This is a genomic window from Acaryochloris sp. CCMEE 5410, assembly GCF_000238775.2.
Lineage (GTDB): Bacteria > Cyanobacteriota > Cyanobacteriia > Thermosynechococcales > Thermosynechococcaceae > Acaryochloris.
On sequence record NZ_AFEJ02000002.1, the window covers coordinates 1,806,542 to 1,864,212 of the forward strand.

57 protein-coding genes, 1 tRNA gene and 1 pseudogene (2 of these 59 running past the window's edge) are annotated in these 57,671 nt (G+C 48.7%); 33 read left to right on the forward strand and 26 right to left on the reverse strand.

The genetic code is table 11. From position 1 onward, the window contains the following. The 8 genes from ON05_RS29080 to ON05_RS29115 all read right to left on the reverse strand — a co-directional run. A protein-coding gene (locus tag ON05_RS29080) for a lasso peptide isopeptide bond-forming cyclase (RefSeq protein ID WP_029315087.1) crosses the window boundary here: on the reverse strand, window positions 1-182 show its beginning. The gene continues 1,786 nt to the left of window position 1, outside the view; only the first 182 of its 1,968 coding nucleotides appear in the window; the start codon lies at window positions 180-182; its stop codon lies beyond the left edge, outside the window. 20 nt (window positions 183-202) lie between these two features. Further along, complete coding sequence (locus tag ON05_RS29085; RefSeq protein ID WP_010471419.1) at window positions 203-1,420, reverse strand: cupin domain-containing protein; 1,218 nt, start codon at window positions 1,418-1,420, stop codon at window positions 203-205. Further along, on the reverse strand, window positions 1,410-2,315 hold the full coding sequence (locus ON05_RS29090) for a hypothetical protein (protein ID WP_010471418.1): 906 nt from the start codon (window positions 2,313-2,315) through the stop codon (window positions 1,410-1,412). Before ON05_RS29090 ends, ON05_RS29085 begins: the two co-directional genes overlap by 11 nt. A gap of 129 nt (window positions 2,316-2,444) precedes the next feature. Further along, a complete protein-coding gene (locus ON05_RS29095) occupies window positions 2,445-3,368 on the reverse strand; it encodes a hypothetical protein (protein ID WP_010471416.1) in 924 nt (307 codons plus the stop codon). 14 nt (window positions 3,369-3,382) lie between these two features. Further along, complete coding sequence (locus ON05_RS29100) at window positions 3,383-3,991, reverse strand: 2OG-Fe(II) oxygenase (RefSeq protein ID WP_010471414.1); 609 nt, start codon at window positions 3,989-3,991, stop codon at window positions 3,383-3,385. 70 nt (window positions 3,992-4,061) lie between these two features. Then, window positions 4,062-4,520 carry a lasso peptide biosynthesis B2 protein gene (locus tag ON05_RS29105; protein WP_010471412.1) on the reverse strand — a complete coding sequence of 153 codons (459 nt, stop codon included), beginning with the start codon at window positions 4,518-4,520 and terminating at the stop codon, window positions 4,062-4,064. Next, window positions 4,504-4,809, reverse strand: coding sequence for a lasso peptide biosynthesis PqqD family chaperone (locus tag ON05_RS29110; RefSeq protein ID WP_010471409.1), 306 nt, complete (start codon window positions 4,807-4,809; stop codon window positions 4,504-4,506). Before ON05_RS29110 ends, ON05_RS29105 begins: the two co-directional genes overlap by 17 nt. A 187-nt stretch (window positions 4,810-4,996) precedes the next feature. Beyond that, the gene (locus ON05_RS29115; RefSeq protein ID WP_010471407.1) at window positions 4,997-6,196 is read right to left on the reverse strand and encodes a M20 family metallopeptidase; all 1,200 of its coding nucleotides are present in this window, start codon (window positions 6,194-6,196) and stop codon (window positions 4,997-4,999) included. A 198-nt stretch (window positions 6,197-6,394) separates the two neighbouring features. Between ON05_RS29115 and ON05_RS38765 the strand changes: the two genes are divergently transcribed. After that, window positions 6,395-6,808, forward strand: a complete 414-nt coding sequence (locus ON05_RS38765; RefSeq protein WP_010471405.1) for a DUF4279 domain-containing protein — start codon at window positions 6,395-6,397, stop codon at window positions 6,806-6,808. 103 nt (window positions 6,809-6,911) lie between these two features. On the opposite strand, the gene ON05_RS29120 is transcribed toward ON05_RS38765, so the two are convergent. Then, complete coding sequence (locus tag ON05_RS29120; protein ID WP_010471403.1) at window positions 6,912-7,811, reverse strand: ADP-ribosylglycohydrolase family protein; 900 nt, start codon at window positions 7,809-7,811, stop codon at window positions 6,912-6,914. 249 nt (window positions 7,812-8,060) lie between these two features. On the opposite strand from ON05_RS29120, the gene ON05_RS29125 reads away from it, so the two are divergent. Together ON05_RS29125 and trmB are read left to right on the forward strand one after the other, a co-directional pair. Further along, window positions 8,061-8,134 (forward strand) — tRNA-Arg (locus tag ON05_RS29125). Between the two features lie 63 nt (window positions 8,135-8,197). Then, window positions 8,198-8,842 carry a tRNA (guanosine(46)-N7)-methyltransferase TrmB gene (trmB, locus tag ON05_RS29130; RefSeq protein ID WP_010471401.1) on the forward strand — a complete coding sequence of 215 codons (645 nt, stop codon included), beginning with the start codon at window positions 8,198-8,200 and terminating at the stop codon, window positions 8,840-8,842. Here the strand turns inward: trmB and ON05_RS29135 are convergent. Both ON05_RS29135 and ON05_RS29140 read right to left on the reverse strand, forming a co-directional pair. Further along, on the reverse strand, window positions 8,835-10,130 hold the full coding sequence (locus ON05_RS29135) for a glucose-1-phosphate adenylyltransferase (protein ID WP_010471399.1): 1,296 nt from the start codon (window positions 10,128-10,130) through the stop codon (window positions 8,835-8,837). The genes trmB and ON05_RS29135 overlap by 8 nt on opposite strands. Before the next feature lie 88 nt (window positions 10,131-10,218). Beyond that, window positions 10,219-11,619, reverse strand: a complete 1,401-nt coding sequence (locus tag ON05_RS29140) for a 1-acyl-sn-glycerol-3-phosphate acyltransferase (RefSeq protein ID WP_010471397.1) — start codon at window positions 11,617-11,619, stop codon at window positions 10,219-10,221. A gap of 85 nt (window positions 11,620-11,704) precedes the next feature. Here ON05_RS29140 and ON05_RS29145 point away from each other — a divergent pair, with 85 nt between their 5' ends. Beyond that, window positions 11,705-12,397: a RibD family protein gene (locus ON05_RS29145; protein WP_010471395.1), complete on the forward strand. Its 693-nt coding sequence runs from the start codon at window positions 11,705-11,707 to the stop codon at window positions 12,395-12,397. A gap of 48 nt (window positions 12,398-12,445) precedes the next feature. Here the strand turns inward: ON05_RS29145 and rpsF are convergent, their stop codons facing one another. The 5 genes from rpsF to ON05_RS29170 form a co-directional block, all read right to left on the reverse strand. Next, window positions 12,446-12,772: a 30S ribosomal protein S6 gene (rpsF, locus tag ON05_RS29150; RefSeq protein ID WP_010471393.1), complete on the reverse strand. Its 327-nt coding sequence runs from the start codon at window positions 12,770-12,772 to the stop codon at window positions 12,446-12,448. 171 nt (window positions 12,773-12,943) lie between these two features. Further along, the gene (locus ON05_RS29155) at window positions 12,944-13,633 is read right to left on the reverse strand and encodes an EAL domain-containing protein (protein ID WP_010471391.1); all 690 of its coding nucleotides are present in this window, start codon (window positions 13,631-13,633) and stop codon (window positions 12,944-12,946) included. Window positions 13,634-13,909: 276 nt separating this feature from the next. Then, window positions 13,910-14,404 carry a Tic20 family protein gene (locus ON05_RS29160; RefSeq protein WP_010471389.1) on the reverse strand — a complete coding sequence of 165 codons (495 nt, stop codon included), beginning with the start codon at window positions 14,402-14,404 and terminating at the stop codon, window positions 13,910-13,912. 115 nt (window positions 14,405-14,519) lie between these two features. Further along, window positions 14,520-15,035 carry a Tic20 family protein gene (locus ON05_RS29165; protein ID WP_010471387.1) on the reverse strand — a complete coding sequence of 172 codons (516 nt, stop codon included), beginning with the start codon at window positions 15,033-15,035 and terminating at the stop codon, window positions 14,520-14,522. A gap of 145 nt (window positions 15,036-15,180) precedes the next feature. Further along, entirely contained in the window at window positions 15,181-15,387 is a 207-nt protein-coding gene (locus ON05_RS29170) for a hypothetical protein (RefSeq protein WP_010471386.1), read from the reverse strand. A 299-nt stretch (window positions 15,388-15,686) separates the two neighbouring features. Between ON05_RS29170 and glyA the strand changes: the two genes are divergently transcribed. The 13 genes and pseudogenes from glyA (at window position 15,687) to ON05_RS29235 (ending at window position 30,886) form a co-directional block, all read left to right on the forward strand. Beyond that, a complete protein-coding gene (gene glyA, locus ON05_RS29175; protein ID WP_010471384.1) occupies window positions 15,687-16,967 on the forward strand; it encodes a serine hydroxymethyltransferase in 1,281 nt (426 codons plus the stop codon). 137 nt (window positions 16,968-17,104) lie between these two features. Continuing rightward, window positions 17,105-18,154, forward strand: coding sequence for a glycosyltransferase family 4 protein (locus ON05_RS29180; RefSeq protein WP_010471382.1), 1,050 nt, complete (start codon window positions 17,105-17,107; stop codon window positions 18,152-18,154). Window positions 18,155-18,327: 173 nt separating this feature from the next. Then, window positions 18,328-19,413: pseudogene (locus tag ON05_RS29185) on the forward strand (ISAs1 family transposase). A 183-nt stretch (window positions 19,414-19,596) separates the two neighbouring features. Beyond that, window positions 19,597-20,856, forward strand: coding sequence for a competence/damage-inducible protein A (locus tag ON05_RS29190; RefSeq protein WP_010467523.1), 1,260 nt, complete (start codon window positions 19,597-19,599; stop codon window positions 20,854-20,856). 180 nt (window positions 20,857-21,036) lie between these two features. Continuing rightward, the gene (locus ON05_RS29195) at window positions 21,037-21,165 is read left to right on the forward strand and encodes a hypothetical protein (protein ID WP_010467522.1); all 129 of its coding nucleotides are present in this window, start codon (window positions 21,037-21,039) and stop codon (window positions 21,163-21,165) included. A 139-nt stretch (window positions 21,166-21,304) separates the two neighbouring features. After that, window positions 21,305-21,754: a type II 3-dehydroquinate dehydratase gene (gene aroQ, locus ON05_RS29200; RefSeq protein ID WP_010467519.1), complete on the forward strand. Its 450-nt coding sequence runs from the start codon at window positions 21,305-21,307 to the stop codon at window positions 21,752-21,754. A 113-nt stretch (window positions 21,755-21,867) separates the two neighbouring features. Next, window positions 21,868-23,571: an ABC-F family ATP-binding cassette domain-containing protein gene (locus ON05_RS29205; RefSeq protein ID WP_010467517.1), complete on the forward strand. Its 1,704-nt coding sequence runs from the start codon at window positions 21,868-21,870 to the stop codon at window positions 23,569-23,571. Window positions 23,572-23,700: 129 nt separating this feature from the next. Further along, the gene (locus tag ON05_RS29210) at window positions 23,701-25,482 is read left to right on the forward strand and encodes a serine protease (RefSeq protein ID WP_039778352.1); all 1,782 of its coding nucleotides are present in this window, start codon (window positions 23,701-23,703) and stop codon (window positions 25,480-25,482) included. Between the two features lie 39 nt (window positions 25,483-25,521). Further along, window positions 25,522-26,127 carry a GNAT family N-acetyltransferase gene (locus ON05_RS29215; RefSeq protein ID WP_010467513.1) on the forward strand — a complete coding sequence of 202 codons (606 nt, stop codon included), beginning with the start codon at window positions 25,522-25,524 and terminating at the stop codon, window positions 26,125-26,127. Window positions 26,128-26,355: 228 nt separating this feature from the next. After that, window positions 26,356-28,824, forward strand: coding sequence for an ATP-dependent Clp protease ATP-binding subunit (locus ON05_RS29220; protein WP_010467511.1), 2,469 nt, complete (start codon window positions 26,356-26,358; stop codon window positions 28,822-28,824). A gap of 84 nt (window positions 28,825-28,908) precedes the next feature. Continuing rightward, entirely contained in the window at window positions 28,909-29,841 is a 933-nt protein-coding gene (locus tag ON05_RS29225; RefSeq protein ID WP_010467509.1) for a cation diffusion facilitator family transporter, read from the forward strand. Between the two features lie 194 nt (window positions 29,842-30,035). After that, window positions 30,036-30,464 (forward strand): hypothetical protein, encoded by a 429-nt coding sequence (locus tag ON05_RS29230; protein WP_010467507.1) that lies wholly within the window; start codon window positions 30,036-30,038, stop codon window positions 30,462-30,464. An 86-nt stretch (window positions 30,465-30,550) separates the two neighbouring features. Then, the gene (locus ON05_RS29235; protein WP_010467505.1) at window positions 30,551-30,886 is read left to right on the forward strand and encodes a septal ring lytic transglycosylase RlpA family protein; all 336 of its coding nucleotides are present in this window, start codon (window positions 30,551-30,553) and stop codon (window positions 30,884-30,886) included. 166 nt (window positions 30,887-31,052) lie between these two features. Here the strand turns inward: ON05_RS29235 and ON05_RS29240 are convergent, their stop codons facing one another. Further along, window positions 31,053-31,601: a hypothetical protein gene (locus ON05_RS29240; RefSeq protein WP_262562494.1), complete on the reverse strand. Its 549-nt coding sequence runs from the start codon at window positions 31,599-31,601 to the stop codon at window positions 31,053-31,055. A 197-nt stretch (window positions 31,602-31,798) separates the two neighbouring features. Between ON05_RS29240 and ttcA the strand changes: the two genes are divergently transcribed. After that, window positions 31,799-32,635: a tRNA 2-thiocytidine(32) synthetase TtcA gene (ttcA, locus tag ON05_RS29245; protein ID WP_010467501.1), complete on the forward strand. Its 837-nt coding sequence runs from the start codon at window positions 31,799-31,801 to the stop codon at window positions 32,633-32,635. On the opposite strand, the gene ON05_RS29250 is transcribed toward ttcA, so the two are convergent. Further along, window positions 32,632-34,122, reverse strand: a complete 1,491-nt coding sequence (locus tag ON05_RS29250) for a DUF3747 domain-containing protein (RefSeq protein ID WP_010467499.1) — start codon at window positions 34,120-34,122, stop codon at window positions 32,632-32,634. The two genes, ttcA and ON05_RS29250, sit on opposite strands and share 4 nt — an antisense overlap. 494 nt (window positions 34,123-34,616) lie before the next feature. On the opposite strand from ON05_RS29250, the gene ON05_RS29255 reads away from it, so the two are divergent. The 7 genes from ON05_RS29255 to hemH all read left to right on the forward strand — a co-directional run bounded on the left by ON05_RS29255 (window position 34,617) and on the right by hemH (window position 41,166). Next, window positions 34,617-35,123 carry a hypothetical protein gene (locus tag ON05_RS29255; protein ID WP_010467497.1) on the forward strand — a complete coding sequence of 169 codons (507 nt, stop codon included), beginning with the start codon at window positions 34,617-34,619 and terminating at the stop codon, window positions 35,121-35,123. A gap of 18 nt (window positions 35,124-35,141) precedes the next feature. Then, window positions 35,142-35,699, forward strand: a complete 558-nt coding sequence (locus tag ON05_RS29260; RefSeq protein WP_010467495.1) for a hypothetical protein — start codon at window positions 35,142-35,144, stop codon at window positions 35,697-35,699. A gap of 91 nt (window positions 35,700-35,790) precedes the next feature. After that, window positions 35,791-36,828 (forward strand): thiamine phosphate synthase, encoded by a 1,038-nt coding sequence (locus ON05_RS29265; protein ID WP_010467493.1) that lies wholly within the window; start codon window positions 35,791-35,793, stop codon window positions 36,826-36,828. Window positions 36,829-37,276: 448 nt separating this feature from the next. After that, window positions 37,277-38,719: a DUF2157 domain-containing protein gene (locus ON05_RS29270; RefSeq protein WP_010467491.1), complete on the forward strand. Its 1,443-nt coding sequence runs from the start codon at window positions 37,277-37,279 to the stop codon at window positions 38,717-38,719. Between the two features lie 5 nt (window positions 38,720-38,724). After that, the gene (locus ON05_RS29275; protein ID WP_010467489.1) at window positions 38,725-39,366 is read left to right on the forward strand and encodes a GDYXXLXY domain-containing protein; all 642 of its coding nucleotides are present in this window, start codon (window positions 38,725-38,727) and stop codon (window positions 39,364-39,366) included. 250 nt (window positions 39,367-39,616) lie between these two features. Next, window positions 39,617-39,820: a sulfur carrier protein ThiS gene (thiS, locus tag ON05_RS29280; RefSeq protein WP_010467487.1), complete on the forward strand. Its 204-nt coding sequence runs from the start codon at window positions 39,617-39,619 to the stop codon at window positions 39,818-39,820. A 182-nt stretch (window positions 39,821-40,002) separates the two neighbouring features. Then, window positions 40,003-41,166 (forward strand): ferrochelatase, encoded by a 1,164-nt coding sequence (gene hemH / locus ON05_RS29285; protein WP_010467485.1) that lies wholly within the window; start codon window positions 40,003-40,005, stop codon window positions 41,164-41,166. A 1-nt stretch (window position 41,167) separates the two neighbouring features. On the opposite strand, the gene ON05_RS29290 is transcribed toward hemH, so the two are convergent. Further along, the gene (locus ON05_RS29290) at window positions 41,168-42,997 is read right to left on the reverse strand and encodes a response regulator (protein ID WP_010467483.1); all 1,830 of its coding nucleotides are present in this window, start codon (window positions 42,995-42,997) and stop codon (window positions 41,168-41,170) included. Window positions 42,998-43,045: 48 nt separating this feature from the next. Then, window positions 43,046-43,498: a ubiquinol-cytochrome c reductase iron-sulfur subunit gene (locus tag ON05_RS29295; RefSeq protein ID WP_010467480.1), complete on the reverse strand. Its 453-nt coding sequence runs from the start codon at window positions 43,496-43,498 to the stop codon at window positions 43,046-43,048. Window positions 43,499-43,916: 418 nt separating this feature from the next. Between ON05_RS29295 and ON05_RS29300 the strand changes: the two genes are divergently transcribed. The 4 genes from ON05_RS29300 to ON05_RS29315 all read left to right on the forward strand — a co-directional run bounded on the left by ON05_RS29300 (window position 43,917) and on the right by ON05_RS29315 (window position 49,083). Beyond that, window positions 43,917-44,936, forward strand: coding sequence for a cytochrome-c peroxidase (locus ON05_RS29300; protein ID WP_010467478.1), 1,020 nt, complete (start codon window positions 43,917-43,919; stop codon window positions 44,934-44,936). Continuing rightward, on the forward strand, window positions 44,936-47,716 hold the full coding sequence (locus ON05_RS29305) for a DAHL domain-containing protein (RefSeq protein ID WP_010467476.1): 2,781 nt from the start codon (window positions 44,936-44,938) through the stop codon (window positions 47,714-47,716). The genes ON05_RS29300 and ON05_RS29305 overlap by 1 nt, the downstream gene beginning before the upstream one ends. Before the next feature lie 276 nt (window positions 47,717-47,992). Next, on the forward strand, window positions 47,993-48,490 hold the full coding sequence (locus ON05_RS29310; protein WP_010467475.1) for an SRPBCC family protein: 498 nt from the start codon (window positions 47,993-47,995) through the stop codon (window positions 48,488-48,490). After that, a complete protein-coding gene (locus ON05_RS29315) occupies window positions 48,490-49,083 on the forward strand; it encodes a cupin domain-containing protein (protein ID WP_010467473.1) in 594 nt (197 codons plus the stop codon). Before ON05_RS29310 ends, ON05_RS29315 begins: the two co-directional genes overlap by 1 nt. 60 nt (window positions 49,084-49,143) lie before the next feature. Here ON05_RS29315 and ON05_RS29320 read toward each other — a convergent pair whose 3' ends face one another. Together ON05_RS29320 and btpA are read right to left on the reverse strand one after the other, a co-directional pair. Continuing rightward, complete coding sequence (locus ON05_RS29320) at window positions 49,144-49,785, reverse strand: CAAX prenyl protease-related protein (protein ID WP_010467470.1); 642 nt, start codon at window positions 49,783-49,785, stop codon at window positions 49,144-49,146. Window positions 49,786-49,805: 20 nt separating this feature from the next. After that, a complete protein-coding gene (btpA, locus tag ON05_RS29325; protein ID WP_010467468.1) occupies window positions 49,806-50,654 on the reverse strand; it encodes a photosystem I biogenesis protein BtpA in 849 nt (282 codons plus the stop codon). A gap of 217 nt (window positions 50,655-50,871) precedes the next feature. On the opposite strand from btpA, the gene folK reads away from it, so the two are divergent. The 4 genes from folK (at window position 50,872) to ON05_RS29345 (ending at window position 53,561) form a co-directional block, all read left to right on the forward strand. Then, the gene (gene folK, locus ON05_RS29330) at window positions 50,872-51,375 is read left to right on the forward strand and encodes a 2-amino-4-hydroxy-6-hydroxymethyldihydropteridine diphosphokinase (RefSeq protein WP_010467465.1); all 504 of its coding nucleotides are present in this window, start codon (window positions 50,872-50,874) and stop codon (window positions 51,373-51,375) included. 29 nt (window positions 51,376-51,404) lie between these two features. Next, complete coding sequence (locus tag ON05_RS29335; RefSeq protein WP_010467463.1) at window positions 51,405-51,953, forward strand: NUDIX hydrolase; 549 nt, start codon at window positions 51,405-51,407, stop codon at window positions 51,951-51,953. After that, complete coding sequence (locus ON05_RS29340; RefSeq protein WP_010467461.1) at window positions 51,950-52,342, forward strand: MAPEG family protein; 393 nt, start codon at window positions 51,950-51,952, stop codon at window positions 52,340-52,342. Before ON05_RS29335 ends, ON05_RS29340 begins: the two co-directional genes overlap by 4 nt. 121 nt (window positions 52,343-52,463) lie before the next feature. After that, on the forward strand, window positions 52,464-53,561 hold the full coding sequence (locus ON05_RS29345) for a radical SAM protein (protein ID WP_010467458.1): 1,098 nt from the start codon (window positions 52,464-52,466) through the stop codon (window positions 53,559-53,561). Here ON05_RS29345 and ON05_RS29350 read toward each other — a convergent pair. From ON05_RS29350 to ON05_RS29365, 4 genes are all read right to left on the reverse strand, one after another. Then, complete coding sequence (locus tag ON05_RS29350) at window positions 53,553-55,448, reverse strand: GTPase family protein (protein WP_010467456.1); 1,896 nt, start codon at window positions 55,446-55,448, stop codon at window positions 53,553-53,555. The genes ON05_RS29345 and ON05_RS29350 overlap by 9 nt on opposite strands. A gap of 93 nt (window positions 55,449-55,541) precedes the next feature. Beyond that, entirely contained in the window at window positions 55,542-55,697 is a 156-nt protein-coding gene (locus ON05_RS29355; RefSeq protein ID WP_236618783.1) for a hypothetical protein, read from the reverse strand. Window positions 55,698-55,908: 211 nt separating this feature from the next. After that, on the reverse strand, window positions 55,909-56,268 hold the full coding sequence (locus tag ON05_RS29360; protein WP_010467452.1) for a DUF760 domain-containing protein: 360 nt from the start codon (window positions 56,266-56,268) through the stop codon (window positions 55,909-55,911). 274 nt (window positions 56,269-56,542) lie between these two features. Continuing rightward, on the reverse strand, window positions 56,543-57,671 hold the 3' portion of the coding sequence (locus ON05_RS29365) for an aldo/keto reductase (protein ID WP_010467450.1). The gene runs 41 nt beyond the window's last position; 1,129 of the gene's 1,170 nt are visible here — the last part of the coding sequence; its start codon lies beyond the right edge, outside the window; it ends in the stop codon at window positions 56,543-56,545.

The window sequence follows — 57,671 nt, forward strand, 5'->3', positions numbered from 1 at the left end:
AGGGTTTCAAACCGGGATTCTGGGGTGGTCTGTAATAAACAATGACCCAAGCCAACCCTATCTTGACTCCATTCATTGGTTCCATCCGGTCCCCGATGGGACAGGGATTGGACCATTTGATGCAAATAATCACGCCTTTCAGGGAGAGGGTGAGGATATACAAAGCCAGTAATTGCGCTCATGGGGGCAGAAGGATCAAAATTTAGACATCAGAAGCGGGGGCAATCTCTTTAATCATCAAAAATCCCTCTTGGATCAAGTTCTGGGCTAAGGACAATCGTCCAGCATCGTTAATCAAGCCACCGATGTCTTTGACGGCCAGATAGGGATGGTCAATTAGATCGGTCAGAGAAGCCGCTAGAAAAATAGGAAAGGTTAGACTTTTTTGGTAGAAGTTCAAAGCAATTTGGGTTGGACTTCTATCAACGGAGAAAAGAATATTAGGTCGGCGGGCAACAACAGAGTTGAGATTGAGCTGTGACAGATGAAGCAGATCTTGGAATCGACCTTGGTCTTCAGATTTGCGATCGCACAGAAATACCTTATGCTTCCGCTCTACCAGCTCTTCCGTCTTCACTTTACTCATTAGGGCCTGACTCAGGGTTTGAAACGACTCATAAAAAGCCTGCTGTTGCTCAGAACTGGAAAAACCGTGGGGAATCGCTTTCCGAAAAGCTGGGTCAGCCTGGGCGATGGTGACCAACTCCTCTAAGAGTTCATAGGCGAAGGTGGGATATAACCCTAGGGATGCATGCACGGAGGTGGTCTCTTGACTAGCCGCTTGATGGACTACCCCCCGAGGAATATAAAGCAAATCACCGGGCTGGAGCATCACCGTTAATTCTGGCTCCGCCAGTTCATGGCGGCCAATACTTTGATCTCGGATGTGAGAGGGAAGCTCAACAGGGGAATGGTAGAGTTTCCATTCCTTCGCCCCCGTAATTTGGAGAATAAACACATCATGTTCATCGTAATGAGGGGCTAAGCCCTGGGCCTGGGGAGGCGTGATATAGATATTGGTTCGTAGCTTAAACTTCAGCTCGCATTCTAGGGCACTACAAAAATGTCTCAGCTTGGGAATTTTCTTATGCGCCCCATTGATGGTCAAGGTTAAGCCCTGATGCAACAGGCTATAAAGCCTGTCGTTATTAATAAAATACTGTTGGGATTTTGAGTGGCGATCGCACCAGTCTTCCAGGCTGAGCTTATTACCCTGATCCACTAGGCGAAAGTTATTGTAATCCGCCAACAAAGCTTTGTTTTGCAGCAGGAGATCGATGTCATCTGGGTTTAAAACAGACTCATAAAATGAGGCATCATTCCTTGGCAAATACAGGGTTTTTGTTTCCCAATAAGTCTGGAAAAAATCCTCAATCGTGCAAGGAGAGATTAAACGGGCAAATTGAGACTCAACCTTCATGGGCCAGGATGTGATTTTCAACGAGGGTAGCAATGTCCGGCAGTAAGTCGAGGGAGGCTGGCCGTAAGAGACGCAAAAGCGGCACCTGTTGAGCCAAGAGCATTAGTTGCTTAAAATGGTTGGCTCCTCGCTCCTGCAATAAAGTTTGCTCAAAGCGGGTGACATAGGAGTTTTGCATCAAATGTTGAATAATCTCCTGGGGCGGTAACGGCTTAATGGCGACTTCATCCCCCTGTCCCAGCACAAAAATATATCGCAGGGGCAGAATGTCAGACATAAAGCCAGAAGAGAGCTGATGATTGCGCTTTTCTAAGCGGGCCCCTAATCGCGGTAAATCTTCGGGCTGCTTGCCAATACAGGTGACCGCATCAGGCCACAGCTTAATTTGTGGAAAGGCAGGCTGCACCTGAATTTGATGGCGTTGGACCTCTAGGGCCACCACATCATCCGCAATCAAGCTATGGCCCCGATCATGCAAGGTTGCTGCCATCGTGGATTTGCCCCATCGCTTTTGACCAATAAAGGCCACTGCTTCTCCTTCTAACGCCACAGCACTGGCATGGAGGACCAAAAATCCGCGTTGATGCAGCACAACTCCCATGATCGCCCCCAGAATAAAGAGTCGGAGACGATCCTCATCGAGATCAATCTCTAGATCAATCAGAACATCCTGGCCTTCCTGAATCAAAAACGTACCCACCCCTTGCCAATATAAATACATTCCTGAATCGGTATTTTGATAGCAATGCAGGGTGTTTCCCGTCTGCAAAGGACTATCGGTAATGGCATCGAAATGAATCCAGACATCCGCATCCGTTGCCAGGGTGGGAATCAGTTCTGGCAGTTTAATTTCAGACTGAAGGGTCAAGCCATAGGCTGAATAAAAGTGGGACATAGCAATTAGCGGCTATCCAGACTCAAAGAATAACGTTTTTAAGGGATTTTTGCCTTCAGCAGTCAGGGTGACCTATGGGAGCAAAGTAGCAGATCATCAGCGGGACAAACCTGCAGATTGAAACCGCCCTTACCGTTGGTCCCTAGGCAGTAATTTCTTGAGTTTGGATCTTAGTTTTTTGAGCAAGGGTTGAGGGGGTTGAGGCTCGTTTGCCGTAAACAGTTTATAAATTAATGCTTCGAACCGGGGATTTGGCGCCATAGAGTCCGGATGAATGATGGCATCTAAATTCAAATTAAAGGTTGGCAACTCATTTAAACCTTGGTTCCCTTGGGTATGACTGCCTTGAGTGCCAATATTGGAAATCAGATTGACCTTCGGTACAACGGTGAGACCGTCCTGAGCGAGACAAGAATAAAACCATGGAATATCCCAAACCTGTTGGTTCTGATAGGCCCAGTCAAATAATTGGGTCACCCAATCCGTGAGGGCCTGTTGCTCAAAAAATTGGGGTTGGGTTTGCTTGAACTGGGGCCATCCCGTCATTTTGAGGTCGTTGTCTTGCCACGCTCTGCGCCAAGAGGCCCATCCCCAAGACACAAAAAATTTAGAGAAGGCATAGGTCTGGGGAATAGAAAGGGTATCTCGCAAAAAATTACTCCCCGAGATGGTCTTGACTTGGGATTGATGGCGGTATTGAGCTAACATCGCTTGGCAAAATGGGAAAAAGCTGGGATGGGGAAGACAGTCATCTTCTAAAATGATTGCTTCTTCCACCTGAGAGAACACCCAATTTAACCCCTGGACATTACAACACCGCCCTCCCAAGTTCGAGTCGGCAAAACGAGTGAACACCTCGCATTCCCAATTCACTTGATCAACAATCGCTCTTGCTTGTTGGCATAAATCGTCATCCTCAGGCACATCAGCTCTCGGACCATCCGCAACGATAAACAAGGTTGACGGTTTGACTTGGGCAATCGCCGCAAATACCTGATGCGAATAGTGCGGACGATTGAAAATATGAAGGGCAACGGGAGTGGGAAAAAGCATGGGAGAAGCAGAATTCAGACAAACCAGCTGACAATGGTGAAGCGCTCACCGTGGGTGACCGGTTTAACTTCATGCCAGAGATCGGATCGGAAGGCGATCAGCTGGCCTTGTTCCGGTTCTAGGGGAAAACCATAGTTTTGACCGCGAGCATCGTTGAGTAATCCGTAGAGGGCTAAGGCTCCCCCTCCAAAGGTCTGAGGTCTAGGCTCAGCAGACATGCCGTTGAGAAAAATAATTAAAGACACTAATCGATTTTTTTCAAACTTGGAGCCCGGTAGGCTCGGATCGATCACATCTCGATGCAGGCCAAAAAAGTCGCCCACTTGATAGCGGTAGCAGGAGGGAGGTTCAAGGGCATGGAGTTGAACCTCAAAATGAGTTTCTAATCGCGGTTTGATGGCCATTAAGCGCTCACGAATACCCTTGATCGTGGCTGGGCTGATTTGCAACTGGCCTGTTTTCCGCCGACTATCATCGGTCACAGCCTCCCCGTATCGGGTAAGACGAGCAGGCTCACAGGGGCAGGTCTGTGCTTCCGTGAGGTAAGACTCACAGAATTGTGGTTCTAAAAAGTCAGGGTCTACAAATACTCCCAAGCGTTCAAAAAAGTCAGCCCTTGGCATTGCTCTGAACCTTTTATTCAGTGATAAAAAAATATTTAATATTTTAGGTCAAGTCCCCAGAGGATGGGACTTAGATTTTGGACTCAAACGATGGCATCGGCGTAAAGCGAGATAAGTCCTTCACAAAACCCATGATCACTTGCCCTTGTAGTTCAACCCAGGCATGGGCTTCAAGGGAATGATCCTCTGCTTTTGCTACCCCAATTTTTAGCTCGGGTTCATAGCCTCGTCGGCAAATTAAGACTTGCGTAACAAGGGCTCGGGCTAAACATTTCACGTGTCCTGGCATAAAGCGGCTACTGGTATTCACTGCCCAGACCACTTTTCCGACAGTTCTACGACTAATCTTTCTGAGGGTAGGGGGTTGATAGTAGGCAGGGGGGTTGTGAAAATTGACCAGCCATTTCTGCAGGATTTTGAAAGGGAGCAACCACAATCCCAATCGAACCAAACCCAACAAAACGTAGGTTTTGATCAGGAGAGTGCGATCGCAACTTTGCAACCGCAAAAATTTAAGCAGTGGCGACATCTTTGATCTCAATCAAATCTGATTCAACCATTTCATTTAGCAACCTGAGGACATCTTGTTCACACTGATCTGACTCAACTTCGTACTGGTCCAAAATTTGGTCGCAGATGTCTTTAACGGAGCGAGGTTGCTGAACTAAATTCCAAATACTTGCACCCACTTCATTCAAACCGAAGTACATTCCTGTCTTCAGGTTGAGAATTACTGATTCCCCTGCTAAGTCAGATGAGACTTGCTCTGGGGTCGCAACAACCGTTGTATTCGTTGAAATAGTGGTAGTCAAACTCATAACCCTTTAAAACAATTAAATAATGCAGATTTCGTATAAGTTAGCACAGATATTTTATATTTATCCGTAGGAATTAAAACATTTAAGGATTAGCTTTGGCGTGATTGTAGCCCTGCTTTCCGCTAAAAGACCTAGACCTATTTTAAACGGTATTGATGATGCCACTGCCAGACTGTATTACTGCAACTTACTGATTGGAATGGCAGAACTTTTCAACGCAGCGCACAAAAATCTCCACACCCATAGCTAAGGCAGTCTCATCAAAATCGAACTGGGGATGGTGATGGGGATAGGCTAAGCCGCGATCGGCGTTGGCTGAGCCTAAAAAGAAGTAACAGCCCGGCACCTCTTGTAAAAAGAAGGACATGTCTTCTCCACCCATGGTTTGGCAATTGGGAACCACGCCTGTCGGTGTTTCAATCACTTCAGTACTGACGGAGCGAATCAAATCTGCGATCGCAGCATCGTTAATCACGGGGGGATACAGTCGCCAGTAATTGAGGTCGTAGGTGGCTCCCCAGCTTTGGCAAATCCCTGTGAGAATATCCTGCATGCGTGGCTCAATCAGATGGGCCAATTCTGGATCAAAGTAGCGAACCGTACCGCTCATAAAGCTGGAGTCAGCAATTACATTAGACGCGGTACCTGCATGGAGCTGTCCGATAGTCACTACGGCTGAATCGAGGGGATTGACATGGCGAGCCACAATCGCTTGCAGGGCGTTGACGATTTGAGCGCTAATCACTACTGCATCAGTGGTTTGATGGGGCATGGCTCCATGGCCTCCCTTGCCCTGAATCTTGCATTCAAATAAATCCACAGCAGCCATCAGTGGACCCGATTTCACCCCAACCGTACCGAGGGGAAGGTTATTCCATAGGTGGAGGCCAATAATGGCATCGACTTGCGGGTTTTGCAGAACACCTGCTTCAATCATGGGCTTGGCCCCACCGGGAGACTCTTCCGCAGGCTGGAAAATGATCTTGACCGTACCGGCAAAGTCTTGGCGATGCTGAGATAAGTAGCGAGCGGTTCCTAGGGCAATGGCCGTATGCCCATCATGGCCACAGGCATGCATCACTCCATCATGGCGTGACCGATAGGAAACCGTATTCTCTTCCTGAATGGGCAAGGCATCCATATCGGCGCGAATGGCTAATACTGGCCCCAGTTGCTCTCCAACGATGGTAGCCATTATGCCCGTTTCAGCAATGGCAGTTTGATGTGCAATGCCCCATTCTGTCAGGCGTTGAGCAACAAATTCAGCAGTAAGATGCTCTTTGAATCCAAGTTCTGGGTATTGATGCAGATGCCGTCGCCAAGACACCAAGTCCAGTTGTTGGATATCAGAACGAATAGAGGTATCAGATGGAGGAGAAGACAGCATGATGCTTTTACCAAAGCGGGGAAATGGCCTATTACCTTCCTAGAATACTATTCCTAGAATTTTCAAAACCGTTAATCCAAGAGCCATGGTGGCTACAATCACCAAGAGAAGCATGGCCTAGCTTGTTGTTTCAAATAGGGATGTAGCATTCTTGTGTATAACCATTAGAGAAGCATTCGTTCAAAAATTATTAGTCTGTTGACAAAAGATAGTGAGATTTACTTTGCATACTCTGCTTCACTTCGTGTTATTGATGCACCGGAGCTCCACGCCGAGATTGAAAAGGTGACTGGTTTGAAACCTTCACACGTCCACATCAGAGGCGAGAGCGTAAATAAAAGATCCAAACGTCGCTGGGAAAACGACATCTGGCTTCTATCATCTCCATTGCAAGAGACAGTCGAATTATCGGAACATCTCAACTGGTTGTGGCAACAAACACAACCACATCAGGTCTATCTTCGCTCCCTCATAAAATCTGGCGTGAAAGTAGATATTTTTTGTGGCTACAGATCCAATTGTGACCACAGTGGGTTCGGAGTTAACCCCAGTGCAATTGAGATTGCTAAGGAGTTGGACGTCAGACTAGAATTCTCCGTTATTATTACGTGATAAATATTTTCAACCCAGTATGTGGTGTTGTGGTCAAATATACCCTGCATAAAACAAGCGGGCCTTGTGTCCTGGACTCTTCACATGCCTCAAATATAGGGCTTTAAGTCACAGCATATAGCTGATCTGCCAGTGTAGAGATCTCATTTTTCATCGTTAATCGATCTAGCCAATGGCTAGGAATACCCTGCACACCATAGAAAGCACCTGCCAACTGCCCACAGATAGCAGCCGTAGTATCCGCGTCATCTCCTAAATTAGTCGCCTTCAAAACCGCCTGTTCAAAGTTTTCTGAGGTCCAGAAACACCAAAGAGCCGCTTCTAGACTTTCGACCACATAGCCTGAACCGCGAATCTCCATGACTGTTTTACGTTGATATTCTCCCTTAGCGATAGCTCGTATCGACCGAGAGGTTATCTCATCTAAATCATGTCCGACTAGAATTTCTTCTTTTTTAGCCCCAGAAAGCGCCCGGAAGAGCATGTCGCCAAATAAGCGACTGGCCTCAACACATTCCGTTGCTCCATGCGTGGTGCGCGAACTTTCGCCAGAAAAATACACGGTGCGATCGCGATCGGGGTAACAGAACATTGGTACCGGAGCCAAGCGCATCAAACACCCATTCCCAGCCGATTTGGGATGTGTAGAACCACTAAACGGGTTCCCTGTCTTCTTGTATTGGTTTAAAGCTTGTGTGACCGTATTGCCAATATCAAAACAGGTGCCCGTACTGCTCAGATAGCCGTTCTCATACCAGTCACAATAGCGATTCATTTGATCCGCCGCATCAAATTGTCCCTTTTCAATCAGACTCGTGGCCAGACATAACGCCATGGAGGTATCGTCGGTCCATTGCCCCGGCTCCAGATAAAACGGACCGCCGCCCACCATATCGGTAACAGGTGCAAAAGTCCCTCGGGGTTGAAATTCTACAGTGGTGCCAACTGCATCGCCAACCGCCAGTCCTAATAAACATCCTCTGAATCGTTCGGATATATCCATTCTCTGCTCCTCAAATCCATGACTGCTCATTATATTCGGCCAAAAAATTTGAAGCGATATCAATGGTATGGACTGCAACCCACCCCTCATCTATGAAGGTCGAGGTAGTAAAAGGTTACTTCATTGCTTGCTCAGGCTGGGTGGCTTACGTCATTGCCATTCAAAATCACATCACCCTGAGCTTAAATCTGCAAACAACCTAATCTTGTTTCAGAGCTGGAGAATCTCTGCTAACATAAATACGCTTTAGGGCTTGTAGCTCAGTGGACTAGAGCACGTGGCTTCGGACCACGGTGTCGGGGGTTCGAATCCCTCCTGGCCCGTTTTTAATCAACTCAAGTGCCATCGCTTGAGTTGATTGTTGTTTCTTGAGTTAACCTCACAGTATGGGTGTTCGAGTTCGTCAGCACGTTAACCCCCTGAGCAAAAAATTCCAACATGCGATCGCACCCCCGGATTGGCCTGCAATCTTCGCCCAGCCAGAGCAACCCCTTTACTTAGATATTGGCTGTGCCCGTGGGCAGTTTTTACTGGAGATGGCTCAACTGCGCCCCCACCATAATTTCCTAGGCGTCGAAATTCGGCGGCCCATGGTTAAATCTGCCCTGAAACGTCGGGATGCCTTACAACTCACCAATCTCCATTTTCTGTTCGGCAATATCAATACGTCCCTCGATTCTCTAGTAGGTGCTCAAGCGGTTACGGGTGTGACAATCCAATTTCCTGACCCTTGGTTTAAGCGTCGCCATCAAAAACGGCGCGTCGTCCAACCCCAGTTAGTGAATGAACTCGCCATTTGCCTTAAACCAGAGGGATTATTGCTGATCCAATCAGATGTGTTGGAGGTGGCGATTGATATGTGCGATCGCATCGCCGAACATCCTGCCTTTACAGGCACAACACCGCCCCACCATTGGCTAGCAGAAAACCCTTTCCCCGCTGCAACTGAGCGAGAAAAGTTGACTTTATCAGAAGGGTTACCGGTCTATCGTTATTTATTTCAAAGGCGAGTCGAGCCAGAGTCTAAATAATCGTGTTATCCGGAATCTCAACATTCTTCAGCACCACAACAATACCGCTGCGGATGTAAAAGCCATGCTCCTCCTGGTTGGACTCCTCAACATTGTCCTTATTGACGATTTTGACGTTGCGGCCAATGCGGGCATTTTTATCAATAATGGCGCGACTAATCTTTGTATTCTCACCAATGCCGATGGGGATACTCGTATCACCCATTCCTGAGGCCCGCTCTGCAAAAGGCTGATAATAGTCAGCACCCATCACCAAAGCATTATCCAGGGTGCAGCCGGATTCGACCCGCGATCTCACGCCCAATACCGAGCGATTAATCTGGCAATTTTTGATAATGCAGCCTTCCGCAATCATCGATTCCGTCACATGGCAATCGAGCTGCTTGGTCGGAGGCAAGTAGCGAGAGCGGGTGTAAATAGGCGATTTTTCGTCATAAAAACTAAAGGGAGGTTGAGGCTGGCGGGTTAACGCTAAGTTCGCCTCATAAAACGCTTCAATCGTCCCAATATCTTCCCAATAATCATTGAAGAGATAGGCTTGGACATTGTAGTCCTTCGCTGAACTAGGGATAATCTCCTTACCGAAGTCGGTGGAATCCGGTGAATTCTTGAGCAGATCAATCAAGACATCTTTCTTAAAGACATAGATGCCCATTGAGGCAATAAACGGCTTTTCTTGGGCTTCTTCTGGGGTCAGTCCGAGGGTGGTGGTATCCACCTTCATCCGCTCCAGTTCTTCGCCTTGGGGCTTCTCACTAAAATCAACCACACGCCCCGACGACTCATCAATTTTCATCAAGCCAAACGCAGGGGCACGATAGGCATCAATGGGCAGTACAGACAGGGTAATATCTGCATTCGTACTCCGATGGCGCTCAATAAAGACGCTATAGTCCATTCGATACAGGTGATCCCCAGATAAAATCAGGATTTCATCCACATCCCGCTGTTCGGCAAACATCCACATATATTGGCGAACAGCATCTGCTGTTCCTTGAAACCAATTGGGATTTTCAGGGGTTTGTTGAGCAGCCAGCACCTCAGCAAAACCATCGCTAAAGCTGGAGAAATGATAGGTTTGGGAAATGTGGCGATTCAAAGATGCAGAGTTAAACTGCGTCATCACATAAATTTTGTTGATTTCCGAATTGATACAGTTACTCATCGGAATATCAATGAGGCGATACTTACCTGCTAAAGACACCGCAGGCTTTGCACGCTGCTTGGTAAGAGGATATAGGCGTGTACCAGCACCACCACCCAAAACAATTGCTAGAACTCTATTCATACTTTAAATGACACCTTCACTGCCTATCGCCTCCACACTCCAGTGTCGGACGGTCCGTTACAGTTGACAAGGGCAAATTAGTTAAGAGCTATGGTTCGATCGCGTTCAAATCTTCCAGGGCTGTCTGAATAGATTGAGTCAATTCATCCACGGCTTTCTTGGCTCCCTTGCGGTTGGCACTATAGGTAGGCCACAAGTCCGTCACGGATATGGGATCGCTAATGGTCAGCTTCAAGGATTGGGCACCGAGCTGTGGTGGGGAATGGGAATCGCCTCCCTGCATGAAGGTCATGATTTTCCACACAATCAGCACAATCTCGGCAAATCGATCCCCCGTTGGTTTTTCCAAAATATAGTTACCACTCACCATTGTGAGTCGCTCAACCATGCGCATATGTCCGATGCGGAGGCTTGCCTCTTGGGCTAACCAATCCGCCATGCCATGCTCCAAGGGGGTCAGCTGCTCCAAGTCTTGCCGATAGATGCGATCAAAACTCGCCTGTTCGAGACGTCGGCAGCGATCCACGATCTCCCCTTTGGCCGTGATGCCGAAATAAGATTCAGCAGCCTGCAGGGCAATATCTAATTGTTGCTTGAGTTGAAAGGCCAGTTTGGCATTGCGATCAGACGGATCATAGGGCAATGGGTCCACCACGGGCCGAGACAGATGATAGTACTTGCTATAAAACCGATCCATTTCAGCCAACAGACACTCACCCAAGCGCAGGACTCGACCATATAAAACATCTTTTTCAGGATCCTTAAGTAGGCCGGATGGTATCACTTCGGCAGTCAACTCCATTTGATCTTCTAGCTGCCCAAGTAAATTCTTAATCGCTTTCCAAGGCGGAGAAACATACCGATACCGAATCCGTAACGGCACAATATAAACCGATTCCGACCGGTTCGCTTTTAGTAGATCTTCGATACACCAAAAGCCCATTTGGGCGACCCCTGGCTCTAGCGGACTCACCAGCTCATTATGTTCGTTGGTGCCTCCTTCTGGAGCGATGGCAATGGGATAAGGGCTATTGGCAAAGATGTCCCGGGCTGCTCGCAAGCCCACCCGATCGGCTTTCCCCCTCAGAATCGGTGTCCCCCCCAATCTCGGGAATAACCAAGACACAAATTCTCCTGCCCACAACGGAATACCACGGTCATACATAAAGTGGCTGTAGGTGGGTCTTTTAAACCGAATACCCGATTTGTGCGCTTCCTTGGGGACGAGCCGCCACAGCATATAAGACATGGCAAAGGGATCTTTGGTACTAGGATGCCGGAAGGCCATCAAGAACCGAGTATTACCGGCCTGGAATTCTTGGTACAGCTTGACTAAAACCTCTAAGTTTTCGGCCTCGACAGACGTCACAGAGAGTTTCCAGGGCATCCAGACTGGTAACAAAAATCGGACAGTTTCGATCACCCAAGGCGTGAGACGTTGCGGAATAAATGCTAAAGGCGGTTGAGCTTTAGAAACGAACTTGGGCAAGGATAGCAGCTCCCTATTCAGGTTTAGTTGATCACGCTACCCTAAGAGAATAGCTTGTTTATATTGGACGACAAGACTGAACTGTATGGCCGAAACACCCCTCCAGCGACCCACGACAACCGTTGTTTTGGCGATGAGTGCAGACGGCAAAATTGCCGATGCCCAACATTCTCCCCCTGAGTTTGGGTCTGATGAAGATTATGCCCATTTAGAGCGACAAGTTGCGGCTGCAGATGGCATACTTTTTGGATCGGCCACCCTCAAAGCTGGGGAAACCGCCATGCGAGTGGTGACCCAAGCTCTCATTAATGCCCGTTTAGAACGAGGCCAGCCCGAACAACCTGCCCAAATTGTCTGTACGCGGTCGGGGGATTTAGACCCCAACCTTAAATTCTTCCAACAAGCCGTCCCCCATTGGTTGGTCACCACCCAGGCCGGTGGCCAATCTTGGCAAGGGACCTCCCATTTCGAGCAAATTTTCACCTATGAAACGGCTGACCAATCCATCGATTGGGGGTCAACACTAGCAGCAATGCCTGCCTTAGGCATTCACAAAATAGCCGTCCTAGGGGGCGGCCAAATTGTGGCTGCCCTATTGGCGGAAGATCTGATTGACGAACTTCACCTAACCGTTTGCCCACTCTTAATTGGTGGAACGTCCACTCCCACCCCTGTGGCAGGTCAAGGCTGGCTACAGCAAGATGCACCTGGGTTGGAGCTGCTTTCTGTTAAGCAAGTTGAGAACGAGTTGTTTTTGCACTATCGTCGTCGTCGTTAGGAAGCGTCTTCTAGCGCAATACTCGGGGTCAGGTTTTGCTAACCACGATTACTCTGAATCAGACTCGTCTTCATCTGCATTGGCGGTAGGACCCTCATGCTTAAGAGTCAGGTAGCGAATTACCTGTTCGCTAATGCGCATTTCACGTTCTAATTTTGCGATCGCATGCCCCTGACCGTTGTAGTTCATCTGGATATAGACGCCTTCACGGAAATTCTGGATCTCGTAGGCCAATCGACGCTTGCCACGGTGTTGAGTATCAATGTCCTCAACCCCTTGTTCTTTCAGCAGGTCTTGGTATTTATTAATCGCCTGATCCAACTGCTCTTCGCCTAAGTCTGGGCGCAGGATATACATGGTCTCGTAAGCAGTCATTCAATTCTCTCCTTATGGGCTTGAGGCTTCTTCAAGCTAGCTGGCAGTGCTCACAGGGAGCCACGCACGATCCAACTCTTTAAGAAGCAAGGATCTAGAATTCTAACATTCAATGCCCTGGCAAAAACCATCTTTTACCTCTCTGGCACCAAGGAATTTTTCAGGCAACCCCTAACCAGGAGACAGATTTAAATGAGTGGTAATCGACCTGAAACTAGGTTTGGCAAAATAATAGCCTTGAAATAGCTGAATATCCATTTGCTTGAGCACAGCCAATTCCGCTTCGGTCTCTATCCCCTCTGCAATAGGCTCAATAGCTAGCTCACGACAGACTTGAATAATCCCTCTGACAATGGCTTGCCGACCTTTATCTTGGTCAATATTACGGATTAACGCCATATCCAGCTTAATAAAATCCGGCTGAAAATCAGCTAAAAAGTTCAAGCCAGAATAGCCAGCTCCAAAGTCATCTAATGCCGTTTTAAATCCTAATTTTTGGTAATGCTCAATGATGGCGCGGACATGAGCATAGTCCTTCACCTTCTCAACTTCCGTTAACTCAAACAGAATTTTGTTCAATGGGAAATTGAATTGTTTAGCCGTTTCGATCGTAGTACGAATACAAAGATCGGGCTGATAAACGGCATTCGGAAGAAAATTGATACTGACCATTGACTGGATTCCCAGCTCAGCCGCTAGCTGAATCGCCCGAACTCGGCAGGCTTGGTCAAAACGATATCGACTTTGATCGGTCACCTGGCCAAGAATACTCGCCGCCGACTCATTATTAAGACCACGAACTAGGGCTTCTTGCGCAAAAATAGTGCCGTTTCCCAAGTTCACAATGGGCTGAAATGCCATTGTGAAGTCAAACTGCAGTTCAGGCGTACTCAGACACCCAGAACATCCCACTGACAGAGTTTCTTGATCCACCACGATAGTGTTTTGAAATCACAGATAAAAAACCGAAGCTACCGCACATGGCTATTGACTAGGTAGAAATCCATCTCATCCAAATACATGGAATCAAAATCTCAGCGATATGCAGATATGGTTAGTGTGCCCCAAAAGGACGAACGCACCACATAGAAGCCGTCCACCCATATTTCTTTCTACAGCGTTAGATCACGCAACGATTTAGATCTGCATATTAACCGCATTTGAAATCGCAGGAATCTCAGCATATTGGCCTTGAACAGTTTTAAAGACACTGTAAGCAAACGTTGCGAAAATACCCAGAAAAATAGTGTTAAATAGCGTTTCAGTCAACAATTCAAGCTGAATTCCCTGACTAATAATCGGTAATACCAAATTGCACACCATTAATATGAGATCGAGCAAAATCGCCTGCAACACATTAAAGCGAATAAAACGGCTTATATTTTCATTCCGAACAACGGCAAAAAACAATCCCATAAATAGGATCAAGCCAGCAAACGGAATCAGCCGAATAAATTGGGCATAGATTTGCACAAACGGAATGATAGGCAATAGGCCAATGCTAGTAATCGTGGGGAATTGGCGCATAATGTACTGACCATCACCATAGACAATGGCATCCATCAAAGGCAGTAAATAAGGCAGCGCACCAAACACTCGTTCGGACCAAGGGGTTGAATCATCCCAACTCATTGCATCGTCTCCCAAATTATGGATTCATACCGTTTCATCAATGTAACGTATCTCCATTCCTGTTTTGGGAGACGCAACAAAAGACCTAACAATTGGCTAGAACTATAGCCAGAGGCTAATCACGAGTTTGAGCATAAGCTGCATTAGAAAGCAAAGGCACTTCAGCATGATGTCCTCGCAACGATTGCACAACTGAGAACACCACTATGCCTAAGGTTCCTAGGAATAAAACATTGAACAGTACCATGACAAATAGCCCGCCTCCTGGAGTCGCGCTACTAAATGCACTGCCCAAAATCCCCACTAACCGCAGAATCCACAAGATCAGAGATAAAGAAATACCGAGCATGATCGCCTGCATAGCGTTGTAGCGGATGAGGTGACGAATACGGTTATTCCTAACAACACCAGCGTATAGACCCATAAAAACCAACAGCGGTACAATAGCCAATCCCCCACCTCCCATGTGATAAATGGGCATGAGCAATTCTATAGGGTAAAACAGCACTCCTAACAAGGGAAATTGACCGAATAAAAAAATGCCAAATGGGTACGTATTCAACAAAGGTACTAGAAACGGTAAACAGGACTGAAGCCGCTCTTGTGTTGTTGTTGCTCCACGCCAAGCCATACAAGCCCCTCTTTCAAATGTGGATTATGGATAATCTTCACTCACTATAAGGGATAGTCCCCAATCGCTGAGTTCCCCTGATATTAAGTCCTTGAACATCCAGCAACAGCGGTCGGGTGGGTCTACCTGCAGCAAAGCTGCCTCCCTATCCTTCCACTTCAGCCACTCGAAATCCCATTTGGCACTGGTATTGCTTCAGCTGTAACTCAGTTTCTGAAATTTGTTCTAATAAGTGACCACAGCACAATTTGTTTTGGTGCCATCGAGGTTGCCCCTGACGATTGGCCAGTAAGCAAGACTGACAAACGACTTGAGGCGAGAGTAATTGATCTTCAGTTAGGATGACTAACATTATCAACCTCCAGACACTTGGATCAGCTCTAGCACTATTTTAGGCGACTCATCTGGGAGTTGTCTGCTGTGAGCTGTTAAGAATTACGCAAAAGGGTGAGCAGAGTCTGTCATTTTTCTCAGCCTCCAGTCACCTTGAGCCGAGGTGTTAAGGACGCTTATAGGCGTTAAGATGATTACTTTAAAGATCGTTGTTATCCGTTGGGAAAGCAAGAAAAATACGCAGCACAGGACCTAAATTAATGGATTGATGCTGTTCGATCTTAGCTTTGTTGACACTGGAAAAGGATAGGCTGTGCCATGCAAACTAGCTTAGATATTTTGACAGAAACCGATCCTGCGATCGCAGGGATACTACAGCAGGAATTACAACGCCAGCGCGATCATTTAGAGCTGATTGCCAGCGAGAACTTCACCTCAGCAGCAGTCTTGGCCGCGCAAGGGTCGGTCCTAACCAATAAGTATGCAGAAGGGCTACCTGGCAAGCGGTATTACGGTGGCTGCGAAATTATCGATGCAGCCGAACAGCTCGCTATTGATCGAGCCAAAGAACTATTTAAAGCAGCCCATGTAAATGTCCAGCCTCACTCTGGTGCTCAGGCAAACTTTGCCGTCTTTCTCACTTTGCTGCAGCCAGGCGATACCTTTATGGGCATGGATTTGTCCCATGGGGGTCACTTAACCCATGGCTCTCCAGTGAATGTCTCAGGGAAATGGTTCAATGTCGTCCAGTACGGTGTCGATCCAGACTCAGAACAGCTCAACTACGATACGATTCGCGAGCTAGCCCTTAAGCATCGCCCCAAAATGATTGTCTGTGGATACTCTGCCTATCCTCGCATCATTGATTTTGAGAAGTTTCGGGCCATCGCTGATGAGATCGATGCCTATTTAATGGCAGACATTGCCCATATTGCTGGCTTAGTCGCATCCGGCCATCATCCCAATCCACTCCCCTTCTGTGACGTGGTCACCACCACCACGCACAAAACCCTCCGAGGTCCCCGAGGCGGCCTGATCATGACCAAGGATCCCGAGCTGGGTAAAAAGTTTGATAAATCCGTTTTCCCGGGTACCCAAGGCGGACCGCTAGAACATGTCATTGCGGCTAAGGCCGTGGCCTTCGGTGAAGCCCTCAAGCCTGATTTCACTGATTATTGTGGTCATGTGGTTGATAATGCCCAAGCTCTAGCCAAACAGTTGCAAGAACGAGGCTTCAAAATTGTCTCTAACGGAACGGACAACCACCTCTTGCTGGTTGATTTGCGCTCCATTGGTATGACCGGTAAGCAGGCCGATCAACGGGTCAGCCAAGTTAATATCACAGCCAACAAAAACACCGTCCCCTTTGACCCAGAATCCCCATTTGTAACCAGTGGACTCCGGTTAGGATCTCCTGCCATGACTACTCGGGGTATGGGGACAGCAGAATTTACCGAGATCGCTAATATCATTGCGGATTGCCTGCTAAAACCTGAAGATGCTGCTGTCACAGAAGACTGCCGCCAGCGGGTTGCCAATCTCTGTTCGCGCTTTCCCCTTTATCCTCATCTCACCAGTCCTGTGCCCGCTCTAACCTAGTCAGTATCCCCCATAGTTTGGCAACGTAACTTGTGTTTATCCCCATTCCTCATGCATGATGTCATTGTGACAGTTCATTAAGACTGTTTTCTATTCTGCATGGTTTGCTCAATTTTCTTTACGTAGCAGGATCTCGGATGCCTTATCATCTGGTTGCCTTTCTTGTGGCTGCCCTTGTGGTCCTCTGGAGTACACCAATCGTTAAAAAGATTGGCTTAAAGAGTGGCTATGTAGACATGCCCAACCCCCGTAAAGTCCACAAGCGTCCGATGGTGCGTTTGGGGGGCATTTCGATTTTCATGGGGACCCAAATTGCTCTACTGATTGTTGCCATTTCCGGTGGATTTGGCGACCTGCCCCCTGCCTCGGCCTCCGAAGTTTGGGGGGTGGTCATTGGCGGCATACTATACTTCCTTATTGGTCTGGCCGATGACTTATTTACCTTAACGCCATGGTCGCGGCTGTTGATGCAGTTTGCGGTGGCCGGAATGGCCTGGGGTGTGGGGGTACGTATCGACTTTGTCACCTTGCCTTTCTCGGACCTTGGACTGATTAATATTGAGTGGTTCAGCCTGCCTCTCACCCTAGTGTGGTTAGTCGGCATGGCCAATGCTGTCAATTTCATGGATGGCTTAGACGGCTTAGCGGCTGGTATTTCAGGCATTTCAGCAGTCGTGATGTTGGTGGTCAGCTTGTTTATTGACCAACCGGCGGCAGCCTTATTAGCTGCGGCCCTTGCTGGGGGAGCCTTAGGTTTTCTCCGCTACAATTTCAACCCTGCCCAAATCTTTATGGGAGATGGGGGTGCTTATTTTTTAGGATTTACCCTGGCAGGAATTGGTGTTATTGGCTTAGTGAAAACGGTAACAACCGTCGCAGTTGTCTTACCCTTTGTGATTTTGGCAGTCCCCATCTTTGATACATCTACGGTAGTCCTCAATCGGTTACGTCGGGGTAAGTCTCCGTTTAGTGCCGATAAAGGCCACCTTCACCATCGCCTTCTAGATGCAGGACTTTCTCAGCGACGTAGTGTTCTCCTGATCTATGCCATTGTGTTTTGGGTCGGTAGCTTAGCCATTGCCATCGCGGGCATCCCAGCGGGTAATGCCTATGCTCTAGGTGCAACGCTACTTCTGTGTTACGCCATCTGGCGAGCTTGGCAGCGATTGCAAGAACCCCGCACTTAACGTAAAAGCGTCAACGACTCACCCAACCCATCGGCGTTCCACAAACATTTCCCTAATCATCTATAAATCCGATTCTTTTTGCAGATGGTAACGGACTGGAGCAGAGTCAGGGTTGTTTTACGTTACTCCTAGAAAAAATAGGATGGTTCTACTGACCAACAGTAGAGAGACCGATGAGCCATCTAATCGATACTTTGAAGCAAGTCCCGGATTTCCGCAGTGCCCATGGCCGTATTCATCCGTTATGGCTGCTGTTGCTATTGATGGTGATGGGCATGCTTGCTGGATATCAAGGGTACCGTCCGTTAGAAACCTTTGTGAGCGATTATCGCCAGCCTTTAAGTGAGCTATTGGGGCTTGAGAGCCTCGAAGTTCCGTCTCACTGTACCTTTCGTCGAGTGATGAAGGGGCTTGACTTCCAAGCGTTGAGCCACCAATTTGAAGCATGGATGCTCTCGAAAGCCCAGACTCACTCTCCCGATAATTATGCAGCCTCCATTGATGGCAAACGGATTCGTCAGGGGCTTACAGATGCCAAGGGGAAGCAGCGTTTGTGGGCTTGGTGAGTTTATTTGCGGTGGAAGCAGGCATCACCCTCAAGCTCGAAGCCCTCACTCAGGAGGATAATAGCGAAATCAAAGTCGTGCAGGCACTGTTGGAAACCCTTCAACTCGATGGCTTACTGATTACCATGGATGCCTTACACGCCCAAAAAACACTTGAGAAGATTGTGGCCTCGGGTAATGACTATCTCGTGGCGGTCAAATCCAACCAGGGAAGACTTTACGACCACCTCCAGACTTACTTTGAGTGTCTTAAACCCATGGCTGAGCACATCCACTCCGCCCAAAGTAGAGGACGAGATGAACATCGGTGTATACAGGTTTATGAGCCTGTCGGCATAGCCCTACAAGAATGGACAGCAATTCGCTCTGTACTTTGTGTCCAACGATGGGGTACTCGCAAAGGAAAGGAGTATCACAATACCGCCTATTACATCAGTTCAGCTGCCACCTCACCCAGCATTGGCAATCTCTGGTCCGAGAACATTGGGGCATTGAAAATCGGTTGCATTGGCCGAAGGATGTTGTTTTGGCGAAGATGATTATCGACTCGAAGATGAACAAGCACTGCTCAATTGGTCAGTGCTTAGAACTATTGGGATTAATATCCTGCGGCTAAACGACTATCAATCCCTCAAAACCGCGATGACTAAGCTGGCTAATCGGGTCGATATTATTTTTTCGCTGCTAACTTAAAACAGCCCTGGGAGCAGAGTCGAAGTTGGTAATCGGCCAATCTAAAGCCGTGGCTTTAGATTGGGTATCAGTAAACACCATGGCCTTCATTGACCCCATTGGTACCCAAACCGAGACAGCTCGCCCCATTTACGCTAGAAGTAACGATACAGTGTTGAGGATAAGTCAACGAGATAAAAGGGTATGAGCCGAAGTGCTGAGGTCATTTGCGTGGGGACAGAGCTTCTCCTTGGAGAAGTACTGAACTCAAATGCTCAGTTTTTGGGGCAGGAATTGGCTCGATTGGGTATCGCTCATTTTCATCAGACCGTGGTGGGAGATAACCCTACTCGTATCAAACGTGCGATCGCACTCGCCTGTCAACGCTCTCAACTCTTGATCTTCACAGGGGGCCTAGGTCCAACCCCCGATGACCTGACCACAGAAACCTTGGCTGATTTCTTCCAAGCTCCATTGGTCAACCATCCCGAAATTTTGGAAGATATTGCCCGTAAGTTTGCCCAGCGCAACCGAGTGCCGAGTCCCTCCAACGATAAACAAGCTTTACTCCCTGACGGGGCTCAAATACTTCCAAATCCCATCGGCAGTGCCCCAGGTATCATTTGGCATCCACGCCCCGAGCTAACCATTTTCACCTTTCCCGGTGTACCCAAAGAGTTTCATCGGATGTGGCAGGAAACCGCCGTGCCCTATCTACAATCCACGGGTTGGGTGACCGCCCAAATTTATAGTCGGGTGCTTCGGTTCTGGGGAATCCCCGAATCCACTCTCGCGGACCAGGTTGCGCCCCTACTGGCCTTAACCAATCCCACGGTTGCCCCCTATGCCAGCAAAGGACAGGCTCGATTACGAATTTCCACCCGCGCTACCTCCCAAGAGACCGCCCATCAAGTTATTGCTCCCATCGAACAACAAATTCGGCAGATTTGCGGACTGCACTGTTTTGGGGGGGATGATGAAACCTTAGAATCCGTCGTTGGCAAGCTCCTGCAACACCGAGGAGAAACCTTAGCCGTAGCCGAATCCTGTACAGGCGGAGGGCTAGGGCAACGAATCACGGGGATATCGGGCAGTTCAACCTATTTTTTGGGAGGGGTGATTTCCTACGCTAATGCCGCTAAACGAGATTTGCTGAAGGTTAACGCAGCGGACCTCGAACAATACGGAGCCGTAAGTGCAATCGTAGCAAAACAAATGGCAGCAGGGGTGCGATCTCAACTCCATAGTACTTGGGGCATTAGCATTACTGGCATTGCAGGTCCAGAGGGGGGGACCAAGGCGAAACCCGTAGGCCTGGTTTATATCGGCTTGTCCGGCCCACCAGGAACCCAAAGCTTTGAATATCAGATTAGTCCCTTAAGAGGCCGGGACTGGGTTCGACAAATGAGTACGTCCCACGCCCTTGATCGCTTACGTCGCCAACTGCTGGCAAACGAATCATAAAATTGCTAGCGTATACATCCGAGCTTCCACGCAATTTGGTTACAGAGATCACACAATCAATCAGTAAATATGCTACGTTAAAGAAACGTTATAACATTTTTTGGTTTATAACCATCTGTAAAAACAATCATAACGTTTTGCTGATGCGTTACAACGTCACTGCGAGGGATTATTTACTCAATGGACTATTTAGATAAAATCATCGAAAAAATCAAGAATTTTGCTCGTAAGCTTGTTGAAGTCCTCGTTGGTCCGGAAGTTGAGCCTGAACTAGAGATGATTCCTATCCCTGTTCGAGATCGACGCTAGCCTTATTTCACTACTGATTACTGATCAGCATATTTTTGATCCGTTAAACATCTAATCTATCCATCTTGCTGCTAAACAGTGTTTAGAACCACCATGTTCTAAATATTGTGGCCAACCAGTCTTTTTTAACTGATTTTTTGTGAGCCGTCCTAACATTCTGGTCCTGCACGGTCCCAATCTAAATCTCCTCGGCCAGCGTGAGCCTGGTATTTACGGTTCAGTCACCCTAGAAAAAATTAATCAGCAACTGCTATCTCTAGCAGAATCGCTGCAATGCGATATTGAATTTTATCATTCCAACCATGAAGGCAACCTAGTCGATTCCATTCAGGAAGCCTTGGATTGTCATAACGGCATTCTCATCAATGCAGCCGCCTATACCCATACTAGTGTTGCGATTCGTGATGCTTTAGCAGCCGTCGCGATTCCCGCCGTCGAAGTCCATCTCAGCAATATTTATCGACGCGAAGACTTTCGACACCATTCCTTTATTGCTCCCATCGTAATCGGTCAAATTAGCGGATTCGGTGCCCAGAGTTACTCGTTAGGGCTTCAGGCGCTAGTCCACCACTTACAAACCCAGACTTAATCCTGCTCTAGGCAATTCGTTACGAAGTCTAGACTATAATGAACTTTTGTTGCTGAAATACGGGATTGTCGAGGGAGAATTCCGTGAGCCTGCTGTTGGTATCGGAGTTCTAAATGCTAAGACTGGAACATATAAGTAAGGTCTACCCCACGGGCGAAATCCTCAAGGATGTGAATTGGGAGCTAAAGCCTGGCGATCGGATTGGCTTAGTGGGAGTCAATGGTGCAGGTAAATCCACTCAACTCAAGATTATTGCTGGCGAAGTTGAGCCAACCTCAGGAGAAGTCATTCGTCCCAACAGCCTGCATATTGCCTATCTCAACCAGGAGTTCGATGTTGTCACGAGTCGAACGGTACGGGAAGAATTTTGGACCGTTTTTACAGAAGCCAACCAAGTTCAGCAACAGCAGCACCACATCCAACAGCAAATGGAAAGTGCTGATCCAAATGCCCTCGACGACTTAATCCATCAACTGGATCGGCTACAGCGCCAGTTTGAGGCCCTTGATGGCTACGGCTTAGAGTCTCGCATTGAAAAAATCTTGCCGGAGATGGGCTTTAGCGCTGAGGATGGAGACCGCTTAGTCAGCGCCTTTAGTGGCGGTTGGCAAATGCGAATGTGCTTAGGCAAAATCCTGCTGCAAAGCCCCGATATTTTGCTACTGGACGAGCCAACGAACCATTTAGATTTAGAAACTATTGAGTGGTTAGAAACCTATTTAAAGGGACTCACAACCCCCATGGTCATTGTGTCCCACGATCGCGCCTTTATGGATCGGCTCTGTAACCGCATTGTCGAAACCGAACAGGGAGTGGCAACCGCTTATTTGGGCAACTATTCTGCCTATATCCAACAGAAAACAGAACAGCAGTCGGCCCAACTCAGTGCTTTTGAACATCAGCAAAAAGAACTTGAAAAACAGCAGGCCTATGTCGATCGGTTTCGCGCCAGCGCCACCCGCAGTACCCAGGCTAAAAGTCGCGAAAAACAGCTCAATAAAGTCGAGCGCATAGAAGCCCCGACTGCCGACGTCCGCACCCTCAAGTTTCAGTTCCCTCCTGCCCCTCGCAGTGGTCGGGAAGTCGTCATCGTCAAGGATATGGTTAAAACCTATGGAGACGATATTCTTTTCCTAGGGGCCAACCTCTTGCTGGAACGGGGCGATCGGGTGGCCATCTTAGGCCCGAATGGGGCCGGGAAATCCACCCTTCTCCATATGCTGATGGGAACGGAGCCCCCCGATGAAGGGACCGTCAAATTTGGAGAGCATAACGTTATTCCAGGGTATTTCGAGCAAAACCAAGCTGAGGCTTTGGATCTGTCAAAAACTGTGATGGACACCATTCATGATGAAGTGCCTGACTGGAAAAACGAAGAGGTTCGAACGCTGTTGGGCCGCTTTCTTTTCAGTGGTGAAACTGCGTTCAAACAAGTGGAGGCCTTAAGTGGAGGGGAGAAAGCTCGCCTGGCTCTAGCAAAAATGCTGCTCAGTCCCGTCAACTTACTTATTTTGGATGAGCCGACCAATCACCTCGATATTCCCGCAAAAGAGATGCTAGAAGCGGCATTACAGGATTATGACGGCACGGTCGTGATTGTCTCCCATGACCGATATTTCATCTCCCAAGTCGCAACTAAGATTGTGGAAATCAACGAGGGAGAATTGATTCTCTATCGGGGTGATTATCAGTACTACCAGGAAAAACTAGCGGCTGCAGCCGAGAAAGCCAAGCAAGAGAAAATTGCCTCTGAGAAAGCAGCCAAAGCTGAAGCAAAGCGAGCCAAGAAACGCAAGAAAGCTAAAGCCAAAGTTTAGGAGTGGCCTGCGGTAAAGTCGCAGGTGTTTTAGGCCATTGACCAACACCTTAGATCCTGGTGCAAGGTATCCGATGGTCTATTTTTCTCCGTGCTAGAGTATGGTCTGGTGGCGATCTTTCAGCATTATATGGTGTTTAAAAATTTTACGTATCCAGCTGTGGCGTTTATGGGAGTTGCAGCCGTTGCAATTGCACCTCATCCCGCCCAAGCCCTCAGTCCTGACCAAATTAGTGGCATTGCCAAGCAAGTCACGGTGCTCATTGATGGTCAAAATCCTGGATCAGGGGTCATTATCAATCGGAATGGCGATACCTATACAGTCCTCACGGCGTTTCATGTAGTCGGTACCCCCGATGAATACGATGTCGTCACTCCCACCGATCAACGCTACAAATTAGACTACAAAACCGTTAAACGCTTACCGGGTGTCGACTTAGCCGTTCTCAAATTTAAGAGCAATAAAACCTATAAGGTTGCCGACCTGGGGAACTCCACCCAAGTACAAGAAGGGAAGCCCATCTATGTGGCTGGATTTCCGCAGCCCACCCAAGCCATTAACTTATCCATTTATCGGTTTACAGAAGGGCGACTCACGGCCAACTCATCGAAACCCTTAGCCGATGGTTATGCCCTGGTTTATAACAATTCCACCCGACCCGGTATGAGTGGTGGCCCCGTCCTCAATGACCAAGGTGCCCTAGTCGGCATTCATGGTCGCTCAGATGCTCAGCAACAGGGCAATGTCTACTTCAAAAATGACACCAACTTAGGGATTCCCATCGATACCTTCTCAACGATGGCCCCTCAAATAGGGGTGAAGTTAGATTCAATTCCCGGGCCCTCGACCCCTAGCACATCCATTCCCTCAACTGTTCCTGCACGCCCACCCACGCCGCCGGTCCCTCAAGGACCAAGGGCAGGGGATTTTTACCTCCAGGCCACTGATAAGTTGCAACGGGGAGACTCCCAAGGTGCTTTACGGGACTTGAACCAAGCGATAAGCCTAAATCCCAATTATGCCAGTGCCTATGGCGACCGAGCCACGATCAAATTCCAGCAAGGCGATCGAAAAGGGGCGCTCGCGGACTTAGACCAAGCCATCCAGATTGATCCTCAGTTAGCGGACGCCTACGGCATTCGCGGACTGTATCGAGTGGTTACAGGCAATATTCGTGGCGCTCAATCCGATGTCGAGAAAGCGGTTCGTCTCAAACCTGAGATCGGCTATGCTTCTCGAGGCGTGGTGCGCTGGTATCGCAGTGATTTGGCAGGCGCTCAATCTGATTTTGACCAGGCGCTCAGTCTCAAGGATTCGTTCAAGGACGCCTATGCCGTCCACTATTTTCGTGGGTTTGTCCGGTGGCAGCTGGGCAATTTTGATGGTGCCCTCCAAGATCTCAATCGCTCCATTCAGCTGAACCCCAAATATCTAGAAGCCGTCGGCATTCGAGGGATTCTGCGATTCCAAATGGGGGATGAGGTTGGCGCTTTACGAGACTTTGATGAAGGTATTCGCATCAACACGGGCAGTAGTGATATCTACACCATCCGCGGCATGATTCGCCTCACCCAGGGCGATAGTCAAGGCGCGATCTCTGATTTTGATCAAGTGATTCGCATCCAGCCCGGCAACGTCGCGCTAGCAGATATGTATGGCAGTCGGGGGATTGCCTACTTCCAGGCTGGTAATGATGAACAAGCCTTAGCCAGTCTTCGCCAGGCCGTTCAACTTGCCAAAGATGCCGGAAGCCGAGAATCCTATCAAAAGTTAGGCAACGCTATCAACAACATACAATCTCAGCCTGCTTTACGCCCTAAGATGAAGGCCTATATTCAGACCTTTATGCAAAGCTACCTAAAACGATATATCGGCCAGTATGTGCAGTCCTATCGTCCGTTGCAGGGCTAAGGGCAACCATGAGGCCCAGCCAGAAGGGATTCTCCACTCATGTTGGTAGAGGTTAGCCCTCTACAGGCCCAAGACTTAGCCGATGCAGTGGCCTTAGATCTGCAAATTTTTGGGGGCTGGTGGAGCTTGCAAGGGTACCAGCAGGAATTAGACCGGCTGAGTAGTACTTTATTGGGACTAAGAGTGCGCCGGGAGCGCTCAGCTTCTACTGTCCCTCATGATGAAACATCGTCCTCCCCTCCCTTAGTCGGTATCGGCTGTCTCTGGCGAGTCGAAGACGAAGCCCATATTACGATGCTGGGTATACACCCTCAATATCAAAGTCGAGGGCTGGGCCAAGCCTTACTCACATCCCTCTTAGCATTGGCCAGGCTGGAGCAAGCCAACCGAGCCACGTTAGAAGTCAATGTTGCCAACTCGGCGGCCGTGAAGCTGTACCAAAAATTGGGGTTCAAAACCGCTGGGCGGCGGCCCCATTACTACGACAATGGTGAGGATGCCCTCATCCTATGGCAAGGAAGTTTACAGGCCCCTCAATTTCAGCAGTCGCTTGAGGAATGGCAACGGGATACTGAGCATCGACTCGCCCGATGGGGGTGTACAGGTCTAAATCTGATCTGGGGTGAACCTAAGGCAAGCTCTTAAAGTAATTTCGTAATATCCACACCCCAGTTTGATCATTTATGACCCAATTGTTGGAAAGATAAATCTACAATGGATCAAAGGAAAAAGCTGTTTTGGTCAAAAATAGGATTTTTCGTTTGCGAAAGCTCCTCATCGATCCAGTGAGAATCCTTATGTAATCGCCAATTCAGCCGATCTATCGTGCTAAAATTGGGTTTACCAGCAAGCAGCAGGTTGTGGGAAAACGCCATGTTTGAACGCTTTACAGAAAAAGCCATTAAAGTCATCATGCTGGCTCAAGAGGAAGCCCGCCGCTTGGGGCACAATTTTGTCGGCACAGAGCAAATTCTTTTAGGGCTCATTGGAGAAGGAACTGGCGTTGCCGCCAAAGTTTTGAAATCCATGGGGGTTAACCTTAAAGATGCTCGCGTTGAAGTAGAAAAAATTATCGGTCGCGGTTCTGGATTTGTTGCGGTAGAGATTCCCTTTACCCCCAGAGCCAAGCGCGTTCTCGAGTTGTCGTTAGAAGAGGCCCGCCAACTGGGTCACAACTACATTGGCACGGAGCACTTGCTGTTAGGACTCATCCGTGAGGGTGAAGGGGTCGCCGCCCGTGTTCTAGAAAATCTTGGAGTTGACCTAGCGAAGGTACGCACCCAAGTCATCCGCATGTTGGGTGAAACAGCGGAAGTCTCTGCTGGCGGTGGTCAAGGACGCACCAAGACTCCAACCCTTGATGAGTTTGGCGCAAATCTGACCAACTTGGCATCTGAAGGCAAACTCGATCCAGTGGTCGGTCGCCAGAAAGAAATTGAGCGAGTCATTCAGATCCTCGGCCGTCGGACCAAGAATAATCCCGTTTTGATTGGTGAGCCAGGTGTGGGTAAAACTGCGATCGCAGAAGGTCTCGCCCAGCGAATCGCCAATGGGGATATTCCTGACATCCTGGAAGAGAAGCGCGTCGTCACCTTGGATATTGGTCTGCTGGTTGCCGGTACCAAATATCGAGGGGAATTCGAAGAGCGCCTCAAAAAAATCATGGATGAGATCCGTCAAGCCTCCAACGTCATTTTGGTGATTGACGAAGTTCATACCCTGATCGGTGCAGGGGCTGCTGAAGGAGCCATTGATGCTGCCAATATCCTCAAGCCTGCTTTGGCGCGGGGTGAACTCCAGTGCATCGGTGCCACTACCCTAGATGAGTATCGCAAGCATATTGAGCGGGATGCGGCCCTGGAACGTCGTTTCCAGCCGGTGATGGTGGGTGAGCCTTCTGTAGATGAAACCATCGAAATTCTCTACGGCTTACGCGAGCGCTATGAGCAGCACCATAAGCTCAGCATCTTAGATGAGTCATTAGAAGCGGCGGCCAAGCTCTCCGATCGCTATATTTCCGATCGCTATCTACCTGACAAGGCCATTGACCTAATTGATGAAGCTGGTTCTAGAGTTCGGTTAATTAACTCTCAACTTCCCCCAGCGGCTAAGGAATTGGATAAGGAACTGCGCAAAGTTCTGAAAGATAAGGATGATGCCGTTCGCTCCCAAGACTTTGATAAAGCCGGTGAACTGCGGGACCGCGAGATGGAAATCAAGTCCGAGATTAAAGCCATCGCTCAGAACAAAAAGTCGAGCGAGGACAATAAGGACGATTCCCCCAAGGTCACGGAAGAAGATATTGCCCATATTGTGGCCTCCTGGACTGGCGTTCCCGTCAGTAAGCTGACGGAATCCGAATCTGAGAAGCTGCTGCATATGGAAGATACCCTGCACCAGCGATTAATTGGTCAGGATGAAGCCGTCCGCGCCATTTCCCGAGCGATTCGTCGGGCCCGTGTGGGTCTCAAGAATCCCAACCGTCCCATTGCTAGCTTTATCTTCTCTGGTCCAACTGGGGTGGGTAAGACGGAGCTAACTAAGGCTTTGGCCACCTACTTCTTCGGGTCCGAAGAAGCCATGATTCGCTTAGATATGTCTGAGTACATGGAGCGGCACACGGTTTCCAAGCTAATTGGTTCGCCTCCCGGCTATGTCGGCTATAACGAAGGCGGTCAGCTAACCGAAGCAGTGCGACGACGGCCTTACACCGTGGTCCTTTTTGACGAGATCGAAAAGGCCCACCCTGACGTCTTCAATATGCTCCTGCAAATTTTGGAAGATGGTCGCTTGACCGATGCCAAAGGACGGACCGTTGACTTTAAGAATACCCTGCTGATCATGACCTCGAATATCGGGTCGAAGGTGATTGAGAAGGGTGGCGGTGGCCTCGGATTTGAATTTGCCGAAGATGAAGCGGATTCCCAATACAATCGGATTCGCTCCTTGGTAAACGAAGAGCTGAAGGGCTACTTCCGTCCTGAATTCTTGAACCGACTCGACGAAATTATCGTCTTCCGTCAGCTCAACAAGGATGAGGTCAAGGAAATTTCTGAGCTATTGCTGAAGGAAGTCTTCGTCCGCTTAGAAGAGAAGAGCATCACCTTAAATATCACCGAACGCTTCAAAGAGCGTTTAGTGGAAGAGGGTTACAACCCCAGTTATGGGGCTCGTCCCTTACGTCGGGCGATTATGCGCCTGCTGGAAGACACCTTGGCCGAAGAGATTCTCTCGGGGCGGGTGAAAGAAGGCGATACGGCCATCGTCGATGTAGACGAAGATCAGCAAGTTAAGATTGCCCCGGCTGAAAAACGGGAACTGCTGCCTCAAGCTGCAGAATAATCAACGACCTGCTAATGCTGGAAAAGGGAAATCCGAAAGGGTTTCCCTTTCTTGTTAAGACCTCTCTCACGCTCAGGACGATCTATGACCGCAGAGACCTCTATCTCCAGCCACTCCCACCATGACCATGAGTCCTGTGCTCACAGTCATGGCGTCATTGATCCGAGTTTGGCCAGTTCAGAACGAGGCCTATGGGCTGTTCAATGGTCGACGGCTGGGCTTTTAGTCACCGTTTTACTGCAGATGGGTGCCGTTTATCTATCCGGCAGTGTGGCACTACTAGCCGATTTACTGCACAATGTCGGCGATATCATCTGCGCTTTACCCTTGGGCATTGCTTTTTGGATGGGGCGATGGTCGCCCAATCGCCGCTTTCAATATGGCTATGGTCGAGTTGAAGATCTAGCCGGGGTGATGATTATCCTGATTATTGCGGCTAGCGCTGTGGCCACAGGATACGAATCGATTCAGCGATTTATTCATCCCCAATCCTTGGATCATTTGGGAGCCGTTGCGATCGCAGCCGGTATCGGTTTTATTGGCAATGAAGCCGTAGCCCTCTTTCGCATTCGAGTCGGCAACGAAATAGGGAGTGCTGCCCTCGTTGCCGATGGCTATCATGCCCGAGTCGATGGCCTCGTTAGCTTAGCAGTCGTCATTAGTGCCGTGGGGTTATGGCTCGGCTATACCTGGGCGGATCCACTAGTGGGATTAGGAATTACCTTTGCATTAATCCATATCGTTTGGGAGTCTGGTCAGACGGTTTTGACGCGGTTACTAGATGGCGTTGAACCTGAAACAACCGAAGCGCTACAACAGGCCCTAGCCGGATATGACTATAAAAATTTAAAGGCCCGATGGATGGGACATCAGCTTTATGCCCAAGTTTGTCTGGCGGTAGAACCTGAGATGAGTATGGGAGACGGGGATGCGATCGCAAATCAGCTTCGCTCTCATCTTCACCAAGAAATTCCGTACTTATCAGACATCAGTATAGAGATGCAGCCAAAATCCTAGCACTGAGGAGGCAGGCTCTACTTCAAACCTATGTCATTTCACCAAACCGTCTCGAATTACCAATTCCAGTTTCGCTAGGAGCCATCAACAGCCACATACTTCATTTTCCGTAACCTTCAGGCACAAGAATTCAGCCTATCTAGTCAGATGTTGTACAGTGATCTGCAAAATCTGAATTCCTAGGAGTTGAGCATATGCATCTTAACCTGGCAATGATGATGGTATGGCTGTGTTTAGGGCTAAGTTTGGGATGGTTAGGGATATTACTCACCCTCACTACGGCCAATACTCTCCACAAGATTCAACCCAAACAATCCAGGAAAAAACTGTCCCTCCCCTTTAATTTCAAATCGTTCTGGCAAGGGTGGTCAGGTCAGATTCAACTTCCAGTCTCCAATCCAACCACCAGCACACTGCTGAAGAAGATTATCCCAACGGAACAGACTATCCCGACAGCAGCACTTACTCTCCATCATCCTCCCTTAGCCTGTGAGCTGAATATTAGATCCAGCTCCTTTAGCCCTAGCTGTTGTTTACTCCATACCAAACAGGGAACGCCACTCCATGGAGGTGCCATTTCGACACGGTTAACTCGGCTACGACGGATGGGAGTTCTGTTATAAAAGTCATCAATTGGGAGTATTTGACATAATTTGTAATAATTTGTTAGGGTGGTTGGCGGAAAGACCCAGGCAAAAAGTAAGTAATTATGCTCAAAAAATTAATTGTTCCCTTGACCATCGCAGCATCCGTATTGTTTCAGTCTGCTGCCCTGGCTCAAACTGCAACTTACTACAGTGATTATTACCAAGGTCGCCAAACGGCATCTGGCGAAATTTTCGATACTTGGGGTAATACTGCAGCCCACCCCAGCCTACCCTTCGGTACTTGGGTTCAGGTTACCAATTTGAATAATGGCGCTTCAGTCAATGTCCGTATCAACGATCGATGCAACTGCGGAATTGACCTCAGCAAGGCTGCGGCTGGGCAGATTGGTCTGCTACAAACCGGCGTTGCACCTGTTTCCATCCAAGTTGTACGGTAAGTGGCTGTCACCAACCGTTGAGTTGGAATAGATCCATCAAAATTTGCTCTGAATTGAGATTTTTATATTTCTAGAAGCCTCCTAACCGAGTTAGGAGGCTTCCGTGATCTCTACCCTGAAGTTCACAGTGCGGGTTCCGTGAAAGTTGAACATTAGAATACCTGGATCAACGCTTCTGTTGCAGTTTTTGGAGGATGCGCAGAAGTAGAGGAATCCCGATCAGCGCAGACGCGATTAACGCCAATAGGATTTTTGCCAGATTCGCCGCTAATATTCCTTGATAGAGATACCAGAGTACGCCCACCAGCACGATGGCCCTGAGGATCAGACTTTGGGTCGAATAGGTTATATTGCCTTTTTGCTTGGTTAATGGCAGTACGGATTGCGTTTCCCAAGCGCGATTTTTATTCAAACCAAATTGGTAATGGTCTCCTGCCACTGTAGAAATCTTGAGGACATATCCCCCCGTTAGGCTCAACAATACGGCTTCACTCACCGTTGCCAGAGGAATCTCCCAATCCCCACAGAATAGACTGGTTTCTGTCAGAATCAGCATGCCACGCCTAGACGCGACCCATCCCAGCTCATACTGAACCGGAGTATCGGCCTCCATCTTTCTGGCTTTCGTCACACTTGCAGCGAGAATCTGAACATCAGGATGTTGCTTGCGGAAGGTCTGTAAGCGCAACGGAACCAGGTAAAACACGTAACACATCCCATGGCTAAACCCAATCAATATTTGTTCCAGCCAATCAGTAAGATAGGAAAGCATGGCAGATTGTTAAAGTTCTATCCATCTCGATTTAGGAATGATACTGCCATCTAGATACAACCCCCTATCCTTCAGCATTTGCCCCCTCTGAGTGAACTAAATATCCCCCAGTATTGATTGCTCTTTTGTCCAATCTGTTTATGACCGCCACTCAACTCCATCCCTCCAAACAACTGAAAAAGCTACAGGCTCGCCTTAGAGGACTAGTGGGTAAAGCCATTCGTGACTACAACATGATCGAAGCAGGCGATCGAATTATGGTGTGCTTGTCAGGGGGCAAAGATTCCTACACCATGCTGGATATATTGCTGCACCTGCAGCGGGCTGCCCCCATTGAGTTTGAGATTTTAGCCGTTAACTTGGATCAGAAGCAACCGAATTTCCCCGAAACGGTTTTACCGAATTACCTGGAAAAATTACAAGTCCCCTACCGGATTGTTGAAGAAGATACCTACAGTACCGTCAAGCGGGTTATCCCAGAAGGTAAAACCATGTGTGGCCTTTGTTCTCGGTTGCGGCGGGGAATTTTATATCGAGTGGCTCAAGAAGAACAGGCAACCAAAATTGCACTGGGTCATCATCGAGAAGACATTATCGAAACCCTCTTTCTCAATCTTTTCCATGCAGGCAAGTTAGAGGCAATGCCACCCAAACTACTGAGTGACAATCGCCAGCACATGGTGATTCGCCCCCTCGCCTATTGCCCCGAAGCCGATATCCAGCGCTATGCTATTTTGCGTCAGTTTCCGATTATTCCCTGCACACTGTGTGGATCTCAGGACACCCTGCAGCGAGTCCAAGTTAAGCAAATGCTGCAAACTTGGGAACAGTCTGCTCCAGGGCGACTAGAAACGATTTTTCGCAGCTTACAAAATATCGAATTGTCCCAACTTGCCGATCCGCAGCATTTTGATTTTGCCAATTTGGCTATTGAATCCACCTTTGGCAGTAATTCACTGGATCAGTCGCAAATCTAGCGAATCTCAAGAATCCCCTCAATCCCTTCCAGGCTCAACATATCCAGGCGCTCTTTCGCTTCGACCTGTTGCTCATAAGCACCCACTTGTAAGACAGGTAGGCCTTGATACCTGGAACGAAATGCATCGGGAACTAAGGTTTTGATTCGCTTGTATTCGGTTGCGTTTGCAGCCTTAACGATCACTCGGTACCGGAGTCTGGATTGCTCATCAAGGGGTGGTGGTGGTGGATTTTCAGCCTCTGCCATGGCAGTTAACGGTTGGTCCCGACTGGTATCTTGACTGGCGGAATAAATATCTGATGCCGGACTATAACGCCCTAAAGGAATAGTCTCTTGAGGCACAAGCAGAATATCTCCAGAATTTAGGCTCGGTCCTGGCTCGGGCAAACTAGGCAAGGCGCTAGGGATGGGAGCAATAGCCGTACGGTGAGGCGGAGGCACTGGAATGGGAATTGGACGGGTAAAGAGTCCCGTTGGCAAGGGTGATTTTGCCGCCAACTTTACTAACTGTCGCCGTTTACTGGCTGTGCGCTTGGAGTCAGGGCGATATCGGTTGGATTGCGGAGAGGTTACGGGTGGAGGTGGGCTTTCTCCTGATAATTCCGGTAACTCTGGATCAGTTTCAGGGCGAGGGAGTGCGATCGCACCGGGTGTTTTGCGGGCCTGGGACGGGGGAACCGAAGGCACGGAAGGTTGGGTCTGGTCAGGTACTGGAATTTCAATGGGAGAGGTAATGAGATTCGTTAGCTCATCCCGTTCCTGGGATAGCTCTTTTTTCCCCTTTGATTGAGGAGTAGCTTTAGAGGGAGTGGCCTGTTGGGGCGGTGGCTCTAGGGGCGGAAGGCTCTCTACATCAGCCGTGGGCGGAACGTCCTCCCCATCAAGGGGTGGCACCGCATCAGAGGGTGCTTCAGCAATGGCTTTTGGCTCGGTACTTGGGACTTGATCGCGGGTGAAATAAATATGACCCAGGGTTTTACCGTTGTAACTTCGCTTGGCAAACCGCCAACCCGGTTCAAGGTCAATTTTCAAAAATCCATCGGCTAGAGCTTGGGTTTGGCCAATTTTCAGCTTCGGTGCCTGGGGGTTGCGAGAGGGATATCCCATCAGCACTAGGGTACCGTTTTGTTTCACCACGGACAGGCGATAGTCCAAAGCATAGTCCTGGCCTGCTTGGCGGATGGAATACCCATTGCTGTCCGTACTCCGTCCACAGATACCCGTGAAGTCAAACTGGAGGAGCAAAGGCTCGATGCCGCCAGGCTGATCCGCTTTTTCTTCCCAGCAGGCTTGGGTTGATGAGATTTGCTCCAGAATAATCAGGTTATATTGCTTTCCTTCTGCAAACGGAACTGCGATCGCAATAAATTTACTTTGGTCCACTTCTTCTTGGCCAAAGGTATAAGCCTGGGATGAATGCGGGAGTAGCAGGCTCAGAAATAGGCTGGAAATCGCTACCGTAACCCAACTCAAATGATATTTCATGATGCCTACCCGCTTCCCAAAATATGAGTGATTTGCTGCTACAACTGGCTAAACTTTTGAAGAAATCCCATACCAAACCTGTGAGCTAAACGTGGATTTACACGGCTGCAAAATCCCATTTAACCCAAAATCAAAATGGTCGGTGGTGCCAAATTTTATCCTATTTTTTAGCCAAAGCTAAAAGCGAAATATAAGTTAACAAAACTCGGTCTTATCCAGAGTCTAAAAGGCAAAAATCACTGAGTATAAATAGCTATTTTGCTTTCAGATTCTAAAACCTAAATTCAGATTCAGATCAATAATTCACTATGTCTAAAATGTATTTTTAGACACAACAAAGTTCGATATTTCCTTGCTGAGATCCTTAGCATCACCTCAGAAAAAATATGCGACCTAATTCTAATTTTATTTTCGAAAGATAATAAAGCCGAACCAAAATTCTTTTACAGATTCTCCTCAAAATAGAACTGACTCTCTCACTGCCCGTTCAATCTATGCCTCAAACGGTCCATCCTGACACTATGAATAGAAAACGCTTAGCACACCCCATTTATTCCTGGGGCTATCTCTTAGGTCTACTGATGGCCTACATGGCTGTGGGGTGGATCTTGGCAGCCTATGCCGCTCCCTCAGGGATGTGGATATGGACCTTTCTGCTGATTGCCTATGTTGCCTGGGCGGATACTGGTGCGATCGCAGGTGCAATGCTATGGGTGGTTTCTGTCGTGTGGATCGCTGCATACACCACCGCAACCCCCTTACTGATGCACTGGAAAGGGCCAACTTGGGCAATCTCATTAGTAGGGGTGTGGATATTCGCCATTGGGGTTGTGCTGCTACTGGCATTTGCTCGATCAGCAATTCAGCCATTGGGCTGGTCTCGAATAAAGACGTTTTATCGTCTGCTGATGCTCACAGGCGCAGGCTTGATCATCGGTCGTTTACTCTATCTGGGATCAATGCCTACTCCCCAATCGATGGCCCTACTCTATATGACTTAGTTACAGGAGATACCTCGGTTGCCTCAGTCCTCATTTTCCAAAGATCGAAATCACACCACCCCCAAAGACCAGACCGTCATATCTTCAACGGATACTCCTTCACAGCCGATCTCTGGGCCTGACTATATCAAACATATCGATCCCAGTCTTTTATCCAATTTAAATACATCCCAAGTACTGGAAATCAAGCAATTTATTAGTCAAGCCATTGCCCATGAAGTGACTCAAAAAACAGCCCATTTAAGCGTCAATCATAATCAGGTTGAAAGTCAAGATTTCACTCGCAAAAAACGTAAATCTAAACTCATAGATATTCGCTTTGTCATTGACTTATTGTTCTCACGCTTTTACGTTGTATTAATGGTGGGCAAAGACGTCCGCAAAGGCCAGCGTTCTTATCCCACATCTCGAGCCACTAAAGCAGGCAATATGATCGCCGCTTTTATTCTAATTGTGGCGATGAATCTACTCATCTCTGCCATCTTGCTCTTAAGTCTTTATTTACTCAAGTCGGCTCTAAATATTGACTTAATGCCTGGACATTTTTCAGATCAGCTAGAAATCTTAAAAAAATAAGAATATCAACCCTCTTCTGTCTTAGTTGAGTGCTTGTTTCAACTCAACCACTTGATAGGATAGAAAAGGTTTATTCGTAATACTTTTTCTAATGATGAATGCAACCTCGACCCTTTATCGCATCTTGGATGCCAACCTCGATCGAGCACGGGAAGGGTTGCGGGTGATCGAAGAATGGTGTCGATTTGGTCTAGAAGATTCTCAGATGAGTGCTCAGTGCAAGCAGCTTCGTCAGGAACTGGCCAGATGGCATCATCCTCCCCTACGGATGGCCCGAGATACCCCCAATGATCCAGGCACCCAGCTCACCCATCCCCAAGAGGCAATCCGCACTGACTTGCCAACAGTTGTACAAGCCAATCTTTGCCGGGTACAAGAAGCCCTGCGAGTACTAGAGGAATACAGCAAGATTTACGATATCCAGATGGCAGCGGCCTGTAAGCAGATGCGATATCAGGTGTATACCCTAGACACTCAACTCCACCCCCGCCATCGCTTGCAGCAATTACTTGATGCGCCGCTCTATCTAGTCACGTCTCCCAGCGACCAGTTGACCGCCGTTGTCGAAGCAGCCTTAAAGGGAGGACTCAAGCTGGTTCAATATCGAGAGAAACAAGCGGACGACGATCAGCGCTTGGCCGTTGCCCAGACTTTATGTCGGCTATGCCATCAATACAATGCTCTATTTATCGTCAATGATCGAATTGATATTGCTGTAGCCGTGGATGCCGATGGGGTTCATTTAGGACAGCAGGACATGACTATGGCGGTGGCCCGTCAAATGTTAGGCCCCGATAAGCTAGTAGGACGCTCCACCACTAATCCACAAGAAATGGAAAGAGCCATCCAAGAAGAAGCAGACTATATTGGCGTCGGCCCCATCTATGAAACCCCTACCAAAGCAGGCAAAGCTGCCGTGGGTCATGAGTATATCCGCTATGCTAATCAACATGCACCCATGCCTTACTATGCGATCGGTGGCATTGATGAAGCAAATCTAGGAGAGGTGTTGGCGGCGGGTGCCCAACGGGTGGCTGTGGTGAGGGCGATTATGAATGCCCCTTCGCCAACTCAGAGGGTTCAACAAATGCTGCGACAGTTTCCCACCCCCCTTGCGCCACCCGATTAGACCAATTTTTCATGTCCCCTTTTTGTTCCAACTTCTGTAGTGCTTTGCCACGTAGACAATGACGGGGTCTACACGGCTTAACTCCTTTGATATCAGGTTTTTTACTTGCAGTCGTGCAATCGAAGTCCCTGTGGGAGAGCAGTCGTATGCCCAGTTATGAATTACTTCAGCTTGCTTCACCTCAGTTCTATGCGCTACTGCTGATAGGTTTTCCTACAGGTTCCTTCATACTGCTCATTGTTGTTGCATCTGAACACCTGGCAGATTAGAGGCATTGAGCTACTGGTTTGGGCGTTGTTAATAGATTTTGCATGCTGAGTCTAAAACAATGACGATGGCATCAACCCGTTAAGAATTTAAGAGCTAAGGCTTTTGTTCGGTTTGGTGAACCCACGGTTGCAGTCACTCAGTTTTTCTGAGGACAAAATATAGCCATGCGGAGGTACTGATGGTATCAGAGAAGTTTCGCAGTCAATTGCAGCAAGAATCCAAAAAATGGCAGATACAAGGCTTCATCGATGAGTCGCTTTACCAAGCTTTATCGGAACGATATCGATTTGGTGACCTTGAACCTGCTGCCAACCTGCGATTTATTAGCCTTATTATCGGAATTGGCTGCATTCTTTTGGGATTGGGCGTTATTACGTTCGTGGCTGCTAATTGGCAACACTTATCACGACTCTTGCGCATCATTCTCTTGATGAGTGTATTTATCAGCGTCAATGCAGCTGGGTTTTATTTCTGGCAATGTCGTCCAGTTCAAGGGGGCTGGCAAAAATTAGGCAAAGGCTTTTTACTCACAGGAGCACTTATCTTAGGGGCCAATATCGCGTTGATGTCACAAATGTTTCATCAAAGTCGGCCTGGGTACGAACTTTACTGGGTCTGGGGGGTTGGGGTGTTAGCGATGGCCTATAGTCTCCGATTGATTTCTCTAGGTATATTGGCTTGGATGTTGATCTCTATCGGTTATTTGTGGTCAAATTTTGCCCCACTCCTAGGAGGCACAATGGCGACAGATTGGATCAACACTTTACATGGTCATATGGGATTAATCTTCGGTGTCATGTTTGTGCCCTTGGCATATCTATGTCAGTCTCGAACAATATTTGCACTGGCAGCCATTAGTTTTGCAGTTGCTATGCCGTATGGAATCAGTGTTCGGCTTGACTATATTTCAGCACCTGCTTGGCTGATCGCATGCATTATAATTCTGCCCACTGCTCTTTTATGGACCTATGATAGCCACAACTGGCGCTTTAGACAGCGTCCTCATCACCACCGCTCAGGCGTTGCTAAACTCACTGATCCATTCCAATCGGTAGCTCGCAGTTTATCAATTTGGTGCTTAGGGCCATTGCTGTACAGTTTATCTTTTCGTGGGCTATGGCAATCTACTGGGACCCCCACAGAAATAGCCCAAGTCTGGCAACCTTCTTGGCATTACCTGGATCTTCTCGGATACATTTTACTAGCGAGCCTGGGGTGGTTGCGCTTGAGCTGGCCACTGCTCCGATTTAGAGTGCCCCAGCAAAAATGGGTTAATAGCGGTCTAATTGCTAGCTGTTTGGTTCTGACAGGCATGATGATGTCCTATGAACAGCTCCAACATCACCTCATTGCCCCACTACTATTCAATGTAATGCTGTTTATATTAGCGATCGCACTCTTGCATGACGGCTTGATTTTAGGGAAGCGTCGGACTTTCTGGGGCGGCATGGGGCTGCTGATATTGGGGATAGTCAGCCGCATGTTGGAATACAACACAGATTTAATCTTGAAGTCAGTGGTCTTTATGTTGTGCGGAATAGGCGTGATCCTGGCAGGACTAGTATTTGAGCGCCGTTTTCAGCACATACAACCTTCTCTACCCAGTTCATCTCAGGAGTAAAGACGATGACTTCTTCCTTTCCTAACGGGACTCATCAGCCCTCTTTGATCCCAGAGGATCAAAAAAATCAGCAGTCCCGTCGTTGGTCTCCCTGGCGTTTATGGGCGCCCTTGGCATTCCAAACAATTTTAATTGGGGCCATTCCTTTCCAAAGCGCCTTTATTTACCTAAAGGGCCAGCCCGTCACCTTGCAAACTGCTCCTGTTGATCCTTATGATTTTTTGCGGGGGTATTCCCAGACTCTGAGCTATGACATTTCCAGGGCTAGTCAACTTAGAGCACTGCCGGGGGGCGAAGCGGTGTTTAAATCTCTAGAAGCAACTGACAAATCTACTCTATATGTTGTTTTGCAAGCTCCTGAGAAAATGACTACACCTCCCACCCCGTGGCAGCCCGTTATGGTCAGTGATACTACCTCTATTCCTTTAGCCAATAACCAAGTATTCCTCAAAGGCCAGTATGAGAATTGGCAAGTCCGCTACAACTTAGAGACTTACTATATGCCGGAAGATCAAAGAGAGCGGATGAATGATCGGATTCGGAAGGTGCAGTCGCAACAAGCATTTGTTGTCGATATCAAAGTAGACGATCAAGGTAATAGTGTTCCTGTTAGTCTGTGGATTAACCAACAAAACTACAAGTTCTAGCACAGACCCGTTTGGGCTTTGCAGTAGTCTGAGAGTGCCCCACTAGATGTGGTGAAGAGCAGTATTATAGGATGGCTCCAAAATATCGCACTATAAGCTCTAGCTAGAATAGCCACGGTTGATTGAGCTGGCCTCACTGATGTACAGCTATGCGGTTCAAGGTTAGCCTTGGAGTCTTGATCTTGAACCTACTATAGAGACAGGCTTAACCGTATCGACTAGCCTTTGTTCAGGATTCCTCAGTTAAAAAATGATTGACATTCAGGTCAATGGAGAACGACAAACCTGCGCCCCCAGCATGTTATTGCCAGAATTTCTGGTACAGTTAAACCTCAATCCTCGCCTCGTGGCGGTAGAATACAATGGCGAAATTCTGCATCGACAGTTTTGGGAAACCACCCACTTGCAGATGGGAGATCGCTTAGAAATCGTAACGATTGTGGGCGGCGGCTAAGCAACCCTCAGCGCGATCTCAAGTCACGATTCTGAAGTTCGATCATTGTCTTGGAGTCTTTCTAAACTAGTGTGTACCTGAGCTGCATAGCTCTATCAGAAATATTGGTCATTTGTCAATGCTTTACCCAGACAATGTTGTTAAAATAAGTAACAGAGTTTAACAAAGGCAATCATCAGGTTATGGGCCGTGTCGGTGTTCTATTACTGAATCTAGGGGGACCAGAACAGCTAAAGGATGTACGTCCTTTTTTGTATAACCTGTTTGCTGACCCAGAAATTTTACGGTTGCCATTTGCCTGGATGCAAAAGCCTTTTGCCGGGCTAATTTCAACCATGCGAGCCCGAACGTCTCGGGACAACTATCGGCAAATCGGAGGCGGATCCCCCCTACGACGGATCACAGAAGCCCAAGCCCACGCGCTCCAAGATGACTTACAGGCTAAGGGATGTGACGCCCAGGTGTATATCGGCATGCGTTACTGGCACCCTTTTACAGAAGAAGCCGTCAACCGCATCAAACAGGATGGCATTGAAGAGCTGGTCATCCTGCCCTTGTATCCTCAGTTTTCTATTAGTACCAGTGGTTCGAGTATCCGGTTATTGGAAAAGATCTGGTCTGAAGATCCAGCATTACAAAAAATCAAGTACACCGTTATTTCCTCTTGGCACAATCGCCCTGGCTATGTTCAAGTTATGGCTGACTTTTTGCGTCAAGAGCTGGATCAATTTGAGAATCCAGACCAAACGACCGTGTTTTTTAGTGCCCATGGTGTCCCTCTCAGCTATGTCACTGAATCGGGTGACCCCTATCAGCAAGAGATTGAAACCAGTACTCAGCTGATTATGGAAGCGTTAGAACGCCCTAATCCCCATATCTTGGCCTATCAAAGCCGAGTGGGACCGATGGAGTGGTTACGCCCCTACACCACGAATGTGATTGCCCATTTAGGTCAGCAAGGGGTGAAAGATTTAGTGGTGGTCCCCATTAGCTTTATCTCAGAACATATCGAGACTCTCCAAGAAATCGATATGGAATACCGGCATTTAGCCCTGGAATCTGGCATTGAAAATTTTCGTCGGATGCCAGCTGTCAACACCCATCCAGACTTTATTGATACCCTCAGTGAAATGGTGCTGGAATATCTAGACAAGCCTTCCCTTAGGTTCTCTCAAGTTTTTCGCCCCCAGAAAAAGATCAAGCTGTATCCTCAAGAGCGTTGGGAATGGGGGATGACCACCACAGCAGAGCGCTGGAATGGTCGCTTTGCGATGGTCGGCTTTATTGCATTACTGGTTGAACTGATCAGCGGTTATGGCCCCCTGCATTTAGCGGGGCTACTTTAAACTATAGCTTTTTAGAAAGTTCAGCCTTCCAGAGTTTGTGCCAGTGGTTGCGGACAGCCCGGTTGGCATCGTACATGGTCGGGTATCGTGCTTGGATATTAAATTGGCACATCTGGGCGAAAATCTGAGTCGTCGCCTGATGAAGTTCGGCCAATTCTGGATCATTCCCTGGCGCTGATAGTTGTAAGGCTTGCAAAAAGATTTTGCCTACCACGTATTGGTCCGTTTCCGGTTTAAAGGTACCGTAGCTAATTTCTGGGGCTACGATATCTCCTTGATCCTGAAGCAGTTTTTGATATTGCGGATATTGAACACTCAGCTTACTGAGAATACGGGGAACAACACCATAGTCGATCAAGACCAGTTTTTTACCTTTCTCATTAGGCTGCAGAAAGCAATCAGGATGTGGATGACTATGGACCACATCAGCCTGATGCAGAATTTCAATAATCGTTAAGACTTCATCTGCAAACTTACAGGTCATGCGGGGATTTAAGGGAGCCTTGGAGGCCAATACTTTACTCAGCAGGGTCCCTTCAACATGTTCATGCACCACATACAGGACTTCACTATCCTGTAAAAAGCTGAGCACCGGAAGACATTGCACATGGGGAGCTAGCTGTTTCAAAGTCGTCATCTCAGCTAAAAACAGCTCTTGAACCGACTGCAAAACCTCTGAATTATTGGTGTCTAGTCGAAAGGTATGAACAATTCGCAGGGGAGTGTCCGGCTCTTGCAGATCTTGGGCAATGGCCGTTTGTCCGAAGGCATGCTTGCTAATCACCTCCACCAAGCGAAAGTGGTCATCCCAAAATGAGGGTTGAGGAGCCGCTGTAACAGTCGATTCTAATAACTGCTGTCGGGCAGCGACTGAGGCTTCACGGGTTTTGAGATGACTTTGAATACGTGCCAGGGCAACGGGCAAATCAATGGGTTTCGTAATGTAATCATTGGCCCCTAGTTCTAGGGCTTCGACCACATTTTCGCTGGCATCTTTGGCTGTTGCCATAATCACGGGCAGCTCTTCCTGGGAATAGGTCTGCCGAATACGTTTCAGAGTCTCGATACCCCCAATGCCGGGCATCATAATATCTAGCAAAACCAGCGTAATGTCAGTGGTAGCAATGCGCTCTAATGCCGCTTCACCACTGTCTGCTAAGACAACTTCATAACCTTTTCGCTGTAGACGCCGACCTAACATATCCCGGTTCGCTTCGACATCATCCACTACTAGTAATGTCGGTGTCGCTGGTTCAGGGGCTGGCGTTGGAGCGGATGGCAGAGGTGTACCCGCAACGCGGGAAGTCGCCTCACTCTCTTCTGGAGATGGATCGGCTGGAGATGTTCTCGCAGTGGCAGTGACCAACTGCTCAGAACGGGGGGCATCGGGAGTCGCAACAGCGGTAGGGGCTGGCGTTGCGTTGGCCGCAACTTCTAAGGGTTGTGATGGCGCTGATGGTTCTTGAGTCTTTTGTAATAGGGTTTCAATTTTTTGCAACAGCCGCTTGAGATCAACAGGTTTAGTGTCGTAATCATCACACCCTGCCGCTAGGGCTTCTTCTCGATCACCCACCATTGCATGGGCCGTGAGAGCAATAATTGGAATCGTGGCGGTCTGGTCTCCAGCTTTGAGGGTTCTCGTCGCTTCCCAACCGTTCATGACGGGCAAGCTCATATCCATAAGGATGAGATCGGGTTGCTCGGTGAGAGCCTTCTTAACGCCTTCACCGCCATCAACTGCAATCACAACATCATATCCTCGGCGCTTCAAGCGACGTCCGAGCATGTCGCGGTTAAGTTCATTATCTTCAACTAAAAGAATCTTCGGCATGTAATGATGGCCTCTCTCATCCCTGAGGTGTGTGAATCGCTGGCTAGATTAACTGGCTTGAGGCTTCACCAGAATGGCATCACCTTCTACTTTAATGTCATAACTTTCTAGCGGTTCAGAGGCAGGTCCTTTAGCAACGGCTCCATCTGGTGTATAGGTGGAACCATGGCAAGCACAGAAAATATCTTGAGAGTCCTGTTTCCAATCTACGGGGCAACCCTGATGGGTACACGTTGGATTGAGGGCATGGAGGGTATCAGCGTTCTTTGGATCTCTCACCACTAGAACTTTTTGGTTCCCTTGCAAGGTTTGCAGAATACGGCCATTTTTGTCTAAGTCTTGAGTCTGGCCCACCTTGATAAACCCACCTGGGGCTGCTTCAGCTTTAGGCGCTGGGGTTGAAGAGGTTGAAGTCCGGTTCGTACAGGCCCCAATCACAACAGAGACGATTCCTGAAATCCAACTTAAGGTCAACCATGACAAAACTTTTCGGCGGTTCATACTGAAATCTTAGGGAACGAGATCCACAATAGTTTACTAGCTGATGGGAGTTTCCCTTGAAAAATAATAGGGAATAAGTACACACAGACTAAAATTAGTTTGCCCATATCAACGCGTTAAACTAAACTCCTAAAACATTTATATGTCGACCCTAAACGGCCAAAAATAGACGCTAAACCCCGTTAATAGCAGAATAGGTAATCGTTTTAAGTTTATTGCAAACAATTGACTTGCCTCTCATTAATTTCTATCATCACGATATTTTTGTTTACAAATATATTGTTGAATAAGACCTGTATTTGGGCAAACTAAGGGTTGGAGACAGAGTAGAACTATGGTTCCCGAAAGTCTTCTTTAACTCTTATGTAAAAAATGCATCAACGTTCAGAGAAATGCTATCTCCAGGAGGGTCTTGGGCGTGAACAGACTGTTTAAAAAACGCCATCTAGTCTTGATTGTTTTGTTCGCAGTTGCCTCGCTACTGTCATTGCAACTGGCCCGGATGACGGAGCAACCTGTGATTGCAAAACTAGGACCCCCCATTACCGCAGCTGGAGATGAGCCGATTGAGCCAATTCCGATGCAGGTTTCTCTAAATATGGAGAAAGTGGTTCTGGGCAAACAGCTATTTCATGATCCCAAACTCTCTAAGACCAATGATATTTCTTGTGCCAGCTGCCATGACTTATCCATGGGTGGCACGGATCGCCTCCCCGTCTCCATTGGCGTTAATGGTAATGAAGGTTTTATCAACTCACCCACCGTTCTTAATAACAGCTTGCACTTTAAGCAATTTTGGGATGGTCGAGCTTCAAGTCTAGAAGAACAAATTGAGGGTCCGGTTCATGCGGACCACGAAATGGGATCCAGTTGGCCAGAAATTATTGGCAAGCTCAAGCAGTCACCTGAATATGTGAGTGCATTTAACGAACTCTATGAGAGTGATATTTCCGCCGACCATATCAAAGATGCGATCGCAACCTTCGAGCGCTCCCTCTACACCCCTAACTCAAAATTTGACCAATTTCTCCGAGGCAATGCCGACGCCTTAACCAAAGACGAGAAAGAAGGCTATCGACGATTCAAAGGGTATGGCTGTGTGGCCTGTCACCAAGGCGTGCTGCTAGGGGGCAATATGTACCAAAAATTTGGTGTCTTTGGCGACTACATCAAAGATCGTGGCAATGAAACCAAAGCCGATCTGGGACGATACAACGTCACGGGCAAAGACGATGACCGCTACATGTTTAAGGTGCCGAGCTTACGCAATATCGCTTTGACAGCCCCGTACTTTCATGATGGGTCTGCAAAAACCCTCGATGAAGCCGTCAAAATCATGGTCAAATATCAACTCGGCCGCGACGCCACCCAAGAGGATGTTGACTTGATGATCAAATTCCTAAATACCCTCAACGGTGAGATTAAAGAGGTCGCCTAATGCAGAAACAAAAACTACTTGGCCTCCTCGGGGCTTCCGGAGCACTTCTCTTATTTGGCGGTCTCGTCACCAAAAGTTTATCGGTTGATAATCAACAGCATCAAGACTATCGGACCTTAATGGCTCAACAGTTGGATAAAGATGCCACGGTGAACCAAAACGTGCTCAAGGCCCGCTATGCCCTCCTCACCTCCTACGATCCGTTGGTACGGGCCATGTCAGAACAACTGGCCTTGCAGAAGGATCTGAAACAGATGCCGGATTTTGTCGGCAACTCTCAAGCGATCACCGCTCAACTCAACGATAACGGTCAGATTTTTACCCAGAAAGAAGAACTGGTTGAGTCCTTCAAATCCAAGAATGCAATTCTTAAAAACTCCTTGACCTACTTACCTGAGCTGGTCAAGGAAATTCGCAAGGGCTCTGCTGGTCTATCGGGGAGCGATGCACTGCAGGTGGAAAGTCTGCTGGATAACGTCTTGTTGTACAGTCTGTCTTCAGATGAAGATCTCGTCTCTCAGATTAAATCCCAACTTGCCCAACTAGAAGCCAAAAAGTCTTCCCAAAGTATCCAACTTGCGGTTGCCCATACTCGGATGATTCTGGAGTATAAGCCTCAGGTAGATACCATCACCCGTGATATTCTCAAGCTGCCGACAGCCCAAGCCATCAGCACCTTAGAATCGGCTTATACCAGTCAATATGTTGGTGCGACCCAAACTGCAGATCTGTTTCGACTCCTCAGCTTTGGCTGCCTGCTTGTTCTGGTGAGTGGCGGTGCCTATTGGGTCATTCAGCAACAACGCCGTTCCAATGAGCGAGTATCCGGTATTCTCAGCAGTTTGACGGATGCATTTGTCGCCCTCAATCCCCAGTGGCAAATTACCTATATCAACGAGAAAGCTGCCGAGATCCTGCAAGCAGATCCTGTACAGTTGCTCAATCAAGATTTCTGGCAGAGCTTTCCAGATATTCTGGGAGCCGACCATCTGAATGAGTATCGACAAGCCCTGAAAGAGAAGCAAAAGACCTCCTTTGAGGTGTTTTATCCCGCTAGCAATATGTGGTTGGAAATCAGGGTCTATCCAAGCGTGGACGGTCTATCCTTGTTCCTCCAGGATGTGACGATCCGTAAGGAAGCTGAAGACAGCTTGAAACAAATGAACCAAGAGCTGGAAACTCGGGTCAAAGCCCGTACCGCGCAGCTCGCCTCCAGCATGGAAGCTGCCGAAGAGGCACGGGAGAAAGCGGAAGAGGCCAATAAGAGTAAGAGTGAATTCCTGGCCAATATGAGCCACGAATTACGCACGCCCCTCAACGCCATTATTGGTTACAGCGAAATGCTGGAAGAGGATGCCGAAGATATGGGGCAAGATGATTTTGTCCCCGATTTACAGAAAATTTCTGGGTCGGCGAAGCATCTGTTGGAACTGATTAACGCGGTGCTAGATCTGTCCAAGGTTGAAGCCGGACGGATGGAACTCTATCTAGAGTCCTTTGCGATCGCACCGATGGTCCGCACCATTGCCGCCACCTTGCAACCCATTGCTGAAAAGCAAAGCAACACCGTTTCTCTCCATTGTCCGGAGAATATCGGAACACTGTACGCGGACCAAACCAAAGTTCGTCAGAGTTTGTACAACTTACTCAGCAATGCCTGTAAGTTCACAGAATCCGGTGACATTAGCCTCACGGTTTCTGAAGATGCAGGTGAAGAGGTTGTCTTTAGCATCAAAGACACCGGTATTGGCATGACCCCAGAACAACTGGAAAAAGTGTTCAAAGCCTTTACCCAAGCAGATGCGTCTACCACCCGTAAATATGGAGGAACCGGCCTGGGCCTCACCATCACCAAGCAGTTTATTGAGATGATGGGCGGTCATATTTCAGTGACCAGCCAATACGGCTACGGCACCGAGTTTACGATCCATCTTCCTCGCCAAGTGGAATCAGAATCGAAAGCATCGGCTCCCGCTCAATCTGTCCCCGCCGAACCTAGTAAAATTTCCTTGCCCACAACGGCTAAAGGACAGCCGGGTGGCACAGTACTGGTGATTGACGATGACGAGTATGCCCGAGATTTAATGCAACGGTTTTTAACGGATGCTGGGTATGATGCTGTGGCATCGTCTTCGGGGGTAGAGGGGCTACAACTCGCTGAAGACCTGATGCCGGACATGATCATTTTGGATGTTCTGATGCCAGAGCTAGACGGCTGGTCCGTCCTCCAGAATCTCAAGGGCAATGCCAAGGTAGCAGATATTCCCGTCATTATGATGACGATGGTAGATGCCGAAAAAGTCGGTTTCTCCTTGGGCGCTACTGACTTCCTGACCAAACCCTTACAGCGGGATCGACTGCTGGAACTGTTGGATAAGTATGTCACCACCGCCGATCGCAACTGGATGTTAGTGATTGAAGATGATCTGCCTTCACAAGAAATGCTAGGTCGCCTACTAGAGCGGGAAGATTGGCCCTACAAAACAGCGGGCAATGGCAAACAAGCCCTTGAAGTCCTTGGTACCCATGGCGTCCCAGACTTAATCTTCCTGGATCTAATGATGCCAGAGATGGATGGATTTGAGTTCCTCAAGGTGCTACGGCAAAATCCAGAATGGCAAAATATCCCTGTAATTGTGGTTTCAGCGAAAGACCTGACGGCTAGTGAACGGCTGGAGTTGGGCGATACAGTCCAAAGCATTCACCAAAAAGGCCAGCTCGATCGAGAAGAATTGCTGGAAGAAGTCCAAGACTTTATTGAGATTACAGCGGGTCATTAAATCGAGACCCAGAAAATTCAACAGCGCCTAATCCCAGCAACCAGAGCATTCAATCGCTCTGGTTGCTGTTGTTATTTTCTGCTCGCAGCTCATCACCTTAGAGATGAGGCGTGTCTAAGGTCTATCATCATCCACTCCTATGCCTACAACCATCAGTCACCTTGCCTTCATTGGTTAAAAAGGAGTCTGGCATAGATCCAAATATGGGCAAACTGGCGTATATCTTATCAGTCGGCGTTCGCGCCACTCAGCTTCGTCCAATATTGGGAATAAGGCATGAAATTCAACTGTCGGCCAGTCGGAATAGAGTTTCTGGACAATGCCCCCGTTCAATTCGTGAATCAGGTGGAACTCGCTGCATCACCGGCCCAAGTGTTTGAGATCTTTGAGAACGCCGAGGCTTGGCCCCAATGGTACAAAGAGATTGTCAATGTGGAATGGCATGACCTCCCCCCCTATGGAGTGGGCACTACACGCACTGTCAAACTGACTTCAGTCACTGCAGAAGAATATTTCTTTGTCTGGGAGCAGAACCAGCGTTTGGCATTCTACTTTACGGGTATGAGCCTCCCTCTAGCAAAGGCTTTGGTTGAAGAATATCGACTCATTCCTTTGGGTGAACATCGAAGTCAGTTTACCTATAAAGTTAGCTTAGAGCCTTCGTTTTGGCTCCGTTTGGGAGGTCCATTTATTCTCAAGGTCTATGCAAAGATGTTTGAGCAAGCAACAGCCGATTTGGCTGAGTATATTCGGAGCCAATCTGTGATCTCTTGATGCCAGAGCACATTCCCGATCGTTTTTTTGAATTAGCTCCCTTGTATGCCCTGGGGAGTTTAGCAGAGGGCGAATGCCAGTGGGTTGAAGCTCAAATGGAAGCTCACCCAGAATTAACAGCAGAAATTGTCGCGTATCAAGCTGCGATCGCAACCCTTCCCTATGTCGTTCCACCGCAAACCCTGCCCATCGGCTTAAAAGAGCGCGTCTTCCGCCAAACGACCGGAGCATCACCTCCAGCAGATGAGGAACCTGACGTACCCGTCAGTAAAAACTTTAATCTCTCTAGTCTGAAATGGCGACCCTTTAATGCTTCCGGCTTTGAGATGGCAAAGCTGAACTTGGATCGTGATAGACGTGAACTCACCTGTTTCGTCAGAGCGGTCGCGGATGGACTCCCCTACCCTGCCCATCGTCATGGGGGTCCAGAAGAAATCTTGATGTTGGAAGGAGAACTGAGGATCGGAGAAATGTTGTATGGTCCAGGAGACTATATTCGCTCGGCTGCTGAGTCAGTTCATCCTTGTGCAGAGTCCGTCACTGCTTGCCTATTTTTTCTTAAAACGTCCGTCGATAATGAACTGTTAGTTTGAACATTCACTCAGGGGGCTGGTCGTCCACCATGCCATCGACAGGCCAGGATAGTAGGTGATTTACCAATATTGCCAAGCTGAGTAAGTCAAGATATAGATTCCTAACGCCAAATTGGTCGTGCTATGGGCAATCATGCAGGCATAAAGGCTCTTGGTGACCTTGAGCAAAAGCGTATAAATCACCGCACAGATAATAGCCACCAACCATTCCCTATGGAGGAGTCCGAAAAGCACACAGGAGATAGCAAAGGCTCCCCAGGTAAAGGTGCCCACCGGGATTTTCTGAAACTCGGGTACGCTCAAGTACCGCAGAAGGAAAGAACGCCAAAAGATCTCCTCCATAATGGGCACCATCACCACCAAGCCATAGAAGCGAAAGGCCAAAAAGATAGGTAAGGCCCAGCCCGTTAAACTGACGAAGGGATTGTAACCGACTCGCTCGCCTAGATGGGGATAGGGAATCCACTGGTCGAGCAGAATCCACTCGGCAAAAACGATGAGACCCACTGCGATCGCAGTTACGGTTACCTTGCCACCGGGTCGAACATCCTGCCATGGACGCGCCAAAATGCCCAGCAGTATAGACACCACAATCACCTTTACCCCATAGAGCCAAGGATAGGCCCCCGGCCATAGCCCTTCCAGGGTGGTGATCAGCATAAACGTAGCCATCGGGGCTACATAGGCAACCCAAGGCAGCATATTGATACGGCGCTCTTAATTTATGACTCGAGCATAACCGATGATTTCACATTTGCTGCGTCTTGCTGGGTTAAGCTACGGCGCATCGCTTCCACAAACCGGCTAACGCGAATGGGATCAATGGGTTGATCCACTTGACCATGACGCTTAAGAGAGCTGGAAACAATGGCACCATTCGCGGCTTGAATCAAGCTGGGAATATTTTCCCAATTGGCACCGCTGCCAATAAAAACAGGAACATCTTTAGCCGCATCAATCGCGAGTTCCAAATCACCAATATTGGGCGGGCTGCCCGTTTCCCAACCAGAAATAATAATGCCATCTGCCAATCCCCGTTCGATGGTTTCATGGACGGTTGTGGTCAGGTTGGGCGCGCCCAAAGGACGGGCATGTTTGACGAGAACATCGGCAAAAATTTTGACGTCGCTTCCCAGTTCACGGCGATAGCGCAGAAGGCGGTGGGCTTCCCCTTCAATCAGCCCCTGATCCGTTTCCATGACGCCAGTGAGGACGTTGACGCGAATAAACTGGGCTTCCACACAAGATGCGATCGCCATGGCGCTACAGGCATCATTGCGGAGCACATTAATCCCAATGGGCAAGGGAACCAAATTTTTAACCCGCTGCACCACTAAGCTCATGGCACTGACTACAGCCGGATCAACCGCCCCTTTGGTAAAGGGGGCATCAAAGAAATTTTCAATAATAAGGCCATCGACTCCACCAGCGGCAAGGGCAGTGGATTCTTGTTCAGCTCTGGCAATAACAGCCTTGAGACTGCCGCCCCAACGCGGGGAGGTGGGCAATGGCAGGAGATGGACAACGCCAATAATGGGATTCGGGGATTTAAAAATGTGTTGTAACTCCACGGATAATTGAGTCGAACTCAGTAGGGAGACTATAGAAAAATAAAATTAAATAAGTCTAGAAAATTCTAGCTAAATCACTAGAAAACGGTTGGCACAGCCAAAACCTCCTAGAGTGTCTAGCATAACAGCTTCCAGGAACCATGTATATTCTGTAAATCACTGTTCTCACTGACCGATCGACCTCAAGATCGACCCACCTATGGTTGAATGCTCGGAGATGAGCGGAGAAAAATCAAATTGGGTGCAATCGGCGGTTGCCTTAGGGGGAAATTTAGGCAATCCCAAAGCGACCCTTTCTGCTGCAATTACAACCCTGCAAAACGACGCCAAAATTCTGGTGTTGACCCAATCCCATTGGTATCAAACCGCAGCCGTTGGGCCACCCCAACCCGACTATCTCAATGGTTGTATCAGTTTATTGACGGCTTACTCGCCTGAATCTTTGCTTCAGAAGCTATTGGAGATTGAAACTCAGTTTGGACGTGTCCGACGCGAGCGCTGGGGACCTCGCACCCTAGATCTAGATGTGTTGTTGTTTGGACAAGCCATCATTCAGACGCCGACGTTGACAGTGCCCCATCCCTGTCTGCATGAACGCGCTTTTGTGCTGGCCCCTTTGGCCGAAATCTGTCCAGGCTGGGTGCACCCCGTGCAACAGCAAACCATTGCCGAGCTGGCCAAGGCGGTAGACTATACAGGGGTTCATCGACTGTCTAACTAGCCATGACCTCCACCCTTAACAGCTAACCCATGTCTTTATTTCAAGAACCGCCCGAAATCCTGAAGCCGTTAATGTTTTATGACGGTCGCAAGTATACGTTTGAAGCGAATCGACTGCGATTACCCAATGGTAGTGAAGGGGATTGGTCTTGTGTGCGGCATCCGGGTGGGGCGATGGCGGTCCCCATTACCAATGACGGCCAGTTTGTGTTGGTCAAGCAGTATCGTTTCGCCTTGAAGGGGCGGCTGTTGGAATTCCCGGCAGGAACGGTAGAAGTCCATGAAGCTCCAGGGATAACCATTCGACGAGAAATTGAGGAAGAAACCGGGTATCGGGCTCATCAGTGGCGAAAGCTGGGGGAGTTTCCTTTGGCTCCAGGATATTCGGATGAGATTATCTATGCGTTTTTGGCCCAAGATTTGGAGCTGTTGGAGAACCCACCGGAGCAGGACGAAGATGAGGATATTGAAACGGTGTTGATGACTGCGGAGGAGTTGGAGAAAGCGATTTTGGAGGGGGAACCGATTGATGCGAAGTCGATTTGTGGGTTTTATATGGCGCGGGCGATGTTGCAATGACCATTAGCCTCTGGTGTATCCTGGCCGCTCTGCTCGCCCCTTACATTCTGTCAGTGCTAGCCCGTTCTGGTGTCACCAAAGCAGACTATGTCCAAAACCCACGCGCCTTCAACGAAACCCTCACCGGATGGCATCGCCGCGCCCATCTCGCCCAACTCAACGCCTTTGAAACCTTCCCCGGTTTCGCCGCCGCCGTGCTCGTGGCCCACATAACCCAAGTACCCCAACTTCAGATTGATATCGTTGCCTTGGCCTTCATTCTGTTTCGCATCCTCCACGCCAGCTTCTACATCACCGACAAACCCAACCTCCGCAGCCTCAGTTGGCAAATGGGCATGCTTTGCATCGTCAGCCTATTTATCCTGGCAGCGATTCCCCAGCAAGCTTGATGCTCCATCGAACAGCGCCATTCCTTAAACCCAGGCCAAGCCTTATTGGTAAAATGCTCGTATTTCAATCTAAACAGCCTTAATACTGCAGCATTAAAACCACCTTTAGCCCTACTCAATTATGCTCACCCAGAATCGGCAATCGAATCCGACCCGGCTCCCCCAACCCTTTATTCCCTACCGACCCAAATATTTACCCCTCAGCTGGATCAAACGTAACTTTATCATTGCCAGAGCATTTCTGGGTGCCATAACCATCGTCCTCAAATCAAGACGACAACAACAGTCCCTCCCCTTTGGGGCCTCCGTAGAAATCACCGATCGCTGCAATGCCGGTTGCCATTATTGCTATGTCTATCCCTCAGACTGGAACCAAACCCAACGCGTCCGAGGATATCTGCAACTTTCTCCCCCTGAACATAAAGCCAAAGATCAAGCCATTTACCAAACCCTAGACCAGCTTTCGCACCAAGGCATGGTCCTCGCCACCCTGGTAGGCGGTGAACCCACCCTGGCACCTAAAGTGATTCAATATGCTGCCCGTAAATTTCCCGTCGTTTGGGTCGTGACCAATGGGTCTGCCAAATTCCCTAAAGTGCCGCACTCCGTGGTTTATAGCGTCAGTATTGATGGCCCCCCAGACCACCATAATCAAACCCGAGATCCCCTAGGTTTTTTTCAAAACCATACCTATCAAGACCTGCACGGGATGGCAGCCGCTATCGTCCGCAATATCAATGAATCCGAACGGGGTGCCTACGCCCACATCACCCTGACCCAATCCAGCCTCAAGTTATTTCCAGAAACCGTAGAATGGCTGGTCACCTCTGTCACCAAACTCCGAGGCATTATGGTGTCTGGTGCAGCCACCCATTCTCCTGCGGATCCGAATACCCTGACCCTAGCCGATCGGCAAACCATGAAGGGGATGATTGAGACAGCGGCGGCAAAATATGGCTGGGATTTGTTTCCCTTTAACCAACCTGCAGTCAATGCCTACCTATTTGATGCGCCCTTCGTCATTCAAGATCCCACGCAATGTACCGTGGCTCGGCGAGTCACGAGTTTAGGCTTTGATGGAACCAGCATCGGTAAGTGCATTCTGAGAGATGATACGGACTGTCAGACCTGTGTCTGCAATCTGACCGGATTAATGCGAGGAATCGCCACAGCAGATCGCCCCAGTTTGAAAGGACTCTATCAAGCTTGCTTAGGCTAGGGTGGCCTTGCTGAGGTAACTTTGATATCGCTCCTGCAATTGGTCTACGCCCACCTTGCCCGTCCATAGCTCCACCATCGTCTGGCCAAAGGCCCAAGCATCCTCCTGAATCGAAGGTGCAGTCTCTAGCAACAGGGGCCAGAGGGATAAAAAGTCAAAGACAGGATGGGCATCGGGTTCAGCCAGCAATGTAAAGAGTTCATAGCCCATCTGCAATTTCCCCATAACAACGGGGGCCTGTTCAATGGGAAGCTGGGTTGCCAGAGCCGTTGCTAAGGCCGGAGAACCTGTTGTCATCGTCGACAGAAATCCTAAGAGGGGGCTTTTCAGCAGGGCTGCCAGTCCCTGAGTCGTACTCATTTGGGACGCATACTGGTTGATAATTTTGGCGGCAGTGGTGATACGGGTGGTGCGATCGCGCAAAAATCTTGCCATCCGCGCCTGCTTGGCCGGATCAAATTCATCCACCATTGCTGCAGACAGTTCTGTTCCGCCCCAGGCTTGCCGATCTTGAGTCGTATCGCCCGTAACCATCGGCAAAATCGCGGTCGAAACTTCCCCTAAAATTTCTTGGCGATAGGCAATGGCTTCTCGAATCGAGGTCTCCTTGGGTTGGTCACCGGATCGCCAATCGTAGGGGGGGGACCATTCTCGAATGGGTCGGAGCCGATCCACCTGGGTAACAATGCTAATCACGGGCAGATCGTCCACCTGAGTGGTAATCTCCTCTAAAAACGCCAGATCCATTTGTAAGGCCGGATCCGTGGCAGGCGTAACCAGCAACAGCAGATCCACCTCAGCCGCTTTCTCAAGCACAGCCTGGCGCAAATCTTCTCGACCACTTTGCTCATACCCCGGTGAATCCCAGAGGGTTAGCGTTTCGTCTAGCTTATTCTCAAACCGATACGACTGCAGGGTATCCGTGCTCGGCAATACGTCTACGGCTGCCGTTTCTCGGCCAAATAGAGTATTCACCAAACTACTTTTACCCGCTCCCGTCCGTCCCACCAGCAAGACATTCAGGGGAGCCTGCTCTACCGTCTCGGCAGGCGCAGCTTCCGTAATAATTTCTTGGAGGGTTTGGGTCTCCGCTTCCGGTAGCTTCAGCTCCAGACTCTCCAACGTGCGGACGGCTTCACCACTGTAGAGGGCAATTGCTCGCTCGCCCAGGGCCTGGAGCGTCGTCTCTCGGACAATCTGGCCCAAATTCGCTAATAACTGCTGATTGGCTTGATTGCGATAGGTTTGAGTAGACGTGCGAGTCAAAGCCGCCACGGGATTAAAAATCCATCGGGACCATTGCCATACTTTTACGGCAGTGCGAGCGGCAGGCTCTAGTTTTCGATAGGTTTCATAGGTTTCATAGGCCTGCCCCACCGTCACCTGACCCAGCACCGGAGACAGTTTCTGCATCCACTGATCCACATCATCCACAGTGCCCCGCAACAAACCATAGGCATCTGGAACATAAATATTCAGAAATGGACGTTTAGTGGTGGGGTAGTAGACATGGGCAATGGCCTCAATCAACGTTTGGCAGCGGCGAAAAAACTGGGTCCAATCTTCCCAGGGCAAGACATCCTCTCTAGCTGCCACTAGAATCGTTTGGATTTCAGCTTCGGCCTGCTGCCGACGGGGTTCACTCGAAGATGTCTCTTCAGCCTGATCTTGAATAAAGGCTCTAGCTTCCGCTGCAATCTGATCCGGCAGCCGCAACCAGCGCACCAGCAAATACTGCCAGCCCAAAAACACTAAAATCACGATGGCCCAAATCCAGCTCAGTCCCCACTGATGGATTTGTAATCCAGCCGCAGCCCCCAGAAATCCGAGCACGCTAACGACGGGTAGAGCCAAAACGACCCACTGCCAGACCTTGAGACGAATCATAGGGCGGATTGATGTATGGAACGAAAAAGGACCCAAGGGCAATATAGCCCGCAGACGACCTAGAAGATCTTTGCAGGGAGCCAATATTCCCTGCTACAGCCGCTTTGAAACATAGGAGAAGACAACCGCTTGTGCATACAGATAGGGAGTGCCCACAAACAGGGCAATCAGTCCAGTCACGAGGTCACCGGTGACAATGCAGTAAATTCCAGCACCAATATTCAGAACCAACCCCAACCAGGAAAGCAAGAGCGCAACCTGCAACGAGAACTTAGCTATCGGAGAGTTACGCCCCCCAAAAAAACTAGCACCGCTAGACCCTGCTCTCCCACACTTAGGGCAACTTAATAGGTCAGAATCATATCCAGTACCGCACCTAGAACAAATGGGCATCTACTATCTCGCTGCTCTCGCTGCTGGTTATGACAGCCGTATGGAATTCCCTATGAATAATTTGACACTACTCAGGGTCTTCAGAATCTTGATCAAATGAGAGGCTATTGCCCAACAGGCTAGTATCCAATTCCATCCGCTGTTCCATCTTACGGAGGAAGTAACCCGTCATCATCGCGGAAGCCAGCAAGCCTGCTAGATTATCTCGGTCGGTAACGACTTGAACGCTGAAAGCTTCGCTTGGCAGGACACCCACGAGCCCTTGTACATTTTGCGAAATGATTTGCTTGATCTCAGGGCTGACGGACTTAGCAACCCGGGCCAGAACTTCTGGCGGTTGATTTTGTAAATATTTGATTAAGAGATTGGCCTGAGCCTCCTCTGAATCACTCATAATAAAGTTGGCGTTTTCGGGGTCGAAAGCCATAAAGCACCCTCAGAATCTGCTTGCATTCATTGTGTCATCTCTACCTCTAGTGTGCCCAGCTTCTCGGTGGAGAGAAGCCCGAACCTTAAGGTAATTTGATCAACACTACATCCAGAAATCAGAACTTCGTGAATGGGTGGACAAGCGTTCTGCTTCCTTGACGGTAGTATAAACGATTGTTAACTTTTTTGGCGAGATTTCAAGTCCAGAACGCCGGGTGCAAGAACTTGTAAATCATGCATCAAGCAAGATCCACGGAATTGCTTTCTTGACCCTAAATGGACTCCCATAATCGAGGACGAGGCTGGCCCTGCAGGCGAGTATGGGTGTCTTGGAGTAATTGGGGAATAGGCAACTGCTCCGGGCAGCGCGGCAAACAATCACCACAATCTGTACAGCGATTGCCCCGTCGTCCAGGGAACCAATGGCCTGCATTCTCAAACATGCGGTAGCGATAGCGACCAAAGTCTTCCATATCGTAGGCCAGGGTCAAATTCCGTAACCGCAAAATCTCGGGAATGTTGATGTCTTCTGGGCAAGGCAGACAGGCATGGCATTGCTGACACAGATCAGGCAGGGTCTGGGCCTGGGCTTGGAGGCGGTCCAGAATCTGCTGCTCTGGGTCCGTGAGGGGATGAATCTGATCTGCGATCGCAAGGGGCCAATCCAACTCTTCTGGCTTCGCCGCTCCCACGCTCAAGGTCGTCACCCCAGGCTGACTCAGCAAGAATCGGGCATTGAGATGAAGGGGATCCAGCGACTGACAAAGCTCTTTTAACCGTTCAGGAGGCGTATACAGTAACCCTCCTTTATCCGCAGGGGAAATGATAAAAATGCCCATTTCTTTGCGACTCGCCAGCTCAACGGCGGGGGCATTGCGCTGAAAGAAGAAGTTGTAGTGCAGGTTCACAAACTCAAATAAATCTGTCTCCAACGCCGCCAAAATGAGGGCTAAAGAACCATGGGTGGAAAACCCTACATGGCGAATTCGATTGGCGGCTTTTGCGGCCTGGACCGCTTGCATACATCCTTGGGGATCCTTGATCCATTCCAAATGTTCTGGCGTATTGAGTCCATGAATTGCCAGACAGTCCATCGTTTCCAGTCCTAGCCGTTCCAAGGACAAATCAATCGCCTCGGCCATCGATTGGGCATCTGGCTTGGGCGTAATTTTGGTCGTGAGATAGAGGCGCTGAGCCTCTCCCTGCCAAGGCTCTGGCAGATAGCAGCCGTCTTCCCTAGCCAGCCCTAACGCCTGAATCATCTGCCCCAGATAAACTTCGCTTTTACCATAGCCTTGAGCGGTTTCAATATGATTAACACCCAGCTCAAAGGCCCGCATCAAGGTCGCTTCGGCATTCTGGGCCGACTGCAAATATCGCATCGTCCCCAAAGAAAACACC

Coding starts and splice junctions, on each gene's coding strand:
- ON05_RS29120 (WP_010471403.1), bottom strand. CDS start 7,811: ATGGATATATCCGAACGATTCAGAGGATGTTTATTAGGACTGGCGGTT.
- ON05_RS29115 (WP_010471407.1), bottom strand. CDS start 6,196: ATGCTGTCTTCTCCTCCATCTGATACCTCTATTCGTTCTGATATCCAA.
- ON05_RS29250 (WP_010467499.1), bottom strand. CDS start 34,122: ATGAAATATCATTTGAGTTGGGTTACGGTAGCGATTTCCAGCCTATTT.
- ON05_RS29275 (WP_010467489.1), top strand. CDS start 38,725: ATGACTTCTTCCTTTCCTAACGGGACTCATCAGCCCTCTTTGATCCCA.
- ON05_RS29190 (WP_010467523.1), top strand. CDS start 19,597: ATGAGCCGAAGTGCTGAGGTCATTTGCGTGGGGACAGAGCTTCTCCTT.
- ON05_RS29155 (WP_010471391.1), bottom strand. CDS start 13,633: ATGGCATTTCAGCCCATTGTGAACTTGGGAAACGGCACTATTTTTGCG.
- ON05_RS29100 (WP_010471414.1), bottom strand. CDS start 3,991: ATGCCAAGGGCTGACTTTTTTGAACGCTTGGGAGTATTTGTAGACCCT.
- ON05_RS29160 (WP_010471389.1), bottom strand. CDS start 14,404: ATGAGTTGGGATGATTCAACCCCTTGGTCCGAACGAGTGTTTGGTGCG.
- ON05_RS29315 (WP_010467473.1), top strand. CDS start 48,490: ATGCCAGAGCACATTCCCGATCGTTTTTTTGAATTAGCTCCCTTGTAT.
- ON05_RS29170 (WP_010471386.1), bottom strand. CDS start 15,387: ATGTTAGTCATCCTAACTGAAGATCAATTACTCTCGCCTCAAGTCGTT.
- ON05_RS29265 (WP_010467493.1), top strand. CDS start 35,791: ATGATGAATGCAACCTCGACCCTTTATCGCATCTTGGATGCCAACCTC.
- ON05_RS29305 (WP_010467476.1), top strand. CDS start 44,936: ATGCAGAAACAAAAACTACTTGGCCTCCTCGGGGCTTCCGGAGCACTT.
- ON05_RS29335 (WP_010467463.1), top strand. CDS start 51,405: ATGTCTTTATTTCAAGAACCGCCCGAAATCCTGAAGCCGTTAATGTTT.
- thiS (WP_010467487.1), top strand. CDS start 39,617: ATGATTGACATTCAGGTCAATGGAGAACGACAAACCTGCGCCCCCAGC.
- ON05_RS29290 (WP_010467483.1), bottom strand. CDS start 42,997: ATGCCGAAGATTCTTTTAGTTGAAGATAATGAACTTAACCGCGACATG.
- ON05_RS29210 (WP_039778352.1), top strand. CDS start 23,701: ATGGTGTTTAAAAATTTTACGTATCCAGCTGTGGCGTTTATGGGAGTT.
- ON05_RS29165 (WP_010471387.1), bottom strand. CDS start 15,035: ATGGCTTGGCGTGGAGCAACAACAACACAAGAGCGGCTTCAGTCCTGT.
- ON05_RS29195 (WP_010467522.1), top strand. CDS start 21,037: ATGGACTATTTAGATAAAATCATCGAAAAAATCAAGAATTTTGCTCGT.
- ON05_RS29220 (WP_010467511.1), top strand. CDS start 26,356: ATGTTTGAACGCTTTACAGAAAAAGCCATTAAAGTCATCATGCTGGCT.
- glyA (WP_010471384.1), top strand. CDS start 15,687: ATGCAAACTAGCTTAGATATTTTGACAGAAACCGATCCTGCGATCGCA.
- ON05_RS29270 (WP_010467491.1), top strand. CDS start 37,277: ATGGTATCAGAGAAGTTTCGCAGTCAATTGCAGCAAGAATCCAAAAAA.
- ON05_RS29350 (WP_010467456.1), bottom strand. CDS start 55,448: ATGATTCGTCTCAAGGTCTGGCAGTGGGTCGTTTTGGCTCTACCCGTC.
- ON05_RS29345 (WP_010467458.1), top strand. CDS start 52,464: ATGCTCACCCAGAATCGGCAATCGAATCCGACCCGGCTCCCCCAACCC.
- ON05_RS29110 (WP_010471409.1), bottom strand. CDS start 4,809: ATGAGTTTGACTACCACTATTTCAACGAATACAACGGTTGTTGCGACC.
- ON05_RS29205 (WP_010467517.1), top strand. CDS start 21,868: ATGCTAAGACTGGAACATATAAGTAAGGTCTACCCCACGGGCGAAATC.
- ON05_RS29310 (WP_010467475.1), top strand. CDS start 47,993: ATGAAATTCAACTGTCGGCCAGTCGGAATAGAGTTTCTGGACAATGCC.
- ON05_RS29255 (WP_010467497.1), top strand. CDS start 34,617: ATGCCTCAAACGGTCCATCCTGACACTATGAATAGAAAACGCTTAGCA.
- ON05_RS29225 (WP_010467509.1), top strand. CDS start 28,909: ATGACCGCAGAGACCTCTATCTCCAGCCACTCCCACCATGACCATGAG.
- ON05_RS29230 (WP_010467507.1), top strand. CDS start 30,036: ATGCATCTTAACCTGGCAATGATGATGGTATGGCTGTGTTTAGGGCTA.
- ON05_RS29090 (WP_010471418.1), bottom strand. CDS start 2,315: ATGTCCCACTTTTATTCAGCCTATGGCTTGACCCTTCAGTCTGAAATT.
- ON05_RS29180 (WP_010471382.1), top strand. CDS start 17,105: ATGCCTTATCATCTGGTTGCCTTTCTTGTGGCTGCCCTTGTGGTCCTC.
- ON05_RS29145 (WP_010471395.1), top strand. CDS start 11,705: ATGGCCGAAACACCCCTCCAGCGACCCACGACAACCGTTGTTTTGGCG.
- ttcA (WP_010467501.1), top strand. CDS start 31,799: ATGACCGCCACTCAACTCCATCCCTCCAAACAACTGAAAAAGCTACAG.
- ON05_RS29105 (WP_010471412.1), bottom strand. CDS start 4,520: ATGTCGCCACTGCTTAAATTTTTGCGGTTGCAAAGTTGCGATCGCACT.
- ON05_RS29235 (WP_010467505.1), top strand. CDS start 30,551: ATGCTCAAAAAATTAATTGTTCCCTTGACCATCGCAGCATCCGTATTG.
- ON05_RS29340 (WP_010467461.1), top strand. CDS start 51,950: ATGACCATTAGCCTCTGGTGTATCCTGGCCGCTCTGCTCGCCCCTTAC.
- folK (WP_010467465.1), top strand. CDS start 50,872: ATGAGCGGAGAAAAATCAAATTGGGTGCAATCGGCGGTTGCCTTAGGG.
- ON05_RS29215 (WP_010467513.1), top strand. CDS start 25,522: ATGTTGGTAGAGGTTAGCCCTCTACAGGCCCAAGACTTAGCCGATGCA.
- ON05_RS29095 (WP_010471416.1), bottom strand. CDS start 3,368: ATGCTTTTTCCCACTCCCGTTGCCCTTCATATTTTCAATCGTCCGCAC.
- hemH (WP_010467485.1), top strand. CDS start 40,003: ATGGGCCGTGTCGGTGTTCTATTACTGAATCTAGGGGGACCAGAACAG.
- ON05_RS29240 (WP_262562494.1), bottom strand. CDS start 31,601: ATGTGTTACGTGTTTTACCTGGTTCCGTTGCGCTTACAGACCTTCCGC.
- ON05_RS29360 (WP_010467452.1), bottom strand. CDS start 56,268: ATGGCTTTCGACCCCGAAAACGCCAACTTTATTATGAGTGATTCAGAG.
- ON05_RS29085 (WP_010471419.1), bottom strand. CDS start 1,420: ATGAAGGTTGAGTCTCAATTTGCCCGTTTAATCTCTCCTTGCACGATT.
- ON05_RS29320 (WP_010467470.1), bottom strand. CDS start 49,785: ATGCTGCCTTGGGTTGCCTATGTAGCCCCGATGGCTACGTTTATGCTG.
- ON05_RS29295 (WP_010467480.1), bottom strand. CDS start 43,498: ATGAACCGCCGAAAAGTTTTGTCATGGTTGACCTTAAGTTGGATTTCA.
- trmB (WP_010471401.1), top strand. CDS start 8,198: ATGGGTGTTCGAGTTCGTCAGCACGTTAACCCCCTGAGCAAAAAATTC.
- rpsF (WP_010471393.1), bottom strand. CDS start 12,772: ATGACTGCTTACGAGACCATGTATATCCTGCGCCCAGACTTAGGCGAA.
- ON05_RS29135 (WP_010471399.1), bottom strand. CDS start 10,130: ATGAATAGAGTTCTAGCAATTGTTTTGGGTGGTGGTGCTGGTACACGC.